Below are 57,671 nucleotides of genomic sequence, written 5' to 3'. Positions count from 1 at the left end.
TTGTCGAAGCGCGTCATCACATACAGCCGATTGCGGCTTTCATCGAGCGCAAGCCCGCTCGGACCGCCACCGCTCACGGTGATGTAATTCGGGCTCGAGCTGACGGGATTGAACGTGTTCGCTTCCAGCGCCGCCGTGTCGAACACACCGACTTTGCTCGAGCCGAACGCCGCGACGTAGAGCTTGCGGCCATCGCGGCTGACGGCCATTTCCAAGGGCGTGGACAAGCTGTGATTCTTCACGGTCGGATCGAAGCCCGGATCGTGCGCCAGCAGATCGTAGTCGATGTGCTTGTTCAGATGCCGGGAGGCGACGGTCGTGCCGGAGATCACGGTGATGCGAGTCTCGGCGAGCCGGCCTTGCACCGTCGAGCCGCCGACCACGCCCGGGCCTTCGAAGCGCACGTTGTTGATGGCTTCGGTATTGGAGATATATAACTTGCCCGTGCGCGGGTTGGTCGCCATGTTGAAGAGCGTCGTGCCGACGTGCGAGAACGAGGCCTTCTGCGTGAGCGCGTTGGCGTCGATCGAGAACACATCCTGGTCGGGCAATTGGAAACGAACCGCCGCATCCCAGTTGCGGCCCAGCTCGTCCTCCCAATGGCCGCTGGCGCGGTTGAACTTCACGATCAAGCCGGTCTCCGGGGCGCGCTTGCCTTCGAAGTTCGTCATCGGGCCCGGATTGCCGCCGGGCAGGGTGTTGCCGGCGAACGTGCACGGCGTGTTCGGATCGAAGCCGTCGCAGACCATCAGCTCGAACACCGTCGTCGTTTGATTGCCGGACTTGAAGGCCGCGGTATAGACGGTCTTGCGATCGGGACTCACGGCGAGCGCGCGTGGCGTATCGCTGAAGAACGTCATGATCTTGAGCGGGGTGCCGCCGAAGCTCGTGCCGAGATTCGCCGGATCGAACACCCACACGTCGGCGCGGCCGACACCAGGCGTCGTGAGCTGCGGATCGCCGGCGCCGGAGACCGACGCGATGGACGGATCGGTGCGGTGCTGGCCGCGATGCGCGGTCGTGATGAACGCACGGCCGGTGCTGCCGGCGAAGACGATGTCACGCGGCTCATCGCCCACGAGCAACGTTCGTGTGACCCGGGGCGTGCCCGACAAACTGACGACGCTGACGCTGTCGGAAAGATGATTCACCACCCACACTTCATTGCTGTTGCGGATGGCGACGGCGACGGGCTCGAGGCCGACCGACACCTCGGCATGCTTGAAAATGCCGGCGGGCGTGACGTTATAGATGACCAGCGTGTTGTTCGGTGTGTTGACGGCGAACAGCCTGCTACCGTCGGATGACAAGGCGAGCGGCCGGACCTGACCGCTTTCGAAAGCGACGAACGATGGCGCCGCCTGCACCGCGGGCGCGAGCATCGAGGCTAGAAACAAAGCGCCGCTCGCCGCCAGCCAGCGCCCGAGCCGGGCAGTCCCCCCTGAACGTTTGAGCATGGTTCTCTCCGTGGCCAGTTCAATCCGTTGTGTGAACGGACCGGACTGTACGCGCTCGCGGGGCGGGCTCGCGCCCCTCCACGGAGGGGGCACAATTCCTTACAGTTGCGTTCTTGAAGCGAACAATGCTGTAGGCGCGAGACTGCTTCAGTCCGCGTCTGCGATTTTTCAGCCGAAATCCACGGCCCGTGTCAGGTCTCCGTCAGGCAGAACCGGCTAGGCTCCCCGCCGTCCGTCTTTATCGTCCCTCTCTCCAAGCGCATGGCTAAAAGCAGGTTCTGGTTCCAGGCCCACTGGCTGGTCGGCATCACCGTCGGTGTCTTGCTCGCGATCATGGGCTTCACCGGCGCGATGATGTCGTTTCAGGATCCCATCCTCGCGGCGTTGAACGCGGACACGCGCACGGTCGCCGTGAAGGCCGAGCGCCTGACCATGCCGGCGCTACTCGATCGCACGCAAGCCGAAGCGCAGCGCATGGGCGCGCGCGTGCGCACGGTGACGGTGCCGGGCGAGGCGGACGGGGCCGTGCGGGTGCTGTTTCTGTCGGGCCCGGGCGAGATCGTGCGCTACTTGAATCCCTACACGGGCGACTGGCTCGCCGGCGGCGCGCGGGGTGAAAAATTCTTCGAGCTCATCGAAGAAGTGCATCGCGGCCTGATCACCGATCGACTGGCCGGTGAGTATGTCGGCCGCCGCGTCGTCGACATCGCGGCGATCTGTTTGATCGCGATGGTCGCGACGGGCCTGTACTTGCGTTGGCCCAGGCGCACGACCAACTGGCGAGCCTGGTTCGTGATCGATCGTAAGCTGCGCGGGCGCGGCTTTCTCTACTCATTGCACGCCGTCATCGGCACGTATGTGCTGCCGCTGTTGTTACTCTCCGCGCTGACCGGTTTGTATTTCGCCTACGGGTGGTACGGCGACATTCTCGAGCGGCTCGCCGGTGTGCCGCCCGTCGCCGAAGAAAACATGAAGGGCAAGCTTCTGGTGGCGCCGGACATCGCCAAGGTGTGGGCGTCATTCGAGCAGGCCACCGCCTCGGAATCTCACGGCCAGATCGCCGTGCGCTTTCCGAAAGAGGACGAAGAGCCGCTGCGGATTCAATATCTGATGGCCGATGCGCCCCACGTCACGGCGTTCAATACGGTCAAGATCGACCCGACGAATTCGCAGGTGCTCTCGCACGAGCGCTATGCGCAGAAGCAGACCGGCGCCCGGCTGCTCGCGAGCATGCTCTCCATTCACAAAGGCGCGTACTTCGGCGTCGTGGGTTCGCTGCTGCTGATGCTCTCGAGCCTTGCGCTGCCGCTCTTCATGATCACCGGCTGGATGATGTATCTGGACCGTCGACGCGTCGAGGAGCGCGCCCGCAAGCGTCAGGCGGAAAGCGCCGCCACCGCCTGATCTATAATGCGAGCCATGGCTCGCAAACCTCTGACCAAGCCTCGCAAGCACGCCTCCCAGGACAGATCCCGCGCGACGGTCGACGCGCTCATCGAAGCGACCGCGCGCATCCTGGTCCGGGAAGGCTTCGATAAGGCCAGCACCAATCGGATCGCCGAGGCGGCGGGGGTGAGCGTCGGCTCGCTCTACCAATATTTTCCGAGCAAGGAATCGCTCGTGGTCGCGGTCATCGCTCGTCACCAGGAGGAGCTGATGCAGATCGCGCGCGACGCGCTGGCGGAAGTGGCCTCGCTACCGATTCCGAAGGCGGTGCGCAGGCTCGTCGCAGTCGCGATCGAGGCGCATCGCGTCGATCCCAAGCTCCATCGGGTGCTCGCGGAGCAGCTGCCGCGCACCGGGCGTCTTGAGAACATCGACGTCTTCAATCGCGAGTTCTACACGCTCTTCAAACGCTATCTCGACTCGCATCGCGACGAGCTTCGCAACCTCGATCTCGATATGGCGGCTTATGTGTGCGTGACCTCGATCGAGGCGCTGACTCACAACGCGGTCCTGCATCGATCGGAGATGCTCTCGGAGGAGGTCGCGGGCAGGCTCGTCGATGAGGCCACGCACCTGATCGTCAAATATCTGCAGTAGCTTCAGCCCGGCTCGTTGCTCCAGGTGAGCTCGAAGCGCAGGCCCACGACCCAGGCGTCATCGAGCGCAGGATCCGTGCCGGGATTGATGATGTATTGCAGGTCCGGCTGCAGCGCGAGCCATGACAAAGCTTGCACTCGATAGGTCAGCTCGATCGCGGTCTCGTGCCGCTCGTAGGCGAGGCCCAGATCCGCTTGAGCGCGGCGGAACGCATCGCCATTGGTGACGCTGGCCACCGCGAGGCCGAGTTGCTCCTCGTAGTCGGCACTCGCGAGCATCGGCGCCGACCAGACGAGACCTGCGCCGAGGTAGCGGGAGATCTGATGCACATCGGAGTCCGCGAAGCCCACGCGAAGAAAGCCCGAAAGCGAGCCTTCGCCGCGCTCCATCAAGGTTCCCTCGGTGAGCGCATAGACGCCCAACGATTCGGTTCGTCGCAGCACTTCTTCATTGGCGAAGTCGGTCGATCGTCCGGTGTGACGCCACACGCCGAGGAGGGTGCGATTGGCGTCGATGGGGCGCAGTGTGACTTCGCCCACCAAGAGCGTGCCTTCACCGCTTTGCAGATCGAGGGTCGTGCGTCGAGGATGCGTGGGATCGCCGACCGTGCCTTCGAACGCGCCGAGGCGCACTTGCACGCGCTCGCTGTAATCCCAGCGCATCACTCCGCCCAGGCCCGTGATGGGAAAGATCGAGGGACCGTTCTCGCCGACCTGACTGAAATCCGGGCCGATGCCATGCGAGCTGTTGATGAACAGCGCGCCGGTTTCGTTCACATCGAGCTCGCTGTTGAGATCGATCAGGCCGAGCTTGATCGCGCCTGCCTCGAACGCGCGTTCCACCCACGCCTCATATAACCGCGTCGCTCCGTCCGTATCGATGTTACTGACGGTTTGAATATCGCCGACGATGCGATCCGACAGCGTCGGGCGATTGTTGTGCAGTCCCGAGACGGCGAAGGTTGTGCCCGTCCAGCCCCAGGCGCGCTCGGCATCGAGGGTCGCGATGAGGTCGATGTTATCGAGATAGGTGCCGTCCTGACGCACGCCACCGCTCACGTTGCGCCAGACTTCGCCCGTGTACGCCGCATCGAGCAGCAGCGCCGGCTCGCCATCCGGCGACTCGGCGGCCTCGACGCACATCGGCAATCCCAGTGCCGCGATCATTGCCGGCACCGCCGCAGTTCTCATGAAACGCTCTCTGTGGTCCATTCAATGGTGAAGACGGCGCCGCCGTCGGGCGCGTTGTCGGCCGCGATCGTGGCGCCGTGTCGGGCGAGGATGCTTTGCGCGATGGCAAGTCCCAGGCCTGCGCCCGCGCGGCCGGGCGCGGCGCCGCGCCAGAATCGTCGAAACAAGAGCTCCGCGTTCTCTGGCGAGAAGCCCGGACCGCGGTCGCGAACCACCAGCCGCGTGCCGGGGCCGACGATGACGTCGATGCTGCGATCCCGTGGCGAGTGGGCGATGGCGTTGTCGATCAGGTTCGCGAGCACGCGCGCGAGCGCTTCGGCATGACCTTTCACCGTGCCGCCGCCGTGATCGATGAGGGCGATGTCACATCCGCGCGCGACCGCGACGGGCAGCATGCGTTCGACCCCATCGCGCGCGAGCGTCGCGAGATCCACGGTTTGCGTGATCTGCGAATCGAGCGTGTCGGCCTGCGCCAGATCGAGCATCTGATTCACGAGCCGCGTCATCGCCGACACATCCTCGCGCAGCGCATCCTTCGCAGGACCCGCCTCGAGCGCCTCGACGCGTAGCTTCAGAATCGACAGCGGCGTGCGCATCTCATGAGCGGCGTCCGCTGTGAAAGATTCCAGCGTGTGCATCGCCTGCTCGAGCCGATCCAAAGCGCGATTCATCGCGAGGACCAGCGCCCGAACTTCTCTGGGCGTCGCAGGCACGGACAGGCGCGTCTCCATCCGCGATGGGTCGAGCGCATCGACTTCGGCGGCGGATGCCTCGAGCGGCGCCAGCATCCGTCGGACGATATAAACATTCAGCACCAGCAGCAGAATCGTGACGGGCGCGACGGGCACGATCACGTGCGCGTACGCTTCGCGGACGAACACCAATCCGAAGAGCGGCAGCGACTCGCCGCTCACCGTCATCGTGACCCACGCGTTGTTGGGAAGGTGACGCGCGCCCGAGACGATCACCGGGCCACTCTCGCGCTCGAGGCGCGTCCATTCGTGATCGATGGGCGCGGGCAGGGGCTGGAAGAGATTCGGACTCTTCGGCGCGCGCTCGAAGATCAGCTTGCGGCTGCTGTCGTGAACCGTGAACGTCCAGTCATCGGCGCCGCGAGGCGCAGCGAGCTGCGCGAGGCTTCGATGGGGATCATCGCTCGTCAGTGCGTCGAAGACGCGGTCGGCTTCCGTCGTGACCAGCTCCGCGGCGAGCTTGGGTCGGTTGCTCGCGTAGATCGCGAGCACGCCGATGATCTCGATCAACGAGACGAGCACCGCCGCCGCGACCAGGCGAACAGAGATCTGCCGGAGGAGACTCGGACCGGGCTGCATCTGTCAGGGCTGCGGAAAGATGGCGTAGCCGATGCCATGCGCGGTGCGCACCACGACGTTGGCGTCGGCGGCGGTCAGGCGCTTGCGCAGCCGCGACACCGCGCTTTCGAGCGCATTCGGTGTGACTTCCTCGCCGAAGGAGTACAGCGACTCCTCGAGCTGATTGCGACGGACGACTTGCTCGGCGCGTCGGAGCAATTGTTCGAGCAGGGCGACTTCGCGCGGCGGAACCTCGATGCGTTGCTCGTTGACCGTGACCGTGCGCGTCGTCGTGTCGAGGGCCACGTTGCCCAGGTGCAGAACGACGCCGAGGCTCGCGCCGGGCCGACGCAACAGCGCGCGGCAGCGAGCCGCCAGCTCCGCGATCTCGAACGGCTTCACGAGGTAGTCGTCGGCGCCGCCGTCGAGCCCGATCAATCGGTCGTTGAGTCCGCCGCGCGCGGTGAGGATCAGGATCGGTGTCGAATCGTTGCCCTGACGCAGCTCGCGAACCAGGGTCATGCCATCGCCGTCCGGTAGGCCGAGATCCAGCAGAATGAGGTCGTAGCTCGCGGCCGCGCGCGCGGCGAGCGCCTCTTTCAGCGAGCCGCAGCGGTCGATGGCGAATCCCTGTCGGGTCAGGCCATCGTGCACGAGTTCCGCGAGCTGCGGATTGTCCTCAACGAGCAGCAGGCGCATGGCACGAGCAACGGCATCGGCCGACGGGGAGGGAATCGCGATTCATTCTCAACTTCGCTGGCGACACAGGCTGGCGGAAACGAGCAGCATAGGGCCGCGGGGCTGACCAAGACCTGACATCGACGGATGGACTGGTGTGGGTGCGGCACCAGGCGGGGCCAACTACGCATCTACGAGCATCGGCATGTTGCCAACATACTTGACTCACCAACGTAGTGAGAATCCGCATGCCTGTGCGCTTCAGCCTGTTCGCTCTCGTGTTCGTCGGCGTGTTGTCTGGCTGCGCCCGCAGCCCGCAGGCAAGCACGCCGCCGAGCTCATCGGGCCCGAAAACCCACGTCGTCTGCCCGACCCAGGCGCTCGCTCCGGACTGCGCATTCTCCGGTGGCAGCGGCATCCAGGCGGCGATCGATGCCGCCACCGATGGCGACACCATTCGGATCCGGCCGGGCACTTACACGCCCGCCGGCGTGCGCGATGTGCCCTACAAGATCCACACGATCCGGGGGTTCGTCGTCGTCGATGGCAAACGGCTGAGCCTGATCGGCGAGCCGGGCGCCGTGCTCGACGGCAGCGCGGGTCCCCGAACCACGGGGCTCGTGATCCATCGCGCGAACGTCGACGTGCAGGGGCTCACGTTCACCGGCTTCAAGTTCGATGTCGAGGAAGATGAGATCTACGAAGGCCACGGCATCTTCGCCATCGACAGTCGCGTGCGCGTTCGCGATGTGACGATCGAGAAGTATCAAAAGATGGGTCTCACCGGCCGCGGCAACACCGATATCGATGCGCAGAACCTCCGCGTTCTCGATGGCCACGTCGCGATCTGGCTGGATGAGCATGCGCATCTGCGCCTCACCAACGCGCTCATCCGAGGCAACGATTCGGCCGGCATCGCGGCGTACAACAACGCCTCGGCCCATGTCGCGAACTCGGTGTTCGATCGCAATCTCGACGACGGGCTCTACGGCGAGCAGGACGCGACCATCTACGCGACCAATTCAATCTTTCTGAACAACAAACCGTACGTGGCGCGGGCGACCGAGAACAGCAGGATCTGGGTGGGCTACAGCGCGCTGTTTGGCAACGAGGGCGGGTTGTTCGCGAAGGATGCGGCGGTCGTGCGGAAGGGCGCGAACGTGATCGAGCAGGATCCGAAGCTGGATGCGGAGTATCGCGCCCAGGCGGGATCGCCGCTCGAGGGCAAGGGCGATCCGGAGTTCGGTGTCCCCACGGGCAGCCCCTCGCGGATCGGCTTGCCCTGAGGATTCTTCGCGCCGGCTTCGGCCGGGGGAGGGTCCCGGTGGTAGGCTGATACGGTCTTAGGGGCCGTCCACGGTGTGCCCGGCCTCGAGTGCATGACCCTTCAGCCCAGCAGCAATCGCTTGAGCGACTGGTTCCGCCAGTGGCGGCGCCCTTTGCTCAAATTTCTCGCCTCGCGCAGCGCCGTTCCGGCATCCGATCTGGATGACGTGGCCCAGGAGGTGTTCCTGCGCCTGATGCGCTACTCCCGGGAGGATCTGGTCGAGCATCCGCAGGCCTATCTGTTCAAGATCGCCTCCAACGTCGCCGCCGAGCGGGCCTTGCGGATCCGGCACTCCCGGCCGCACGAGTCGCGCTGGCTGGAGGATTTGCGCGCGGAGGATCGACCGCCGGACACTGTGGCGCGGGCCGCCGCCCAGGCGGAAATCGAGCGGGCGCTCAACACGCTTGCAGCGAGGGAACGTGAAGTGTTGAAGCAGCAGTTCTTCGAAGGACTGGGTCACGCCGAGATCGCCGAGCGACTCGGCACCAGCCGGCGCAACGTCAAGCGCATCGTCATCAGGAGCTATCGAAAGTTGCGCGAGGAGCTGGATCCGGCGCTGTTGGAGGTCATCCATGGCGCCGACTGATCGCCGTAGCCGGGCCAGCGAGGAGGCCGGGGAGTGGCTGCTACGTCTGCAGGCCGGTGAGCTGCCTCGCGAACAGCGCGAAGCGCTCGTCGATTGGTTGCGCGAGTCGCCGGTGCACGTGGCGGAGCTGCTGCGCATGGCGAGCGTGCACGGTGCGCTCGAACAGTTCGAACACTGGACAGGCATCGCGACGAGCGGGGCCGAGCACGATGATGTCGTCGTGCCCCTGATCGCTGCTCGGCAGGGGCCGGCCGTGCCGGCGAAGAAACGTTCCGGCGCGCGATGGTTGGCAGCGGCGGGCATCGCATGCATTGCTGTGATTGTCGGCTTCCTCGCGATGAGCTGGCGCGGTCAGGTGATTCAAACCGATCGGGGCGAGCGCAGGGAAGTCGCGCTCGCCGATGGCAGCGTCGTGCAGATCGATCCCGAGACACGGCTGCGCGTGAAGATGGATGAGCATTCCCGCCAGATCCATCTCGACACCGGACGCGCATTGTTCCGGGTGGCGAAGAATCCGACCCGACCCTTCATCGTGCATGCGGATGCGACCACGGTGCGAGCGATCGGGACTGCGTTCGGCGTCGAGCGACGATCGCAGGGCGTCGTCGTCACGGTCGCCGAAGGCAAAGTGGCCGTCGATGGTCCGCGTGAGGACGGCGCCGTGCAGACGGTCGAATCTTCATCGGGCCAGTGGGTGCTGTCCGGTGCGAATGGGATCGTGCTGGTTGCGAACGAGCAGGTGACCTTGCAGGTGGCGGCGTCGACACCGCAGGTTCGCAAGGTGGATAGCGGCCGCGCGCTCGCCTGGGCCGAAGGCCGGCTCATCTTCGAAGACACGCCGGTCGCCGACGTGGTGGCGCAGTTCAATCGCTATAACAGCATCCAGATCCAGGTGCAGGATGCGCGTCTGGCGGCGCGCCCGGTCAGCGGCGTGTTCAACGCCGCCAATCCGGAAGCGTTCATCGATTTCATTCAAGCCGGCGCGGCGGTGCAGATCCGTCGCGAGCCCGGAGGTCACATCGTCATTTCGTCGCCGCCCTGACGGGAATGCTCATGATCGGAGTGTCCCGTTTGCTCACAAGCACGGTCTTACGCCCGCCCACACAAATTACTTTACACGGGGCGGGGAGAGTCGTGATGAGAGCAGCCTGCTTGTCAGTTGCACTGGCGTTGTGCGCCACCATCGTTCCGGCGGGCGCGCAGGCGATCGCGCAGCGCTATGACCTGAACATTCCGCGTCAGTCGTTGGATACCGCGTTGAAGGAGTTCGCGCATCAGACCGGCCTGCAGGTCGCGCGTTTCAGCGACACCATCGATGGCACCATGATGGTCGGCCCCGTGGCCGGCGATCTGTCGGTCGAGCAGGCGCTGCGCGAGCTGTTGAAAGCGGGCGGCTTGAGCTATCGCGTCGTGAATGACAACACCATCGCGGTCGTGACCGATCGGCGCGATTCCCAGTCGGCGGTGCGCGCGCAGCCGGGTTGGCAATTGGCGCAAGCGAATGAGCCGGCACAAGCCCTGGGTGCGTCGGCGGGACAAAGCAGTGAGCGTGACATCGCGTTGGAAGAAGTCATCGTCACGGCGCAGAAGCGTGCGCAACGCCTGATCGACGTGCCGCTCACCGTCGCCACGTTGAGCAACGAGACGCTGGAGCGCGCGGGCATCGACACGCTGCTCGACATGTCGCACGCCGTGCCGGGGTTGGTGGTCTCCGACGCCGGCGGCGGATTCATTCGCTATTACGTTCGCGGTGTCGGCAACGTCTACGGTTCTTCCTCGACGGCGCTCGTCGGTGTGTATCTGGATGAGGCGGATGTGACGGGCAGCGCCAGCAGTCAGCTGGATCTGCGAGCCAACGATATCGAGCGCGTCGAAGTGCTGAAAGGGCCGCAAGGCACGTTGTATGGCGCCGGCTCCTCGGGCGGCACGATCCGCTTCATCACGCGCGATCCGCAGCTCGATCGCTTCACGGCCGAAGGCGATCTCGATGTCTATTTCACCGACGGCGGCGATTCCAGCCAGTCCGTGTCCGCGGTCGTGAACGTGCCGGTCGTCGAGGATGTGTTCGGCCTGCGCATGGTGGGCAACGTGGGCGATCTCGGCGGCTGGGTGGATCAGCCCGACGCCGGCGGCTCGAACGTCAACGATCAGCAGCTGCGGGAGGTTCGGGTCAAGGGCCTGTGGAAGCCGCTGGAGGATCTGACCGTCAAGGGCCTGGTGTACCTGCATCGTAACGAGGGCGATGGCATCGCGAGCAGCACCGATGCGGAGTATCAACTGGTCGCCGCGGCCGACCCGGCGCGGCGCCTGCCGTTCGCGACGGACTTCGATATCTACAACCTGACGGCGACTTATGAGTTTCCGTCGGTCACCGTGCTGAGCAGCTCCACGTACGTCGACAATTCGGCGCTGGTCTCGCTGAGTCAGAAGTACGCGATCGCGCCGCCGCCCGCGCCATTGTTCGAGGCGCTCTCCAACAACACCACGGACACGCGCGTCTTCACCCAGGAGATCCGCCTGAACGGGGAGGCGGGTCGCGTCGACTGGACCGCTGGGGTGTTCTACAAGGATGTGAACTACCGGAATCGGAATTTCCTCGAGCTGGCGATGGGCGGGGAGGATCTGGGCTCGATCCCAATATTCACCGAGGAACAGTCGAAGTCCGGGTCGTTGTTCGGCGATGTGAGCTATGCGCTGACCGAGCGCGCCGAAATCGGCGCCGGCATCCGCTACTTCACCGACGATTTGACAGCCTTCGACGGCGTCGAGCATCGCGATGGCAGTTTTCATTCGGTGGATCCAAGACTGTATTTCTCGTATGGCTTCACGCCGGATGTGCGCGTCTACGTCAGTGCCGCGGAGGGCTTTCGTAGCGGCGGCTTCAATACCGAGAATGGCGAGCAGACGACCTTCGATCCCGAGAAGGTGCGCTCGTACGAGCTGGGCGTGAAGGCCGCGCTGCTGGAGCGTCGCCTGTCGCTCGAGGCGGCGGTGTTCCTGAGCGACTATGAAGACATCCAGATGTTTCGTCTCGATGCCAACAATCTCGGCTCGGTCGACAACGGCGGCGATGCGCGCGTGAAGGGCATCGACGCCTCGCTCGATTGGCAGATGACCGAACGGCTGCTGCTGCAGTTGAGCGGCAACTACACCGATACCGAGATCGTCGCGCTCGCGCCCGGCGTGGCTGCGGTGATCGAAGGCGATCCGGTGGACTACACGACCGAGTATGCCGGCAGCGTGGCGGGCACCTATAGCTTTTCCTGGGCGACCGGACTGCCCGGGTTCGTGCGGCTCGACTACAACCGGCTCGGGCCGTCGCACATCACCGATCGTTCGGTGCCGATTCTCTACGAGTCCGACGTCAACGATCTGGTGAACGCGCGACTGGGCTTGCAGTGGAATCGCTGGACCATCGAGCTGTATGGCTCCAATCTGACCAGCGAAGACCGGCTGCAGGATCCCAATGGCGGGTTCGGCTTCGGCGCTCGCCCGCGTCCACGCGTGCTCGGTGTACGCCTCGGCGGCAGCTTCGAATGAAGGTTGCGTCGCTGATCCTAGGGATCGCGACGTTGGGTCTTGCGGCATGGGCCTCAGCTCATGCCGAGGGCTCACCCGCGGTCGACCCGATCGCTTCCTCGCAGGTGCAGCTCCAATGGAACGTGCGCATTCCCATGCGCGACAACGTGCAGTTATCCGCCATCGCTTACCTGCCGAAGCCACGGACTGCTCCGGCGCCGTGCGTGTTCACGCTGACGCCGTACACGGCGCAGACCTATCATGATCGCGGCGTGTACTTCGCGGCTCATGGCTATCCGTTTCTCTCCATCGATGTCCGCGGACGCGGCAACTCCGATGGCGAGTTTCAACCGCTGATCCAGGAGGCGCACGATGGCCATGACGTCGTCGAGTGGCTGGCGAAGCAGCCCTATTGCAACGGCAAGGTCGCGATGTGGGGCGGCTCATACTCGGGCTATAACCAATGGGCCACGGCCAAGGAGCTGCCGCCGCATCTCGCGACCATCGTGCCAGCGGCGGCGCCCTATGCGGGGCTCGACTTCCCCTCACGCAACAACATTTCGACGCCCTACGACGTTCAGTGGCTGACTTACACCAGCGGTCGCGCCGCGCAGGATCGTATCTTTGGTGACGCGAGCTTCTGGATCGCTCTACAGCGGCGATGGTACGAAGCCGGCCTGTCGCTGCGCGACTTCGATACCTGGGCTGGCAACCCGTCGGCGATCTTTCAGAAGTGGCTGAGCCATCCGCATCCCGATGCGCATTGGGATCGATACAACCCGAGCGCTGCCGATTACGCAAAGTTGCAGCTGCCGGTGCTCACGATCACGGGCAGCTACGATGCGAATCAGCCCGGCGCGCTCATGCACTACCGCGAGCACATGAAGCACGCGTCGGCCGAAGCTCGCGCCGCGCATTATCTCGTGATCGGGCCCTGGGATCATTCGGGCACTCGAACGCCGAAGGCGGAATTCGGCGGCCTCACGCTTGGGGCCGCGAGCTTGCTCGATCTGCCGCAGCTGCATCTGGACTGGTACGCATGGACGATGAGGCAGGGGGCGAAGCCGTCGTTCCTGAAAAAGAACGTTGCCTACTATGTGATGGGCGCCGACCAATGGCGGTATGCCGATTCACTCGACGCCGTGACCGCCGAACGGCGTCCTTACTACCTTGCATCGAATGGCGCGGCGTCCGATGTTTTCTCTTCAGGCATGCTGACGGCGGCGTCGCGAGGACGTCCGGATCAGTATCGATATGATCCCCGTGACACTAGCACCGCGGCGCTGCAGTCGGTGCCAGCGCCGGAGCTTACCGATCAGCGGCTGATCCACGCGCGCAACGGCAAGCAGCTGATCTATCACACCGAACCGTTTGCGACGCCGACCGAAATCAGCGGCTTTTTCAAGCTGACCGCCTGGCTTGCCATCGATCAGCCCGATACTGACTTCGCGGTGAGCGTTTACGAGGTTGCATCCGATGGCGGCAGCGTGCTGTTGTCCACGGATCTGATGCGGGCACGCTATCGTGAGAGCTTCCGAGCGCCGAAGCTGATCGAGAGCCGCGCACCGCTGCGCTATGACTTCGATCGCTTCACCTTCGTTTCGAGGCAGATTCGTGCCGGCAGCCGGTTACGCCTGGTGATCGCGCCGCTTGATTCGATTTACTGGGAAAAGAATCACAACAGCGGTGGCGAGGTCGCGGCCGAGACGCGTGCCGATGCGCGAACCGTGACCGTGCAGCTGTATCACGATCGTGCGCATCCGAGCGCGTTATACATTCCAATAGGTCAACCGCAGGCCTCATCCGATGCGTTTGTGAGTTGGGCGCAGCCGAAAGCGATTGCTCTGCAAGGCTTTGCTGGGGCTGAGGCTGAACGGGTCGGCGATATCGTGGGCTCCGCCCGCATGGTCTCGTTGGGCGAGCCGGCGCATGGCGCGCATGAGCCGCTCGAATTTCGTAATCGATTGTTTCAGTTCCTGATCGAGGAGCGAGGGTTCACGGCGATCGCACTCGAATCGGGCTTCAACGAGGCCCGGCGCGTCAATGAGTTCGTGCTGGGTGGAACGGGGGATCCGGCACAGATTGCGCGGGACGGTTTGACCTGGGGCTTTGGCGCCTTCACCGAGAATGTCGAGCTCCTGCGCTGGATTCGACAATACAACGCCGAGCCCGGACGGCGGCGGAAAGTGAAGTTCTATGGCATCGATCTGACCGGCGGCGACGCTGACAGCGCCTTCGCGACCGCGCGCCTGGCGCTCGATGATGCGCTGTCGTATCTTGGGCGCGTGAATCGCGAGCAGTCGGCGCAAGCGCGCGCGGCGGTCGAATCTTTTTTGGAGCGATTCACGCTCGCCGGCTACAAATCGTTGTCGGCCGATGAGCAGGTACGATTGCGGACCTCGATCGAGAGCCTCGTGTCGCTGCTCGAATCGCAGCGGCGTCGTCTGGTGGCGGCTTCTTCCGAGGATCAATACGAGTGGGCGCTTCGTAGCGCCATCGTCGCGCGACAATTGGAAACGTTGTTTCGTCTATCGCCCGCGAAGGTGGCGGACGGCGTCGTCGCGGAGTTCCATCGGGCGGCCGGGGCGAGAGATGCTGCGATGGCGGACAATGCGCTCTGGGCTTTGCGGCAAGAGGGGGCCGCGGGTCGTGTGCTGCTGTTTGCTCACAACGCGCACATCATGAATGGTCGTTTGCGCGGCGGGCTGTGGAACGCCTATCCCGAGGCGCCGGCGATGATGGGACAGCATCTGCGCTCCGCCTTGGGCGACGACCTCGTGATCATCGGCGCGAGCTCGTCGAGTAATGGGCCGGGATTGGCGACGACCGAGGCGGAGGCGGGGACACTGGATGCTGCGCTGGCCAACCTCGGCTTGCCGCATTTCATGCTGGATCTGAGGGGTGCGCCGCATACCGAGATCCCCTGGCTTTCGCAGCCCCAATCATTGCGAGCGAACTACACGACCGAGATGGAGGTGTCGCCACGCGAGGCGTTCGATGCTGTGGTGTATTTCAAAAAACTGCACGGCGCGGGCGATGCCCTGCCTGATTGAGGCGGGGGCGCGCGTTGGGGTGCGCTAAGATCCATACTCTCTATACGCACGGCGGCCTGCATTCAGTGATGAGATATTCCTGCGTCAACGAAATACCTTCGGTGGAGACTTATCGAGCGCTTCGCACTGGCTCGGGCCTGAGCGCGAAGACCGTCGAAGCCGCAGAGCGCGGCCTGCCTCATTCGCTCTTCGCCGTCCAAGTGCTGGATGGCACGACACCCGTGGGCATGGGGCGCGTCATCGGCGATGGCGGCTGCTTTTATCAAGTCGTCGATATCGCCGTGCTGAAGGCGCATCAGGGGAAGGGCATTGGCAAGCGGATCATGACGGAGATCGTCCAGTACCTGGAAGCCAACGTTCCCGAGACTGGCTACGTCAGTCTCATCGCGGATGGAGAGGCCCGGAACCTCTATGCGCAATTCGGGTTCGTGCACACGGCGCCTGCGTCCGTGGGGATGGCGTTCAAGCGTCGGGCTCGCTAACGCGTTGGCGCTGTCGCGCACGGGGTGGGATGGCACGAAGTACATCCATGTACTTCGCCCTGCGGGCGACCTAAAGGTCGTGCAAAACGGCTGTCCTGCCGTTTTGTCGAACCCACGAGACTCTCGTGGGTGCTCTAGTCCCACCCTGACGGCAAAAAACAAAAAAGCCCCGCAAGGGGGCTCTTTTGTTTTTTTGGCGGAAGGGGTGGGATTCGAACCCACGAGACTCGTGAGAGCCTGCCGGTTTTCAAGACCGGTGCAATCGACCACTCTGCCACCCTTCCACGCGCATGACGCAGCCCCGGGCGGGTCGGCCCGGGGGCGCGCATCCTAGCATGGATCGGGGGTGGACGCCCGAGGCGGGCTTAGTCCCACCGGTCGTGATCGCCCTTGTTCGGCCGCGGTTCGAGCTGTTTGCCGAACACTTTCGTGCCGTTCAAGTCCTTGAGCGCGACGCTCAGCACCTTGCTGTGCTCGTCGATGTCGATCTGGCCGAAGAACTGGAAGCCGCCGTTGGGCGGGGTGTTCGCGGCCGGCGGGGCTTTCTGGAAGATCACCTGCGGGCCGAAGGTCTTGTCCATGGCGTTCGGGCCGAAGCTGCCTGAGTTCAGTGGGCCGGCGACGAATTCCCAGAACGGCGCGAAGTCCTGGAACACCGCTTTGTTCGGGTCGTAGTAGTGAGCCGCGCAGTAGTGAACGTCCGCGGTGAGCCAGACAATATTGCGAATGTCCTCGCGCTTGATGAAGCGCAACAGCTCGGCGATCTCGAGCTCGCGGCCCGAGGCGGGGCCGTCGTTGCCGTTGGCCGGCCCTTCCCACTTCGCGCGACCTTGTTCGTCGGTGCCGTCCGGAATGTGAACGCCCAACGGCATGTCCGCCGCGATGACCTTCCACGTCGTGCGCGAGTCCTTGAGCTTCTGCTTCAGCCATTCCAGCTGAGGCTTGCCGAGGAAAGCCGTGTCCGCGCTCGATTCCACTTGCAGGTTGTGCGAGTTCGGTCCGCGATAGCTGCGCATATCGATCACGAACACATCGAGATCGCGGCCATAGGGAATGTGGCGATAGATGCGCTCTTCCTCGGCCTGGTTGTACCAGCGCATCGGTGAGTGCTCGAGGAACGCGCGCGTTGCGCGAGCGGTGAGTGTTTGAATGCGCTTCTCGGTGTAACGCGCATCGAGCACCTTGCTGTCCGACCAGTTGTTCGTGACCTCGTGATCGTCCCATTGCCAGATCTGTGGCACCTCGGCGGAGAAGCGCTGGATGTTCGTGTCGTAGCGGTTGTAGAGATGGTTGCGGCGATACTCATGCAAGGTCTCCGCGACCTTGAGCTTCTCGGGCACCTCATCGAGGAAGGCATTGGTCCAGATCAGATTGCCGGCGGCGTCGTTGACGTGCTCGACCATCGGGCCGTCGGCATAGATGGTGTCGCCCGAATGAATGAAGAAGTCCGGCCGCACCTGGCGCATGGCCTCGTAGATCTTCATGCCGCCGAAGCCGAGGTCGATGCCCCAGCCTTGACCTGCGGTGTCGCCCGACCAAACAAAGCGAATATCACGACGCCTGGAGGGTGGCGTGCGAAACTGGCCCACCAGCGGCTCGCTCGTGGCGCGCCCGGAGTCCAGGTCCTGATAGCTCACTCGCACGAAGATTTCCGAGTCGTCCGGCAGTCGGGTCAGATCGATACGCGAGGTGAAGTCGCTCACCTCGAGCGCATGCGGGCCACGAATCTTCTTCGAGCGTTTGAAAGTCTCATCGAGCGACCATTCCACGATCATGCGCGCGGGCCGGTCGGCGCGACTCCAGACGATCGCGCGGCCGTCGATCACATCGCCGATCTGCAGACCCCAGTTCGCCATCGGGCGCACCGAGTCGGACGTGACGATGGCCGGCGCCTGCTTCGAATACAGAATGCCGCCGATACCGGTGAGCGCGACGCCGCCGAGCGCGGCTTGCTGCAAGAACGTGCGACGTGAGAGCGGAGAGTTGTCGGTCATGCCTGGCTTCCTGTGACAGGGGCGGGGGAGCGCACATGTCATGCAGCAAACATGTCGCTCGCGTTACACGCGGCTTGCAGCTGCACGACTGGAGATTTTTACACGGCCATCATGGATCCATGTCGGCTTCGTACGTCACCGCGAACTCGACGAACTTGGATGCGGTGGGCATGTCCTTCGCGACGTAACGAACTGTGTGCGAGTCGATGCGCTCGACGATGGGCAGATAGCTCAGCATGTCGGCCTGGCGATAGCTCTTGAAGCGCAGGTCGAAGCGCACCGGCGTTGCGACCTTGTAAGGCTTGAAACTCTTGAGCCGTCCGAGCGCGCGCGCCGTTGCCGCTCGAATCGCATCGTTCGCTTCGGCGGGCGTCAGCGTGCGGGCGGAGTGGAAGCCATGCGCCCATTTCACGACCGCGCCTTCGACGTTGCCGAGGGAGCCCTGCAACTCTTTCACGAGCTGATCGTCGCCGGTGACCATGATGACGGGCACGCCAAAGTGCCCGGCGATGGCGGCGCTGATCTCACCTTCGCCCACTTGTTTGTCATTGATGCGCACATCCGCGAGCCGAGCGCTCGAGAGTGTGTGGGCACGCACGCCCGCCTCATTGTGCGTGCTCGTGTGATAGCCGAGCAGCACGACGCCTGCGAAGGAGGCATCGATGCCTTCCATCATCATCAGCGGCCGCGGCCAGGAGCGCACGACCGACACCTTCTTTGGAAATTTCTCGATCAGTAGGTTCTGCCCGTTGCCATGGGAGTCGCTCACGACGATCTCGGTGACGCCGGCGGCAAAGGCCGCCTCGATGACCGTGTTCACTTCGGCTGTCATGAATTCGCGGAAGCGCGAGTATTCGAAGCCGCTCGGCAGGATCTGCTGGTCGGAGACGACGCCCGCGACGCCTTCCATGTCGGCCGAAATGTAAAGTTTGAAGGGCGTCTGCGCGGCCGCGAGGCCGGGCAGCAGGCCGAATGCAAGCATGGCCAGGACAGCGTATAGCGATGAGCGATCTTTCATTGTCGGACCTCGATGCGGTTCGTTCATTATTGATGGCCGCTGGAGCCCCTCATCATAAAAGGACAGGCCCGCGGGCACATCTCCAGGGGTGGCAGCGTTTAGCATGCTGGGATCCGTCACGGGGTAATTCGTGCAATCGATGACATTCCGGTTCGCGCTCGCCATCGGCTGCCTGCTGCTTGGGACCGGGGCGCGCGCCTCGGATGAGGCGCCTGTCTATGATTTGTTGATTCGTGGGGCCCGCGTGCTCGATGGCACGGGCACGCCCTGGTACTACGCGGACGTCGCGGTCACGGGCGATCGGATCGTCGCGGTCGGCAAGCTGCCGGCGAATGCCGCCTCGAAACGAACCTTCGAGGCGAACGGTCAGTACCTGGCGCCCGGCTTCATCGATCCCCACTCGCATGCGTGGCCCGCCATCGGCGAGGAGGCGCTTGCGAGCGCCGAGCCGCTGCTGACGCAAGGGATTACCACCGTGGTCCTGAATCCCGATGGCACTGGGCCGGTGGATCTTGCGACTCAGCAGCTCAGGATCGAACAGGCGAGACCGGGTGTGAACGTTGCGCTGCTCGTGCCCCACAACTCGATTCGCATTCAGGTGCTGGGCTATCAGAATCGCGCGCCGACTGCGGAAGAACTGGTCCGGATGCAATCGTTGGTGCGCGAGGGCATGGAGGCGGGTGCGCTGGGATTGTCGGCCGGCCCGTTCTATCCACCCGGCAACTTTTCCAAAACCGATGAGCACATCGCACTCGCGCGCGTGGCCGCGCAGTTCGACGGCATCTACACCAGTCACATTCGCGATGAGAGCCGATACAACATCGGCTTGATCGCCGCGGTCGATGAAGTCATTCAAGTCGCGCGTGAAGCCCGATTGCCCGGTATCGTGACTCACATCAAAGCGAGCACGCGGGCGTGTTGGGGCATGTCCGCCGAAGTCATTCGCATCATCAATGCCGCCAGAGCCGAGGGCGTCGAGGTGTTTGCCGATCAGTATCCCTATGATGCCTCCGGCACGTCATTGTCCGCGGCTGTGATCCCGGGCTGGGCCATGGAAGGCGGCGAGAGCAAATTGAGACAGCGCCTGAAGGATCGGGCGCTGCGAGCGAAGATTCGTGCGAGCGTCGCGGAGAATCTCGAGAACCGGGGCGGCGCGGAGTCGATTCTGATCAGCTCGAACCGCGCCGACAAAAGGCTCGAAGGTCTGCGGCTCGATGCCATCGCGAAACAGCGCAAGGCGGACGCCGTGGATGTGGCGATCGAGCTGATCGCCCGGGGCTCGCCGACCATCTTCTCCTTCAACATGAATGAAACCGACGTGCGCGCCTTCATGGCGCAGCCGTGGACGATGACATCGACGGATGGATCGCTGTTATCCGAGGACAACGGCATGCCTCATCCGCGCGCCTACGGAACGTTTCCAAAGAAGCTGCGGCGCTACGCCATCGACGATCCCGTGCTCACGCTCGAGCAGGCGGTGCATTCGATGACGGGCTTGACGGCGTCGATCATGCGATTGCGTGACCGCGGCGTGATTCGCGTGGGCGCGCGAGCGGATCTCGTCGTCTTCGATCCGAAGACGCTTCGGGACAATGCGACCTATGAGAATCCGAGACAGCTCTCAACGGGCGTGACGTTCGTCGTGGTGAACGGAGTGGTTGCCGTGAGCGAGGGTCGGGTCACCCAAGAACGCGGTGGGCGAGTGCTGAGCCGCGCGCGAGAGTGACCTGGCGCCTCGTCGACAACGTGAGTCTCCTTTAAACGAACTGCGGCGCGCGTGCGTCGAACTCAGCAACGTGCTATTTGTGGTCGATACCGTTGATGAGGAGCCTTGCGTTGAGCGACCGACGTTCGTTTTTGAGGTCCGCTGTATACACTGCATTCGCAGCCAACTTACCCTGCGTCGCACTTTCGCAGACCCGGGATAAAAAAGCTGAGGCCGAGCTGCAGGCCCTCATGGATTACATCTATGAGGAAGAAGTGATGGCCAATCCGGAGTCACGCACCACGTACGGTACGGACAAAGGCGAGCATGCGAGTGCGAAGCGAAGATTGCTCGATCGCTCACCCGCGGGCATCGACCAGGATCACAAGGTCGTTCGCACCGCCTTCGCTCGATTGCAGGCAATCGATCGCAACGCATTGTCCGCGCAGTCCAAAGCCGACTACGACTCCTTCGAGTATCTGTGTCGCGTGATCGTGAGCGGATACGACAATTTCAACTACGGCACCTTCAGCTGGCCGGAGCCGTACAGCGTGCATCAGCTCGGCGGCACGTACCGAAGCATTCCGGACTTCCTGCACAACCAGCACACGATCGAGACGCGCGAGGACGCGGAGGCGTATGTTTCCCGTGTCATCGCGTTCGCGAAGGAGCTCGACAATGAGACGGGGCGGCTGAAGTCCGAGTATGCAATGGGCGTGATTCCGCCCAATTTTGTCGTCGATCGCACGGTCGCGTTGATGGACGGCATGCTGGCGCAGAAGCCGGCAGAAACGAAACTCGTGACCTCCATCGATACGCGTGCGCGTGCCAAGAACATCTCCGGTGACTGGGCCGCGCAGGTGACGCGCATCGTCGAGCAGCAGGTTCACCCCGCCTTGAAGCGACAGCGCGAGTGCATGGCTGGCATTCGGCCGAAGGCGACCAGCGACGCCGGCGTTTGGAAGCTGCCCAAGGGAGATGCGTACTACAAATATGCGTTGGAGTACGCGACCACCACGTCGCTCAATGCCGAAGAGATCCATCGCCTCGGGCTCGAGCAGATGGCGGAGTTGAATGCGCGCGCGGACAAGATCCTGAAGAGTCAGGGCATGACACAGGGCTCGGTGGGCGAGCGGTTGCGGGCGCTCGCGGCCGACCCACGTTTCATCTATCCCAACACCGATGCGGGCAAGCAGGAACTGCTCGATTATCTGAATGCCGGCATGGTCAGGATCCAGGGCCAGCTGCCGCAGTACTTCGGTCGCATTCCCAAAGCGAAAGTGGAGATTCGACGCGTCCCGCCGGATATCGAGGCGGGTGCGACCGCCGGTTACTATCAGGCGCCCGCGCTCGACGGCTCGCGGCCCGGTGCCTACTACATCAACCTTCGCAACACAGCGGAAACGCCGAAGTGGGGCCTCATGACGCTCACGGCGCATGAAGCATCGCCCGGGCATCATCATCAGATCGCGCTCGCGCAGGAATCCACGGCAGTTCATCCGGTGCGGCGCTTGGGTTGGTTCATCGCATACAGCGAGGGCTGGGGTCTGTACGCCGAACAGCTGGCGGACGAGATGGGTGTCTACGAGGGCGATCCGTTCGGCCAGATTGGTTACATCAAGTCCTATATGTTCCGCGCGGCGCGACTCGTCGTCGATAGTGGCCTGCATCACAAGCGCTGGACGCGGGAGCAGGGCGTCGACTACATGGTGAAATCGCTCGGCGAGCTGCCATCGACGATCACCACCGAAGTGGAGCGCTATTGTTGTTGGCCCGGCCAGGCGACGAGTTACAAGATCGGCCAGACTCAGTGGCTGCAGCTGCGCGAACGGGCGCGGCAGAAACTTGGCGCACGCTTCGACATTCGTCAGTTTCACGACATCGCGCTCGCTCAGGGCACCGTGCCGCTCGCCGTGCTGGAGCGTCTGGTCGATGAGTGGGTCGCGAGCAAACAAACGTCAGGTTGACCCGTTTGTGCGGCTGGCTCCGATGGCCGGAGCCAGCCCTTTTGCTATCCCTTGATGCACATCACCTGTTTCAGCGTGTGCACGACCTCGACCAGATCCGACTGGTTGGTCATCACCGCATCGATGTCCTTGTAGGCCGCCGGAATCTCATCGATCACGCCGCCGTCCTTGCGGCACTCCACGCCTTCGGTCTGCTTGGCCAGATCGAAACGGTTGAAACGACGCTTCGCCTGCGTGCGACTCATGCGACGGCCCGCGCCGTGCGAGCAGGAGCAGAACGACTCGGGATTGCCCTTCCCGCGCACGATGTACGACTTCGCCCCCATGCTGCCCGGGATGATGCCGAGCTGTCCTTCCTGTGCGCTGATCGCACCCTTGCGAGTGATGAACAGCTTCTCGCCGAAGTGATGTTTTACCGCCACGTAGTTGTGGTGACAGTTGATCGCCTCACCGTCGAGCTTGAAGGGCGGCAGATGCGGCGCCAGTGCCTCGAGCACCAGCTTCATCGTCATGCTGCGATTCAAGAGCGCGTAGTCCTGTGCCCAGTCGACCGCCTCGACGTAGTCGTCGAAGAGATCGGAGCCCTCGCTGAAGTAGGCGAGGTCGCGATCCGGCAGATTGACCTGATGACGACGCATGTCCTTGCGCGCGGCCTCGATGAAGTAACGGCCGAACACATTGCCCACGCCACGCGAACCGGAATGCAACATCACCCAAACGCGCTGCTCCTCGTCCAGGCACAGCTCGATGAAGTGATTGCCACCGCCGAGCGTGCCCAGCTGGCACACCCAGGTCTGCGCGAACCTGCGTTGCATCTTCATCACGCCAGGATGCTTGCCGACGATCTTGTCGAGCCGATCGTCGAGCACGCGGCCTTGTCGTGCATGCGAGCTGCCACGCACCTTGTCCGAGTCGTGCTGGTTGAAGCCCACCGGCACGCGCGCCTCGACGGCGCTGCGCAGCTTCGCGAGGCTCTCCGGCAGATCCTTTGCGTGCAGCGTCAAGCGAACGGCATTCATGCCGCAGCCGATGTCCACGCCGACCGCTGCAGGAATGATGGCCTGCTTGGTCGGGATCACGCTGCCCACGGTCGCGCCGATACCGTGATGAACGTCAGGCATGGCGGCCACATGGCCGTGAACGATGGGCAGCTGCGCCACGTTGAGCAACTGCTGAATGGCGTCGTGCTCGATGTCCTGGGTGAAGACCTTCACCGGCACCCGAGCTTTGTTCAATGTAATTTGTACTGGCATGACGTTTCTTCCTGAAATGAAAAAGCCCCTGGTCGGTTTCCCGGCCAGGGGCTTTTAAGCGGAGCCTAAGCTACGCACCTGACTTGGGGAGCAGGCGTGCTCCGCAAGTCATCTTGCGGATCAACGCGCGTTGTTCATATTCGTTTCAAGATGTTGGGGTGCGAGCATGTCCGACTCCGGTAGACCCGGGTTGAACCGGGGGCGCGCATATTACTCGGCAGCGGCGTGGTGTCAATAACTGCAGAAGTTTGCCGACATCGCCTTAAGCGAATGAAGACATCGCGTACGTCCTGTCACCCGAGGGCCGCAATGATGACCACTACATAACCGCGATCCGACTGACATGAGATGCCGCCTCGACGCATCCTGAACGCACTGCCGAAGCGATGATTGGAGGAGCGAGATGCTGCAAATGTCAGTCAACCGTGAATACGGACTGGATGCCATCCATGCGATCGCGTTGTCTTCGACGGAGCGTTTGCACCACTGGTTGGGCGGACGCTGGTCGCTGCTGTTCTCACATCCGGAGGACTTCGCGTCGCACGGCTTCGAGGCAGATCGCTGGGTGTCGTGTCTGTCCGAGGAGCTCGAACAATTGGATCTCGCCGTGGTCGCCTCGGGGGGAAGCTATCGTCGCAGCTGGGTCTCGCACGTAGGCGGACGTTTCATTCCGTTTCACGAAGTGGATGAGCTATTGCCGGGCGACTGGCACGTGAACCCTTACGAGCACTTCGTGACGATCCTGGACGCCGACATGCGTGCGCGTCGCACGATCGTGTATGCAGCAGGAACGGCGGTGCCTTCGCCGATCGATCTGGCGCAGACCGCCGCGGGTCTACGCGCTCGGGGGCAGTCGCGTCAGTTGGCTGCGTTCTGTAGAGCGTCGAGCTCGCCACGCGCGCGAGCGTCGCGACCGTAGACGAACTCGAAGAGCGGCGATGCCATCAGCGTCGTGACGATGGCCATGAGCACGAGGATGGAGAACAGCGCGGGACCAATGACGCCGGCCTGCAAGCCGATGTTGATGATGATCAGCTCCATGAGCCCTCGAGCATTCATCAGCGCGCCAATGCCGAGCGCCGTGCTGTTGTCCTGACCGGACAGGCGCGCGGCCGCCCAGCAGGCGCCGAACTTCGCAAGGATGGAGGCGGCGAGAATCACGACGCCCATGAGCAGCAGCTCGACGCTATTGACCATGGCGAGTTGGGTGTTGAGGCCGGAGTAGGTGAAGAACATCGGCAGCAACATCACGACCGTGAACGGTTCGAGCAGGCGTCGCAAATTATCGGCCAGAGCGCCGCGAGGCATGACGGTGCCGAGCAGGAACCCGCCGAACACCGCATGCAGGCCGATGAAGTCGGCGGTATAGGCCGACAGCATGAACAGCATCAGCACGATCGAGAGCAGGGTGGGGCTCAGCGACTGAGTGATCGCCTGTTCGCGCTCGGCCATGCGCCCAAGCGGAGCGAGCAGCTTCGGCGCGATCAGGAGCAGGCAGGCGGCGAACACGATGCCGCCTGCGATGGCGGTGATCGCAACCCCCGAGCCCGCGCCGAAGCTTGCGAGCACGATCGCAAGCACGCACCAGGCGGCGGCGTCATCGATCGCACCGGCGGAGAGAGACAACGTGCCGAGCGAGGTGTGGCTCAGTCCCCGCTCGTGAATGATCCGAGCGAGCATGGGAAACGCGGTGATCGCGATCGCCGCGCCCATGAATAACGTGGCATCGAAGCGCGTCGCGTTCTCGGCGAAGAGGCCCGGCACGGTCATCAGCCACGGCGTGCCGATGATTGCGATCAGAAACGGCGCCGCCATCCCGGAGATGGAAACCGCCGCGGCCTTGCCCAGGCTGTGCCGGAAATGATCCGTCCGGAAGCCGAGGCCGACCAGAAACATATAGAGCCCGACGCCAAGCTGCGCGCCGACGTACAACACGCCCTTCGTCTCGGCAGGAAAGACCGCTTTCTGCAGCTCGGGCAGGAACAGCCCGAAGAGCGACGGACCGAGAATGACGCCCGCGATCATCTCGCCGACGACCTGCGGTTGTTTCAGATAGCGGCGGCCGATCCAGCCGACCACGCGACAGGTCGCCAGGATGAAAAACATCTGCAGGAAGAAGGCAACCGACAGCTTCGCAACCGACATGCACGCCCCGTCATCGTTATTGGTGGAGCGCAGGCCAGTCGGCGGCACGCCCTCGGAGGCGGGTTTTATAGAAGAGCGGCGCCGGGGCGCTCAATCGAAGGCTGATTGATTCTCGCTATGGCGGCGCGGGTCAGCTGATCCGACCGCCCAGGAACTGCTCGTGAGTCGGCAAGTGCTCGACCATGCCAGCGATGGCTGCCTTGGCCGTGCGCAGGGTCGCTTCGATGTGCGCGTACTCGATGTTATCGACGCGCGCCGAGTAGGCGCGGGGCCGAATGCCCATGCCTTCGAACACCGACTGCCAGCTCGAGGCGCGAAACAGCTCATCGACGCCTTCGCGCATGGCGCCCTGACTCTTGAAGAGCTCGATGCGCTCTTGCAGCGAGTCGGGCAAGGGCAGGTGCTGGCAAGCCTGCCAGAAGGGCGAATCGTCGCGCGTCGTTGCGCTGTAGTGGAGCACGATGAAGTCGCGCACCTCTTCGTAATCGGCCGTCATGCGACGGTTGTACTCGCGCGAGAGCGCCGGATCGCACTCGAGATTCGGGAAGTAACGCAGGAAGAAATCGATGCCCCGCGCCATCAGATGGATGGCGGTGGCTTCCAGCGGCTCGATGAACCCGCCGGCAAGACCGATCGACAGGCAGTTCGCCTTCCAGAACTCACGACGATGTCCGGTCGTGAAAGGAACGATCCTGGGCTCGTCCAGGCAGGCCGTGTCCACGGTGCGCAAGAGCGTGGATCGTGCGTCCGCATCGGTGCAGAACCGACTGGAATAGACATAGCCCTGACCGACCCGGGATTGCAGCGGAATGCGCCACATCCATCCCGACTTCTGCGCGGTGGCGCGAGTGTAGGGGACGAGCGGTCCGCTGTTTTCCGTTCTGACCGTGACGGCGCGATCGCACGGCAGATACTGCGCCCAGTCGATCGACTCGACGCCGAGCGCCCTGCCAATCAGCAACGCGCGGGAGCCCGAGCAGTCGATGAAGAAATCACCGTGGACCTTCGTGCCATCGGCGAGCACGATGTGATCGATGAAGCCGTCCTCGCGCCGGTGGACATCGGTGACGAGACCTTCGGTGCGTTTGACACCACGCTCTTCGCTGAAGCGGCGCAGGTACTGGGCGACCCGGTTCGCATCCACGTGCAGCGCGTAGTTCGCGCCGCCGATCGGGGTATTACGTGCGCGGGCCGGAGGAAAGAAACGGCCATTCTCCGCCATGACGTTGCATGGTGAGAAATCCTGCAGAGCGGAGGTGTCGCCTTGAGCACGCGCCTTGAGCCAGCACTGATAGAAGTCCTGCGTGCCGATCGATCTGCCGATGGCGCCGAACGGATGGAAGTAGGTGTCCGTGCGCCGCTGCCAGCCGACGAACTGGATGCCGAGCTTGTAGGTGGCGTCGGTCGCTCGAATGAATTCCTGTTCATCGATGCCGAGGCGATGGATCAGCCCGACGAACGGCGGCACGGTGGATTCGCCCACGCCGATCGTGCCGATGTCCTCGGACTCGACCAGCTCGATCTCACACAGCTCGCGCTTCAAGTGATGACGAAGCATGGCCGCGGCCAGCCAGCCCGAGGTGCCGCCTCCCACCACCACGATTTTGGACAACGGTCGCATCCGGCGTTACCAGTCCCGATTCTCGATCATGACGCCGGGCGTCGCCGGCTCGCGGGCCGTATTGTAATTCCAATACGCGGCGCTGCTGGCCTGAATTGCCCTTCGGAGCACGTCGATGGCCTTGTGCCTCGGATAGCTCACCCGCCAGGCGAGCACCAGCGTGCGCTTCGGGGCGGGTTCTGTAAAAGGCCGCGTCACCAATATATCGGGCGAGTAGAGCGGGGCATGCGCGGCCGCCTGGGGCAGGAGGGTCACGCCCAGGCCCGAGGCCACCATGTGGCGCAGTGTTTCAAACGTGCTGCCCCTCATCGAGCCGCGCAGATTCGGCTCGGCGTCGGCGGGGCGAAGTTGTGGAAATGCCGCGAGCACCTGCTCGCGAAAGCTGTGGCCCTCATCCAGGAGCAGCACTTCGGATGGATCCAGATCGTTCACATGGATGCTGGCCTGGCTTGCCAGGCGATGCCTCGCCGGGAGCATGACCGTGAAGGGCTCATCGAAGAGCGGCTGGGTCACGATGTCCGGCTCGCTGAAGGGCGCCGTGATCAGCAAGACGTCGAGATCGCCGTTGCGCAGTTTCGCCGCCAATGTTTGCTGAGCGGCCTCTTCGACGAACAGCGGCATGCCGCTCGCCATTTCTCGCAACAACGGAATGAACTGGGGCAGCAGATAAGGCCCGACGGTCGGCAGCGTTCCTAAGGCCAGCGGCCCTTGCAGCTGATTGGCGTCGCCCGCGGCCACGTCCTTGATCTCGGCGGTGCGCTCCAGGACGGCGCTCGCCATCGCGATGATGCGTGCGCCGAGCGGGGTGACCAGCACGCCTTGCTTGGCGCGCTCGAACAAACTGACGCCGAGCTCGTCCTCGAGCTTCTTCACCGCGATGCTCAGGGTCGGCTGACTGACATTGCAGCGCTCGGCCGCGCGGCCAAAGTGCTGTTCCTGTCCCAGGGCGACGATGTAACGAAGTTCGGTGAGCGTCATGGCCGAGATCGTGGGTGGGGCCGCCGGATCATAGCAATCCTGCCCGGAACGATCTCGTGCTACTACGGGCTTTTGCCGACGGCGGCGTGGGTTTCTTCGCGGCCGCCGGGCGTCCTGCGTCTGCCGCATCAATTCGTCGGCGCACCGCCGGTTCCATGCCGGCGTTTAAGCTTGGCGACAGCGCCCGGGCTTGGCCGCGAGCTGCCGCATCGTCCGCGAGCAGGTCGATCGGTTGGCCGAGGGCGCGTTAACGACCGAACGAGAGTTGCGGCCGCGAAGCACGGTCTCGACCGGATATTTCTTCGAGCCAGTGTCGCAGTCGCTCCGGCACGATCAGTCGGTGCTGGGCTCGGGTGACCGCCACGTAAAGCGCGGCGCTCGCGGCGGCGTAGTCTTCTTTGCGCGCGTCCCAGACGCCATCGACCAGTTCGGGCACCAGCATCACACCGGGAAATTCGCGGTTGCGAACATCTTCGATCAAGCCGAGCGCGAACCTGCCTTGCGCGACGAAACGATCGGCCGTCCTCGCCCAGTCCTTCAAGTCATAGCCACGCTGGAGCATGCGATCGATGCGTTGAAAGCCCGGACTCTTTTGATTGTTCTCGGCGAGCGCCTGCCACGAACCGTAGCGAAAGATCTCACCATGCCGCGGGCGGACGCCATTCCGACGCAGTTCGATGCAGTCGCTGACAAACATGTGCAGCTGTTTCTCGTTACTCAACAGTTCTACATCGAGATTCTCGGCGGCCAGCCGCTGCGCCCACTCGAACAGGCCCCAGGTGTCGCTCACCAGGATCGCCGCGGGGTGCTCCGGGATGCGCGGGCGATCGTAATAAGCGATCTCGGTCCGCTGCAGCGGGTTGCCGACAAAGCGATCTTTCGTCGCGCCCGGGTGCGCGACGATGATCGGGTTGACGACGGCTTCGAGCAATCGCCCCGAGCGCACCGATGAGGTGACGGCTCGCTGTCTCACGACATGGGTGCGTCGCTGCGGGAAACCTTGCAGATTCTGATATTCATCGCCCAAGCTGATCACGGCCTGCGGGCTGCTATCGAGAATCTGCAGCATCGGCTTCTTCAGGTCGTGACATTCGTCGATGAGCACATGCGTGTAGCGCGCTGGAATTCGCCAGCCGCGCAGCGCCGCCCATTTGATTCGGTGCTCGCGGCGAATGGGCGGGGCAAAGTCGCGTGATGTCGGCAGCACGATCGCTTTCCACAACTCGGTTGCGTAGTGAAGCACGAGTTGCCGTTCAGTCGGCTCGAGCGAGGGAAGATTGCGAATCGGAATGTGAACATCGTCGATCTCGGCATCGCTGCTCGCGCAGAAGCGCGCGACCGTGCGTCGGACGATCGCGACAAGATCGCGCTCCAGCAGGGTTCCGCTCGCACGGATGCCCAGATGCCGGATCACCAGCTCATCGGGAATCGGCGCGGCCGCGGAGTAGGGCTGGCTCATGCGAAGGTTGGTGGGATCGGTCAGATCCGCCGGCACCATCTCGCGCGCCAACACATCGAAGCGCCGAGGATAGACGTGGGGCAGGTTGGCGACGCCTGCGAGCAAGGCCTGCAGTTGGGTCTGTCGCTCCGCCAGTACCAGCACTCGCGCGCCGCTCAACGTGCCGAGCAGCGATTTGATCAGATAGGACTTGCCCGTCCCGGCATAGCCCTGCACATGGATGTGATCGTCGGTCTGCGCCGAGATCTCACGATAGATGCGGGTCTGCTCGCGCGTCAGGAAGCTCATCGCACCCGACGGCAACAGGATCTGCTGGCGTGCCTCGTGATCGCGTGCGTGATAGCGATCGCGACTGCCGCTGTCCCAAGCGCCATCGTCCATCAGGTAATGCTGCTGACCGATCTGCTCATCGCTCAGAAGGCAGATGCCCAGATCGGCGAGCAGGCCGTGACCGGCGCGGATCTTCGCTCGATCGAGGGACTCGATCGCTTCGTCGACCAAGGCGGTCGCGCCATCGCGCTCGACTTTCGCCTGGCTGGCGCTGATCGCCTCCATGAGGATGCGCTCGGCGAACACCGAGCCGTGTCGCACGATCTTGGGCAAGGCTTGCAGGAGCATGAGCGCCGCGAGCTCAGGCACTTTCAAGCCGGTGAGGGTGGTCGCGAGGCTGTGCGCTTCGTTCAGTACCCGACTCAGCGCTTGTTCGCTGATGGGCAGGTACAACGCGGGATCGGTTCTAGCCATGGGACCGCGTGATGCGCTCCGCGCTTGTGCCGTTTCGGCTGAGATAAGTGGCTCCGGGCCAGGCGCTAAACGAGGCGTGAAACTATTGAATCCCGCATCTTACCAGCGGGCGCAAGAGCGTCGCCAGCCGGCGCGCCGACGAATCGATAGGAACGAACGTCGCGTCCGTTGTGGCGGTAAACGGTGGATGTCTCCGCCAGCAGCCGAATGCTCAGATCGCGGTAACGATGCGCGCGGAGGAGCTCCTATCCGGCCAGCCTGGTGCCAAGGAACGCCAGCCCCATGAGACCGGCAAGACCAACGGTCCACGGGACCAGTGTGGCCGGCGGCGGTCGCTTCGAGTAGCGCTCGCGGATCCAGGCAATCGAGGGTGTCTCAGCCCAGGCGTGCACCCCGTAGGCGAGCAGGATGCTGCCGCCGGCGGCCATCAGAACCGCAGCGACCGGCGCAAGGCCAGCGTGCTCGGCTCGGAGCATGAACGTATAGCTCAGCGGCTCGTGCAGCAGATAGAGCGGGTATGAGACGGCGCCCAAGAACAGCAACGGCTTGGACGCGAGGGCGGAGAACGCCCCCTTGGCGCCGACGAACATAATGCCGAGCACGGCAACCGCCCAGATCGTGCGCAGCGCGCCCTCGTCGATGGCGATATCGACGATCGAGAGCGCGGCGATCGCAGGCCACCACGCGTGGTCTTCGTGCTTGCCGACGGCGACGAAGACGCTGATCCCGAGCGCGAACCATGGAATGAATCCGAGCAGCCCGAGCTGCGTGATTACCCACGGCGTCGCCACGAACTTGGAGGCGATGCTGATGAGCAGCCAGCCGCCCAGCACGATGAAAGGCCGGCGCAGGTATCCGAGCGTCCAGAGCAGAAACATCAGGACGTAGAAGATGATCTCCACCTTGAGCGACCAGTAGGCGCCGGATACAGACCCGACGCCGAACAGCTCATGGAACATCAGAACGTTCCAAACGACCTGTCCGGCGCTGATGTCATGGCCTCGCAGTGGCCAGATGGCCAGCAACAGTGCGGTCAGCAGCATGGCGGCCCAATAGGTCGGGTAAAGCCGGCTGAAGCGACCGACGACGAAATCGAGCGGCGAATGCAGATTCCGCAGCGTCATCAGGATCACGAAGCCGGAGATGGCAAAGAACATTTGCACCCCGAGGTTGCCCCAGGGAAGAGTGACGGGAAGCTCGGTTGTATGGCCGTAGAGCTGGCCGTACCGGGTCGTCAAATGAAAGGTCATCACGAGCAGTGCGGCCATGCCGCGCAGTCCATCGATATGCGTTATTCGCACTTGTTTGTTCCCTGTTCCCGCTATCCTGGATTCCCCTTAGCAAATGATAGCTAGCTCATCGGCCCAGAATTGAGATGAATTTCCATAAATTACAAAAATTCATGGTTTGTCCGCTGTCGATAATCCTGACAGCGGCGGCCTGTCGTCTCGACAGACAGTACGCCGAACGCGTTCTCGTTCACTGATCAGAGCAATGTTTCGACCAGCACCGTCATCACGTCGGCGGGCGTTGGCCGAAAGCGATCGAGCCCTCGAGAGGGCTGCAAACATCCGCGCGGCGAGGGCGTCATCCAGCGGTCGCACGAACGTACTAACTTGGTGCTCGAGTTGGCGGATGGATTTATTAGAATCGCCGAACTCGCGCCGGACCCGCTTCGCGTGGCTTCACCTGCCGTAATTATCGACGTAGAGGACGAGTGCGATCAGGGCCAGCACGATCCCCGTTCCGACCCATGCGGCGAAACGGCCGCTATCGTCGTCCGGATCGGGTTTCATGGGTTTGTTCCGTGGCTTCACCAATTCAATCTCCTCGCGTTAGCTGACTATTCCATGATCGAGTAGACCGTGGATTCAAAACTATGCTTCGAGTCGCAGCGAATGCTCTTCTATTTCTCGGTGCAATCCCAGAATCATCCCTCGTGCCTGCGCTCCGTCGCCTCAATGGCCTGATGCGCCTTGAGGCACATCAACCCCGCGATGGCGAGCACATCGCGTTCGTCCACGGGCCCGACGAGATTGAAGTGGCCGACAGGACACCAATTCCGGACATGCAACGCGTAACTCGGAGCGCTCAAGTAGAACTCGCAGCTCGCTGATTCGTCGCACCCTCGATCGCAACGCTCTTTGATCTCGCTAAGACGCAGCTTTTGTTCGACCAAAGATCGACTCCGTGTAGTTTCGCCGGCTCCTGTTTAGCCCATTCTGGGGAACGCCGTCCCGGGAGCAATCGCGCATTACAGCGGAAAAAGTGAACGCGGCACAGGTTCCGTCAAGCACTCTTCGCAAACGGAACTACGTTGCTCCCACGCAGGCCGTCGATGTCATCTGGATTGACGTGGGCAAGCTGGACCCGGATGGAGTGTGGGTCACGAAGATCAAGGAGGTGCATCATTGACCCGACCCACGAAGAGGGCCTCATGCGTCAGTAGCGCCTGTGGGGCGTATCCGCAGAAAGAGGGCGTCCGAGGCGAAGTCGTGCTTGCGGAACGCTGCGGGATGATTAGGTGGCTCCCCGGGCCGGACTCGAACCAGCGACCAACGGATTAACAGTCCGTCGCTCTACCACTGAGCTACCGGGGAACAGGTGGGTCAAATCGAAGGCGCGGGATTTTGCGTAATGCGCCGCGGCCGTGTCAAGGAATCGGGGTGATTTCGGTCGCAACTTTTTGAGTTGACATCTTTTCCAGAAACCTGACGGGTGCGTTGCGGCGCGTCGGCGTCGGCTGACAACGGCCTACGGAAGCGCCGCACGGACCGGTCGACGAGGGCGCTCGCCGAGGTCGAAGTCGCCGGGGCGGCGGTCCTCGGTCAGCCATTTCAGGTAGTAGGCCTGCTTGCGCTCGACGAAGCGCAAGGCGGCCTGAAGCTCGGCGATATGCGCCGTCGTGCGGGCATGGTGCGCCTCGAGCAGTTCCAGTCGCTGGCGGATGGTCTTCTTACCCTGGACAGCGAGGCTTGCGTAGCGACGCATCTCGCGCACGGTCATGCCGGCGTACCGCAGCCGATCGAGAAACAGCAGCCAGCCGATGTGCTGCGTGACGTAGACGCGTCGGCCGCCGGGATCGCGTGTCACGCCCGGCATCAGGCCTTGCTTTTCGTACCAGCGAATCGTGTGCACGCTGCGGCCGGTCTCGCGAGCGAGCCGGCCGATGTGAAAGCGCGTGCTTTTCGGGCTCATGCGCTCTTGGCCCAGGCAGGTGGCTCGAGCGCCGAGGTCACGAGCTCCGTGTCGAGATACTCGGTCAGCTCCGCCATCTTGCCGTCACGCATTCGTATGACCAGGCAGTAGGTGTTGCAGTAACGCTTGCCCAGCTTGGTCGTCACGTTGCCCCAACTCTCCACCACGACGAAGTCGCCATCGGCAAGAATGCGCTTGGGCGTGTTCGTGTAGTGACTGCCGAACTGGCTGAACAGCGGCGTGAACAACCGCTGCCGTACATCGGCTTTGCCCCGGTACTTGCCCGACCAGGCGGTCGTGCCGATCATGTTCCAGGTGAAGTCTTCCGCCATCGCGTCGGCGAAGGGCTGGCGCTCGCCGCGCGAGAGCGCCTCCATGATGCCGGTGACGATGGCCCGATTGCTTTCTGTAACGCTCGTCATGGGTCGCCTCCTTAAGGTTGCGACCTAGTTCTAACGGCTAGAGCGCGCTCTAGATCAAGCGGCTTGCGCGGCGCGCAGCGTCTTTTCCATGCGCTTCAGCGACTCTTCCAGATTCTTCATGCTGGTCGCGAACGACAGGCGCATGTGATTCGGCGCACCGAAGCCGCTGCCCGGAACGACCGCGACGCCGCCGTGAACGAGCAGATGCTCGGCGAACGCGTTGTCGTCCTTCACGCCGACGATCTTCATCGCCTTTTCCACGTGAGCGAACGCGTAGAACGTGCCCGCGCCTTCGAGGCAGGTGACGCCCGGCAGCTTGTTCAAGCCCGCGACGACGAAGTCGTGACGCTCCTTGAACGACTTGTTCATCTCGCGCACGCAGTTCTGATCGCTGTTCAACGCCGTGATCGCGGCCTTCTGCGCGATCGAAGAGGGATTCGACGTGCTCTGACTTTGAATCGTCGACATCGCGGTGACGAGCTCAATCGGCCCACCACAGTAGCCAATGCGCCAGCCCGTCATCGCATACGCCTTCGACACGCCATTGGTCGTCACGACGCGGTCGTACAACTCCGGACACACCTGCGCGAGGCTCACGAACGGCTCCTTGCCCCAGTAGATGTGCTCGTACATGTCATCGGTGCAGATGATGACCTGCGGATGTTTGATGAGCACATCGCCAAGCGCACGCAACTCGGCTGCGCTGTAGGCCGCACCGGTCGGATTGCTCGGGCTGTTGAGAATGAAGAGTCGCGTCTTCGGCGTGATCGCAGCTTCCAGCTGCTTCGCCGTGAGCTTGTAACCCTGCTCGGGCCCGGCGTAGGGCATCACGGGAACGCCATCGGCGAGCAGCACCATGTCCGGATACGACACCCAGTAGGGCGCCGGCACGACGACCTCATCGCCCGGATCGACGACCGCGAGGATCAGGTTGAAGATGGTCTGTTTCGCGCCGGTGGACACGAGGATCTGATTGCGCTTGTAGTCGAGCCCGTTCTCGCGCTTGAACTTCGTGATGATCGCGTCCTTGAGTTCGGCCACGCCCTCGACCGGCGTGTAGCGAGTGAAGCCCTTGCGAATGGCGTCGACGCCGGAATCCGCGATATGCACCGGCGTGTCGAAATCCGGCTCGCCGACGCCGAGACTGATGATGTCCTTGCCTTCGGCCTTCAGCTGCGCGACCCGGCCGGTGAGGGCCACGGTCGGGGAGGGCTTCACGCGTTGGACGCGCTTTGAAACTGGTAGACTCACGGCGACACCGAGTGACTTCGAAAACGGAAAATCCCTGACAAGCGCCGGGATGTTTTCGTGCGATTGTAGAGTGATTCAGCCTCCGGCTCTATACGCATGGCCGGGCGCTGACGTTACGGCCTGGAAATTCGCCGTTCGGCCCCCAACCCTCCGGATCGCTATGCCCCTCGCACCTCGCTCGTTGCAAACCATGACCGATAAGCCTGCCCAGACACCGTTCCAGCTGAAGGGCGATTTCAAGCCCTCGGGCGATCAGCCCACGGCCATCGCCAAGCTGATCGAAGGGATCGAGGCGGGGCTTGCGCACCAGACGCTGCTCGGCGTGACGGGCTCGGGCAAGACTTTCACCGTCGCGAACGTGATCCAGCAGATCCAGCGCCCGACGCTGGTGCTTGCTCACAACAAGACACTGGCGGCGCAGCTCTACGGCGAGTTCAAGGAGTTCTTCCCCGATAACGCGGTGGAATATTTCGTCTCGTATTACGACTACTACCAGCCCGAAGCGTATGTGCCGTCCTCGGACACGTATATCGAGAAGGACTCCTCGATCAACGAGCACATCGAGCAGATGCGTCTATCCGCGACCAAGGCGATCCTGGAGCGGCGTGATGCGATCATCGTCGCGACGGTGTCGGCGATCTACGGCCTGGGTGCGCCCGAGACGTACTTGTCGATGGTGCTGCATCTCTCGCGCGGCGAGCACATCGATCAACGCGCGATCCTGCGTCGCCTGACCGACATGCAATACAAGCGCAACGAGCTCGATCTCACGCAAGGCACGTATCGTGTGCGCGGCGATGTGATCGACATCTTCCCGGCCGAATCCGAGCGCGAGGCGCTGCGCGTCGAGCTGTTCGATGACGAGATCGATTCGCTGCTGTTGTTCGATCCGCTGACGGGTGAGATCAAGCGCAAGATCCCGCGTTACACGGTGTTCCCGGGCACGCACTACGTGACGCCGCGCGATCGGCTGGTGCTCGCGGTGGATCAGATTCGCGATGAGCTGCACGATCGGCTCATCGAGCTCAAGAACGCGGGCAAGCTGCTCGAGGCGCAGCGCCTCGAGCAGCGCACGCGATTCGATATCGAAATGATTCGAGAACTCGGCTACTGCAACGGCATCGAAAACTATTCGCGCTTCTTATCCGGCCGCGAGCCGGGCGAGCCGCCGCCGTGTCTGTTCGATTATCTGCCGCAGGATGCGCTGCTCGTCATCGACGAGAGTCACCAGACCATTCCGCAGTTGGGCGCGATGTTCAAGGGCGACCGCTCGCGCAAGGAAACGCTGGTGGAATACGGCTTCCGCCTGCCCTCGGCGCTGGACAACCGGCCGCTGCGCTTCGAGGAGTGGGAGCGGCTCGCACCTCAGGCGATCTTCGTCTCGGCGACGCCGGGGCGCTACGAGCTCGAGCATTCCGCCGGCGATGTCGTCGAGCAGTTGGTGCGTCCGACCGGTCTCGTCGATCCAGAAGTCGAAGTGCGCCCGGTGCGCACGCAGGTCGATGATGTGCTCTCGGAGATCAAGCTGCGGGTCGAGAAGGACGAGCGCACGCTGATCACGACGCTTACCAAGCGCATGGCCGAGGACTTGACCGAGTACCTCGATGAGCACGGGGTGAAGGTGCGCTATCTGCACTCGGATATCGACACCGTCGAGCGCATGGAGATCATTCGCGATCTGCGCCTGGGCAAGTTCGACGTGCTGGTCGGCATCAACCTGCTGCGCGAAGGTCTCGACATGCCCGAGGTGTCGCTCGTCGCCATCCTCGATGCGGACAAGGAGGGCTTCCTGCGTTCGGAGAACTCACTGATCCAGACCATCGGCCGCGCGGCGCGCCATCTGAACGGCAAGGCCATCCTGTACGCCGACAGAATCACCGGCTCGATGAAGAAGGCGCTGGATGAGACCACCCGTCGCCGCAACAAGCAGCTCGAGTTCAACGCGGCCCACGGCATCACGCCCCGGGGCATCAAGAAGGCGGTGGCGGACATTCTGGAAGGCGCGTACTCGGAGGCCAACCGCGGCCCGGCCCGCAAGGTCGCCGAGGCGACGCCGGATTACTCGAGCCTCACGCCCGACCAGGTCATGCGCCGGATCAAGAAGCTGGAAGCCGAGATGCTCAAGCACGCGCGCAACCTCGAGTTCGAGGAGGCGGCGAAGCTGCGCGATCAGATCACGAACCTGCGCAAGTCGAGCCTGGGGCTCGCGACGTCGAAGGTCGGGTAGAGAAGGGCAAGTTATTGATTTAGTTGGTGCGCGCGACAGGGATCGAACCTGTGACCCCTACCATGTCAAGGTAGTGCTCTACCGCTGAGCTACGCGCGCATCCGTGGCGAATCGAAGGGGGCGGAAGGATAGCGGCGTGCAGTGATGGGTGCAAGCAACAATGCGTCGATTTGTTGTTCACGACCACTGGGACCGGTGCCTGGGCTCTTGGTGGCCACACCTGACAGCTCCGCTTTCGATTGGCCTTCGGTGGGCTACGCCTCGACTCCATCCCGTCATGCTTCTAAAGCACATCGGGGGACGGCGGAGTGGTCGATCACTTTCTGGAATTCATCCAATCCTACTGGCCGTACGCAGCGGCAGCGGCGAGCGTCATCGTGGCGGTGGCCGCATATTTGAAGATGATCCAGGAAATGGAGAACCTTCGGCTGGAGCGCCAGAAGTTGATGCTGGAGATTGAGCTCATGAAGCGCGAGCTCGATCGAGAGCCGCCCAAGGATGCGAAGATTCAGCTGCTGACTATCAAGGAGGTGGAGCAGATCCTCCGAGAGAAGCCCGTCGAACCCCACAGGATTGCACCGGATCCAACATGGCGATCCAAACAGCAGCCGGCCACACCGGTGATTTGGGACCTGGCTTGTTCTTCTTGGAAATGCCGGCGCCGAGCACTAAGCAGGATCGTGCCATTCGCGTTAGCGGCAATGAGTACAGTGTTGAGTCTGCATTTGATTCATAACCTCGGTGTCCTTGCGCCGATATCCTTTTCTCAGCTCGTATTCGGTCTCGTGTTGATGAATTGGGTGATGTGGTCCGAGCCTGTCAGGCTATGTATCAAACTCGAGGCCGCTCGTGAGCGGCAGGAGCGACTGAGACCAGCATAGAGACGTTGGCGTCGCATCCGGCCGATCTCTGTCCTGGTCTCGCAAATTGTGCTTTTGACATGGCAGGGGCGCGCATTCAGGAGCGCGGCGCATGTTTGTTCCGGCTCGTCACTTGACGGGCTTCGCAATTATCAATCAAGGTACCCCTGCGGATTCTCACAACTGAGAAGTAGGTAACACGTCCCGCGGCTCGCCGGGCACATGCTCGGGCAGAACGTTCGAACAATTAGCCGTCTCATTTGCGCCAGGCGCAACAGGACTGCACCATGAAGAAAGCTCTGGGGGTCACTCGGCCGTTACTGGCCGCGGTGCTTGCATTCGGAATCACGCTGGCCGGGCTGTGCGCGGCCCAAGAGCCTGCGGCCGCGGACTTCGTTGAGCCAACGACGGATCGACAGTGCGATGAGTTCAATCGCTCTTGGGTCGTCACCAGTCGCCACACCTACTTGAGCATCAAGGTGCAGGTCCGGTGGTCGGCGGTCGGGGCCAAAGAGATGCAGGAAGAGTTCATTCTTTCGCCAGGCTCCTCCAGAGCCATTGGCTGCGCGTCGAAGCTCGAAGTCGTCTCGGCCGAGATCATGCAGTTCTAGTCAGCTCGCAGCCATTGGCTTCGCGGGTGCCCCGCCGAGATCAAGACTCACGAGCTACCGGCGTGATTCAGATGTCGAGGTGTGGGTGTGGAACATAAACAAGTAATCGTTCTGCGCAAGGACCTGAACATGCGCAAGGGCAAGATGGTCGCGCAGGGCGCGCATGCGTCGATGCGCGCCATCCTGCAGCTGGGCCATGCGGCGCAGGGAAACTTCGTCATTCCGCTCGATACTCGGATCGAGCCGTGGCTGCTCGGGCGCTTCAAGAAGATCTGCGTCTCGGTGAACTCCGAGGCGGAGCTCCTGGCCGTGCACGATGCCGCAAGAGCCGCTGGGCTCATTACCGCTCTGATCCAGGATGCCGGGCTCACTGAGTTTGGGAATGTTCCCACGTACACCGCTGTCGCCGTCGGTCCCGATCGCGAGGACCGTGTGGATGCAATCACCGGCGGATTGCCGCTGCTGTAGGCGCTACATTCTCGGTCGCTGTCCTTCGAGGAGCGGTCGTTGGCGACCGAGCTCTGCGGACAAATGATCCATCAACAAACGCACGCGCGTCGTACGAGCGAGGTTGGGATGGGTGAGCACCCACAGCGCGGTCGTCATCGCGGGAATGGGCGGGCGAACACGCTTGAGTCGTGCGTCGGAATCACCGAGGTAACAAGGCAGCGCGGCGAAGCCGGCGCCCGCCGCGCACAGTTCACGCAGCGACACGAGCGAGTCTGCTCGAATCTCTGGTCGAACAGACGGCATCTCGGCCCGCATCCACCGGGCAACGCTCGTGCTCGCGAGCGTTTCATCCGGCCCGACCCAACGATCGCCAGGTGTCTTGACGCTTGATCGTGGTTCCTCTGCCGTCGATGCCGTGTACACCGCGAATGCGACCGCGCCGATGCGCCGGCCGACCAGAAACTCCGGCGCCTCGGCCACGGGGCGGATGGCGACATCGGCATCGCGCTTGGAGAGATTCGCGATTTCATTCGACGTGGCCACATCGAGCGTGATGCCGGGGTGCTTGCGCTGGAACGTCGCGAGTGGCCCCTGTAACACCGAGGCGAGGAGTGTGTCCGTCGTCGTCACTCGCACCAAGCCTTCAGCCCGCAGGTCCTGGCCCGCAAGCTTGCGCTCGATCTGCATGAGGGCGCTCTCAAAGCCGCGTGCGGCCGCTAGCAACTCATTGCCCGCCTCGGTCAACGTATAGCCCGTGGGCAGACGCTCGAACAGCCGAACACCGTGTTTGCGCTCGAAGGCGTTGATCCGCCGCAGAACGGTCGTGCGGTTGACTCGCAGGGCGCTCGCGGCCTGGCTCAATGAGCCCGAGTCGGCGAGCGAGAGCACATACCGGAAGTCATCCCAATCGATGGGCCTGTGCGGCGAGAGTCGTTTTCCCATTGGGGAAGACTACCTCAGAAATGCAAGGCCAGTTCCGTCGCGGCCCGGATCGCCTCCGCTCGCAAGCCTTGTAACGTCGCGGGGTCCGAGAGTGTCGGCGCGACCGTGATCTCCTCCACGCGCTCGATGCCGATGAATTGCAGCCAGCGGCGCATGAAGGGCTTCTGAAAGTCCTCGGCGCCAGCGCCGACTTCGGCGTGGAGATTAGCGCTGGCGTAAATGGCAAGCGCCTTCTTGCCCGATAGCAACGTTCCATAGCCGGACGCAGGCGACCAAGTCCAGTTCTCGCCCGGCAGAGTCACCACATCGATGTAGTGCTTGAGCACGTACGGCACGCCGAAATTCCACATCGGCACGCCGAAGACATACTTATCCGCCGCGTTGAAGTGGCGCGACACGTTTCGCACGGCTTGCCATCGCTCGAGCTGCTGCGGGGTGAACTCATTCTTTCTCAAGACCGCGAACTTGGCTTCGATGGTCTGCTCATCGAAGGGCGGCAGGCTCATCTGCCAGAGATCGAGCATCTCAATCTCATCGCTCGGGTGCGCCGCTCGATAGGCCTGCTCGAACGCACGATACACCGCGATGGTGTGCGATCGGCTCTTGAGCGGCGCGGACTCGATATACAGAAGCTTGCTCATGGGTGGCACCGTTCAAGCCTTGGCGTCGATCAGGTGCAGCCCGATCATTCCGGCGAAGATCGCGGCAAGACACGCGAGGCGCACGGGATGCGCGCTTTCCCCATACAGGGCAATGCCGATCAGCGAGACGCCGATGGCGCCGAATCCGGTCCATACCGCGTAGGCCGTGGTCACTGGCAGTCGCGTGACGGCAAAGGTGAGGAGGACGACGCTTGCGAGCGCCGCGCCCAATCCAACGATGCTTGGGCCCAGGCGAGTCCAGCCTTGCGCGGATTTGAGCGACATCGCCATGACAATCTCGGCGATGCCCGCGGCGAAGAGAAGAAGCCATGCCATCTTCGAGTGCCTTCCATCGGAAAGTAAGTGCACCCATGATGGATTGGCCGATGGCGCTTACAACTTGAAGTTGTGCACTCGGCGTGTGCAGACTTGCACAGCCTGATTTCAGACGCGTTGCCGGCAAAACTGTGCAACTGCCTCGATTTGCGTCCTCCGAACGAACTCACGACAGCTGGTGATGCTCATGATTACACGCCGCACCCTTGTACATACCGCGCTTGGCGCCCTCGCAGTGGGAGCGGCGCCTTCGCTATCGGGTGCGTCAGCCAAGCGCAGGTTCAAGCTGAAGCTTGCTCCCCACCTGGGTCAGTTCACGGCGCATGCCGGCGCGGGCGTCGTGGACCAGCTGAAGTTCATGGCGGACGAGGGCTTCACGGCGCTCGAAGACAACTCGATGATGCAGCGTCCGATCGCCGAGCAGGAAACGATCGCTCGCACGCTGGAGCAATTGGGCATGTCGCTAGGCGTGTTTGTCGTCGCCGTCGGTGGCAACCAAAACAAGTTGTTTACGACGGGCGAGAAGGACAATCCGAAGACGTTTGTCAAAGCGTGCCAGGACGCGGTGGCCGTCGCAAAGCGCGTCAATGCCAAGTGGATGACCGTGGTGCCGGGCGTGTTCACGCCCCGATTGCCGATCGGCATCCAAACCGCCAATGCGATCGACGTGCTGCGCGCGGGCGCCGAGGTGTTCGAGCGCGAGAAGCTCGTGATGGTGCTCGAGCCGCTCGCCGATTCGCCCGATCTGTTCCTTCGCACGGCGGATCAGGCCTATGAGCTCTGTCGCGCCGTCAACAGTCCCGCCTGCAAGATCCTCTTCGACATGTATCACCTGCAGCAGAACCAGGGCTCGATCATCGCGAGCATCGATCAGACCTGGAGCGAGATCGGCTACTTCCAGATGGGCGATGTGCCGGGCCGGCTCTGGCCGGGCACGGGTGAGATGAACTACGGCAACATCTTCAAGCACGCCGCGAACAAGATGCGAGAGAGCGGCCGAGAGTTCATCTTTGGCATGGAGCATGGTCCGTGGAAGGCAGATAAGGCAGGTGAGCGAGCCTGCATCGAGTCGTACGTCGCGATCGACGCGGCTTTGTAGAGGTCGCGTCGGCAGGCTAGCGCTGGGCCTGCTCGGCTAAGTCGATCAGGCGGCGACAATCTGCCGCCAATCGTCGCTCATCGAGGTTGGTCACGCCGAGCAGCAGTCCGCGCGACGCCGGCGTTTGTATCGACCATGGCGAGAGCGGTGTGGGCGCAAGGCCGAAGGGCAGGGCGCGTAATGCCACATCGATATCGGAGAGCGATCGAGGCAGCAAGGTCACGATCGCAAGGCCCGCGCTCGCTTGCACGGTCACCGCGTTCGAGGACAGTTCCCGCAGGCATCGGAGCAACGATTCTCTTTGAGTGCGATACAAGCGCTTCATACGGCGCAGATGGCGAAGGTAGTGACCTTCGCGCATGAATGCAGCAACCGCGCGCTGGACGGTGGCAGGTGGCGCCGGTGCAAGTGAAGCCGCGACATCGGCAAATCTGTTGACCAAGGGCGATGGCACCACCAGGAAGCCCAGGCGCAACGCCGGACTGATCGTCTTGCTGAAAGTGCCAATGTGCAGCACTCGTTCCTGAGTATCCAGGGAGGCGAGCGCGGGCGCGGCGCGCCCATGCAACTGCAGTTCGCTGAGATAATCGTCCTCAATAATCCAGGCACCGCAGCGCCCGGCCCATTCCAACAGTGCCAGGCGGCGGGGGAGCGACATCGTCATGCCGAGCGGCGCGTGTTGACCGGGCGTCACGATCGCGAGCGCCGCCTCGGGTGCGCTTCGAACACCGGCAGTCACGTCCAGGCCTTCCGCATCGACGGGCACGCCAGTCACGCTCACTCCCGCGAGCCGAAGCGCGGTGCGAGTGAGCGGAAAGCCTGGATCTTCCATCCAGGCTTGCTTGCCTTCGAGCTGAAGCGTACGCAGTGCCAGCCCGAGTGCGCCGGAGAATCCAGTCGTGATCAGGATCTGAGAGGGCTTGCAGTGAAGTCCGCGTGCAATGGCGAGATAGCCCGCGATCTCCTTGCGCAGTTCCGGCTCGCCGCGCGGATCGGGATAGGAAACTGGTGCGGCGGCGGCTGCCCGACTCGCGCGGGTCAGTACGCGCGACCAAAGCTTGAAAGGAAAGGCGGCCTGCGAGGGGACGCCCATCTGGAACGTCAGCGGCACGGTGCCGAAGTCGTGGAACAGCTCCGCCACCGGCGTCGCCTCGGCCGGTCGGCCGGGCGTCGACGATGTACGGGGCCGTTCGGCGACACGTGTGCCTGCCGCGCCCCTGCCGATCGCGAACTGCTCATCCATCAGCCGCTCGTACGCACCGCGCACGGTACCGCGAGAGACGCCGAGCTGTGAGGCGAGGTCCTGCCAGGAGGGCAACTTCGCCCCCGAGGTGAGGTGTCCGCTCTCGATGGCGTCTCGAATCGCCTCGTAAATCTGTGTGGCCAGCGGCATCGCTCTGCCGCGATCGAGCTCGATGCGCAGGTCCGGCATGCGCGGATGGTACAGCCGGAAACGCCAATCTTGGTACTGTTCCCTGGCCCATGCACGGAGCATCTTGGAGTCACTTCATTGGAGGTGTGAGATGACTCAACGCTTGGACTACAACGCGGTGGCGCCGGCCGGCATGAAGGCATTGGGCGGCGTCTATGGTTACATCATGCAAAGCGGCTTGCCTAAGGAGCTGGTGACCCTCGTCTTCCTTCGGGTCTCGCAGATCAACGGCTGCGCGTACTGCATCGACCTGCACTCGCGTGACCTGCTCAAAGATGGCCTCGCGATTGAGAAGCTGGTCCTGGTTCCGGCCTGGCGGGAGGGGGGAGCGCTGTTCGACGAGACCGAGCGGGCCGCACTGGCCTGGGCCGAGACCGTCACCCGGGTTGCCCAGACCGGCGTGCCCGATGCGGACTATGAAGCGGCCGCCGCCGTCTTCGATCCGAAGACGCTTGCGGATCTGACGATCGCAATCGGTCTGATGAATCTCTATAACCGGATGGCGATCGGCTTTCGTGCGCCGCCCGCGGCCGCCAAGCAGACTTCGACTTCCCCGAGATGAGATGGGAGAACAGACGTGAAGTCCGACAATATTGCCGGCGTACGTATTCCCGATGGCACCATGGCGCGCGAGGTGACGCAGCTCATTCGCGATTGCGAAAGCGAGCTGCTGTTCCAGCATTCAGTGCGGGTTTACTTCTGGGCCGCGCTGCTGGGTGAGCGCAAGGGCCTCACGTTCGATGTCGAGCTGCTCTATATCGCGGCTATGTTTCATGACATTGGTCTCACCTCGACGTATGGAAGCAGTCAACTGCGATTCGAAGTCGATGGTGCAAACGCCGCTCGCGACTATCTGCGCGTCCAAGGCATCGCTGCAGCCGACATCGAAAGAATCTGGCTCGCGATCGCGTTACACACGACTCCAGGGATTCCAGAGCACCTGCATCCGGAGATCGCGCTGTTGCAGGCCGGGGCGGGCATGGATGTCGTGGGGCGCGGCTACGACATGTTGACGAGGGAGCAGCGCGAGGCGGTCACGTCCGCCTATCCGCGCGGCGAGGACTTCAAGCAGGGAATGATCGAGGCGTTCTATCAGGGCATGAAGCATCGGCCCCAGAGCACCTACGGAACATTCAACGATGACGTGCTTGCCTATAAGGATCCGAGCTTTCAGCGCGGAGACTTCTGCGGTCTCATCTTGCGGGCGCCCTGGTCCTCTTAAATGAGATGCAGCAGCGTCAGCGTGTCTAGCGAAGCGGCTGATCGTCCAGAAATATTTGCGACGCATAGCGAAGCCAGCCGACGTGCATTCGCTCCTGAGAGTCGGCGGGCTCCCGGTGCAGTGTTCGCGAGGGCGTTTCGCCGAAGAGGATCTTGTAGTTGCGGGCGAGCAGGCTCGGATCGAGCACACCAAACCGGGCGGCGATGTGAGTGACGGTGTCGTCACCCGGCTGCGAGCGGAGCAGCGCCGCGCGGATCTCGTGAAGCTGGCGAATCTTCAACAGGCGCATCGGCCCGACACCGAAATATTCCTGAAAGATATTTCGCAGCGCCCGCTCGCTGACCTGCGTGGCGCGGCACAAGTCGTCGATGAAGAGTGGCTGGCTTGGATTGGCGGCGATGAGTGCGAGCGACCGTGCAATGACGGCCGAGCGCGATAATTGGGGACGGCCGGCATTGCGGGCCGGATGTACGGGCAGACTGTGTTCCAAGGCATGCATGAGCGCCGTGGCAAGCGCGTCCTCGATGGCTTGCTGGCCGGCGACCTCCGCGGCGAGCGCAGAGTCGATCAGTTGCTTCACCTCATCCAGGAAACGTTTGGGCGTGCGTCGATGAACGGTGCGATCGGCGCTCTCGCCGGAGAACGACACGACGGCCTGCGCAGCCAATGTGTGATTGGAAGGAAACGTGACCGTGCCCCATCGGCAGGCATCGCTGCCCGTCCAGACGAGCGGGCAATCCCCGTGCAAGAACAAGAAGGCATCGGAGGCGAGCGATTGCCCGTTGATTCTCACTCGTCCGGGATCCGTCAGCGGCACCTGAAACGTGAGGGTTCCTGCGGCGCCCGTTCCTGCGAACGTAAAGGGACCGCCGGTGTGCAGTTGCTGCATCGAGGAGGTGGCGAGATCGATGCCCTCGATCCACCAATGCGTCGCGGCAGGCGCGGTCCGAACGAAACAGCCGGCCGTGCCGCGCATTGCCTCTGCGAACTGATCGATATCCTGGTAGACGATCCTGGTCACGGATGATGGAGCAGATGGCAGCTTTATTAAGTAAGCGCCGCAGTTTGTTACCGTGGAGTGACAAATGCCATTAGCGGTTCCCCACAGTGTGCCCGTCGGGCGACACTAACGGAAGTTGAAGCCCCGCCCGAGCGGATCGTCCGGATCGAGATACAACTCGTTGCGACCGGTGATGTGCGCCGTGCCGCTCACCTCTGGAACCACCGCGGCGTGGGGACCGAACTGCGTCGCTTCCGCGATGCGAACGGCCATTGTGCTGCCCAGAATGCTTTCAATCGTGATGGATGTATCAACCGCCAGCTCACCTCGGGCGTAATGCAGTGCTGCCCGTGCGCTGACCCCGGAGCCGGTGGGCGACCGGTCGACCTCGCCATCCGCGAAGATACAAACATTCCGACTGTGATGACCGGGTTCCTGGGCCGGCCCCGTGAAGATCGTGCCATAGAGGAATCCGAGATCCGACTCGAACGGGTGCTCGACGGGCACGCTGGCCATCACTGCATGCTTGATGCGTCGACCCCAATCGATGAGGCGATTGAACTCGGAAGGCGCGAGCGTGAGCTCGAGCGGCGCCGCGTCGACGATGGCATAGAAGGCGCCGCCGTAGGCGATATCGAATCGCACCCGGCCTAAACCGGGCACCTCGACGTGCTGGTCTCGTCGATAGACGAAGGAAGGCACGTTGCGGAACGACACATACTTCACGCGCTCACCGTCCATGTGAGCGATGGCGTGGATGCGCCCCGCGGGCACATTGAGCGTCAGTTCGCGTCGCTCGCCGGAACGCTCGATCAACCCGGTCTCGAAGGCGAGGGTGGTGATGGCGATGATGGCGTGCCCGCACATGGTGCTGTAGCCCTCGTTGTGCAGGAAGAACACATCGAGGTCGGCGTCGCGCGAGGGTGTGATCACGGCGCCGTACATATCCGAGTGCCCGCGCGGCTCCCACATCGTCGCGGTACGAAGATGATCGAAGTGGTCGCGAAAGTGGCGACGCTTGTCCAAGACGGTGTCGCCTGGCAGCTCCGGAAGGCCCGAAGTAAAGATGCGCAGTGGCTCCCCGCCGGTGTGCATCTCGAGAGTCGTGATGCGTTGGACGTGCGCGGGCGGCTGCCAGCGCCACCGATCGAAGATGAGACTCATATCTTCCTTTCCTCTGCTGAGCCCACTGTCCTTGCCGGTGGAGGCAACGAGTGGGCAGCGTGTGAGACCGGTTCGTGGTCCGGCGGGACCCCAGAGGGTGTCGCGCCCCAATAGCCGCTCTATATCAGTGCGGCGCTACATGCGCTGGGTGGCGTGAGCGATTAAAGTTCCAAGAGCCGATGAGATAAATACACCCATGACTGACAGCATCCCTCTGATCGACGCGGCGACCGTCGAAAAACTCTCGCCCATGCCGGCGCTCATCGAGTCGTTGCGTGTGGCATTTGCCACCGGCGGATATCAATCGCCGCCGAGATACGCGACCGACATGAGCAAGACCTCATCGCTTCTGCTCATGCCGGCATGGAAAGAGCACTCGCGGCTCGGTGTCAAGATCGTCAACGTCGATCGCCTGGCTCGACCGTCGGTGAAGTCGAGCTACGTTTTATTGGATCAGGCAACCGCCCGTCCGCTCGCAGTGCTGGACGGAGCGACCCTCACGAGACGGCGGACCGCGGCGGCATCGGTTCTTGCCGCGACGTTTCTCGCACGCCCGGATTCGCGACGACTGCTGCTATTGGGAACGGGAGCCATGATTCCCGCGCTGATCGAGGCCTATGTCAGTGCCTTTGCGATTGAAACGATCATGATCTGGGGCCGCGATCCACAGAGCGTGGCCGCGGTGGTTGCGCAAGCTCACGCCAGAGGTCTCGATGCGAGCGCGGTGACTGATATCCAAGCCGCGCTTGCGGAAGCGGACATCGTGTCATCTGCGACGCTGGCCACGTCGCCGTTGATCCACGGCGAGCACCTGCGGGCTGGCACGCACGTCGACTTGATTGGCGCGTTTCGGCCCGACATGTGCGAAGCGGACGGCGTGTGCTTTTCGCGCTCGCTCGTGTTCGTCGATACCCATGCCGGCGCGAGGGAGGAGGCGGGCGATCTGCTGCAGGCCATCGCGGGCGGCCACCTCACCGCTCACGACATTGCGGGCGATCTGAGCGCCCTCTGCCAAAAGAAGCACGCCGGACGCGGCCAGCAACGGGACGCCATCACGCTGTTCAAGTCCGTCGGCGCGGCACTGGAGGATCTGGCGGCGGCGCAACTGGTGTTCGAGAAGTGGCAGCAATAAAGAAGGAAGCCGGTCGCATCGACGGGATTGGCCACGACCTGGGCAGGGGCTGCTGGAGCGAGGGGATAGCCCGGCGGCGAGGGGGCGTCGCAGGCATCATCGGCAAGTCATTGAATTACCTTGGTAATTCTCTCGATGATGGCAGGATCCGCTGGTCTCGAAGTTCATCCGGGCACCGCTTATCGTTCAAGCTGGCGCCCGCCGTCCGTGCGGTTGCCTGCCATAACGCGGCCGGGCATACTGCGCGTCCTTTTTTCCTGCCGCTAACGGCTTGAATTCCCTCGTCTCATGCCTGTAATCACCCTGCCGGACGGCAGCCAGCGTACCTACGCAGAACCGGTTTCGGTCGAGAAGGTTGCCGCAGACATCGGCGCCGGTCTCGCCAAAGCGGCGCTGGCGGGCAAGGTCGATGGCCGTCTCGTCGACACCTCCCACGTCATCGATAAAGACGCGCAGCTCGCCATCGTCACGAGCCGCGACGCCGAGGGCGTGGATGTCATTCGGCATTCGACCGCGCACCTGCTCGCCCAGGCGGTGAAGCAGCTGTTTCCCGAAGCGCAAGTCACGATCGGCCCGGTGATCGAGGACGGCTTTTATTATGACTTCGCCTACAAGCGGCCCTTCACGACCGAAGATCTGACGGCGATCGAAACGCGCATGCACGAGCTCTCCGAGGCAGATCAGAAAGTCAGCCGTCGCGTGATGAGCCGCAACGACGCGGTGAAGTTCTTCCAGGATCAGGGTGAGATCTATAAGGCCGAGATCATCGCGAGCATTCCGGAGAAGGAAGACATCAGCCTGTACGGGCAGGGCGACTGGGTCGACCTGTGCCGCGGCCCGCACGTGCCAAGCACCGGGAAGCTCAAGGCGTTCAAGTTGATGAAGGTCGCCGGCGCCTATTGGCGCGGCGATTCGCGTAACGAGATGCTTCAACGCATCTACGGAACTGCTTGGGGCGACGAGAAATCGCTCAAGGCGTACCTCACTCGCCTGGAAGAGGCTGAGAAGCGCGATCACCGCAAGATCGGCAAGGAACAGGACCTGTTCCACTTCCAGGAAGAAGCCCCCGGCGCCGTGTTCTGGCATCCGAAGGGCTGGACGCTGTTCCAGACCCTGATCGGCTACATGCGTCAGTACCAGGGTCGCGCCGGCTGGCAGGAAGTGAGCGGTCCGGAAGTCATGGACGTGAAGCTCTGGGATGCTTCGGGGCACCTCGCGACCTTCGCCGAGAACATGTACTTCACCGAAGTGGAGAAGCGGAAGTTCTGCCTGAAGCCCATGAACTGCCCGGGCCACGTGCAGATCTTCAACCAGGGCCTGCGCAGCTATCGCGATCTGCCGCTGCGGTTCTGCGAGTTCGGCAAGGTGCATAGATATGAGCCCTCGGGCGCGCTGCATGGCCTGATGCGCGTTCGCGCGTTCACCCAGGACGACGGCCACAGCTTTGTCGCGATGGACCAGCTGTTCGATGAGGCGGTCAACCTGACCAAGCTGATCCTCGGCATCTACGCCGACTTCGGCTTCACCGACGTGCGCATCAAGTTCTCCGATCGCCCGCCCAAGCGGGTCGGCGCGGATGAGGTGTGGGACCAGTCCGAAGCCGCGCTGAAACAGGCCGTTACCGCCGCGGGCCTCGAGTACACCTTGAATCCGGGCGAGGGCGCCTTCTATGGGCCGAAGCTTGAATTCGTGCTTCGCGACGCCATTGGTCGGGATTGGCAGTGCGGCACCCTGCAGGTCGACTTGAACATGCCCGGCCGGCTGGGCGCGCACTACATCGGCGAGGATGGCCAGAAGCACACGCCGGTGATGCTGCACCGGGCGATGTTCGGCTCGCTCGAGCGCTTTACCGGTATTTTGATCGAGCATTTCGCGGGCAAGCTGCCGACCTGGCTCGCGCCAGTGCAGGCCGTGGTGATGAACATCACGGACGGGCAGGCCGAGTACGTGCGCAGCATCACTGAAGTCCTGAAAAATCAGGGGCTTCGCGTGACTTCAGACTTGCGCAATGAAAAGGTCGGCTTTAAGATTCGCGAACACACCCTGCAGCGGGTGCCTTACCTATTGGTGGCGGGCGATCGCGAAGCAGGTTCGAATTCTCTGGCCGTACGCACGCGGAATGGCAAAGATCTCGGGGCAATGCCCGTCGAGACCTTGGCCGCGAAGCTTGCCGAGGAAGTCGCGAGCCGCGGCCGGACTAGTTTGGAGGTATAACGCATCGCTGCTCCTATAGGAAAACGCGTTCGTCGCAACGAAGAGATCACCTCGCCACAGTTGCGAGTGATCGATGCTGCCGGCGAACAGGCGGGGGTCATGAGCCGCTTCGACGCACTGAAGATGGCCCAAGACGCCGAGCTCGACCTGGTGGAGGTATCCCCGACGGCGGAGCCGCCGGTCTGCCGCATCATGGACTTTGGCAAATACTTGTTCGAACAGAACAAGAAAGCCCACGCAGCGAAGCGCAAGCAGAAGCAGATACAGATCAAGGAAGTGAAGTTTCGCCCCGGCACCGAGGAAGGCGATTACCAGGTCAAGCTGCGTAATCTCATCCGCTTCCTGGAAGAGGGCGACAAGGCCAAGGTAACCATGCGGTTCCGTGGCCGGGAAATGGCTCATCAGGAAGTCGGCCGTGAATTGCTTGGGCGAGTTCAGAACGATCTGGCGCCGTACGCCACGGTCGAGCAGAACCCGCTCATGGAAGGACGGCAGATGGTGATGATGTTCGGACCTAAGAAGAAGTAGGTCGTCGAACAAAACAAGTGACCCTTCGGGGTCACGACAAGCGAACAGCAACGACTCAGTAAAAGGTCAGCGCTGTCCCGCCTGACAGGGCGCTCGCAAGAGACGTACCTCAAAGGCTAACAAGTAGTCGAGTAATGCAATGCCTAAGTTGAAGACCAACCGGGCAGCGGCGAAGCGTTTTCGCCAGACTGCCAAAGGGTTCAAGCGAGCCCAATCGCATCGTCGTCACATCCTCACCAAGAAGCCGAGCAAGCGTAAGCGTCAGCTGCGCGCGCCTTCGATGGTGGCGAAGCAGGATCTGGTCCGCATGGAGCAGTTGCTCCCGAACGCTAAGTGAGGTGATGAGAGATGGCACGCGTTAAAAGAGGCGTCATTGCGGGCGCCCGTCACAAGAAGATCCTCAAGAAGGCGAAGGGTTACTACAACGCCCGTCGCAAGGTTTTCCGCGCCGCGAAGCAGGCCGTCATCAAGGCCGGCCAGTATGCGTATCGCGATCGCAAGACCAACAAGCGCAACTTCCGTGCGCTGTGGATCACCCGTATCAACGCCGAAGCTCGCGTTCATGGCTTGTCGTACAGCAAGCTGATCGCAGGCTTGAACCTCGCGGGTCTGTCGATCGACCGCAAGGTGCTCGCCGACATCGCGATGAATGATCCGGCGGCGTTTGCAGTGATCGCGCAAAAGGCTCGGGACAGTCTGCTGAAGCAAGCGGCTTGATCCTCGGGCGTAACGCTCGATAAATGTTGATTGAATCGGGCGTCCACAGTGACGCCCGATTCGTCTCACGACCCGGAAAATCTACGCCATGACCGACACCGTTCTTGATCTGCCCGCGCTCGTGGAGGCGTCTCGTGCCGAGATCGCCGCAAGCGACAGCCTCGATGATCTCGAGCAGATCCGCGTGCGCTTGCTCGGCAAGAAGGGCTCGGTCACGGAGCTCTTGAAGTCATTGGGCGCGATGGATCCCGAAGCGCGTCGCACGGCGGGCGCGAAGATCAACGAAGCCAAACAAACATTGACGAGCGCGCTCGACGCACGTCGAGGGCAGCTCGATGCGGCGAAGCTCGCGGCGCAACTCGCAAGCGATGCGGTCGATGTGACGTTGCCGGGTCGTGGTCAGACGATCGGCGGCTTGCATCCGGTGACTCGCGTGCGTCGTCGCATCGAGCAGATCTTCCGTAACGCGGGCTTCACGATCGCCGATGGCCCGGAGATCGAAGACGACTGGCACAACTTCGGCGCGCTCAACATTCCGGAGAATCATCCGGCGCGCGCCATGCACGATACGTTCTATTTCCCGGACGGGCGCTTGCTTCGCACGCACACTTCCCCGGTGCAGGTGCGCTCGATGGAGCAGCAGAAGCCGCCGATCCGCGTGATCGCGCCGGGGCGCGTGTATCGCAACGACTCCGATATGACGCACACCCCGATGTTCCATCAGGTCGAAGGCCTGGTGGTGGATGAGGGCATCACGTTCGCGAACCTGAAGGCGGTGCTGCATAACTTCATGCGTGAGCTCTTCGAGAAGGACGTGAAGATGCGCCTGCGTCCCTCGTACTTTCCGTTCACGGAGCCTTCGGCGGAAGTCGACATCTCCTGCGTCTCCTGCGGCGGCTCGGGCTGCCGGGTGTGCAAGCAAACCGGTTGGGTGGAAGTATCCGGCTGCGGCGTCGTGCATCCCAACGTGCTGAAGGCGGTGAACATCGACCCTGAGCGTTACACCGGCTACGCGTTCGGCATGGGCATCGATCGGCTCACGATGCTCCGCTACAACGTGAACGACATTCGCCTGTACTTCGAGAACGACCTGCGGTTCTTGAAGCAGTTCGCCTGATGACGGCCCCCGTTAACGCATTGGAACGCTCGCGATGAAGATCAGCTTGAACTGGTTGCGTGATTGGGTGGACACGGGCGATGACGTCCCGGCGCTCGCGCACGCATTGACGATGGCGGGCCTCGAGATCGAGGGCATCGCTGCGGCGGGACCCTCGCTGCCTGGCGTCGTTGTCGGTGAAGTGAAGTCGGTGACTAAACATCCGGACGCGGAGAAGTTGAACGTCTGCGTCGTCTCCACGGGCGCGGAAGACTTTCAGATCGTGTGCGGCGCGCCGAACGTTCGCGTCGGCATGAAGGCGCCGCTTGCGACGATCGGCGCGAAGCTGCCGAATGGCACGGAGATCAAGCGCGCGAAGCTGCGCGGCGTCGAGTCCTTCGGCATGTTGTGCTCGGCGCGCGAGCTTGGCATCAACGAGGAGGCCTCGGGCCTCTACGATCTGCCGGCGGATCTGAAGCCCGGACAGGATCTGGTCGGCGCGCTCGGACTTGATGACACGATCTTTGAAGTGAACCTCACGCCGAATCGTGGCGACGCCATGAGCGTGCAGGGCGTCGCGCGTGAAGTCGCGGCCGCGCGCGGCAAGCTGCTGCATCCGCCTGCGATCGAGCCGGTGGTCGCGACGATCACTGATACGTTCCCGGTTCGCATCGAGACGGCCAAGAGCGCGGATGCGCCCGTGGGCTGTTACAAATTCGTCGGCCGCGTGATTCGTGGCATTCGCCCGAACGTGCCTTCACCGTTCTGGATGCAGGAGCGTCTGCGTCGCGCGGGCCTGCGCCCGATTAGCGCGGTCGTCGATATCACGAACTACGTGATGCTCGAGCTCGGCGCGCCGATGCATGCGTATGACCGCGCGAAGCTCGCCAGCGGCATCAACGTTCGCTTCGCGAAGCCCAACGAGAAGCTGAAGCTCCTCGATGGACGCGAGATCGAGCTTACGCCCGATGTGCTCGTGATCGCCGATGAGCGCTCGATCCTGGGCCTCGCGGGCGTGATGGGCGGTGAAGACTCCGGTATCGCCGATGGCACGGTCGATGTGTTCTTCGAGTGCGCGTTCTTCGATCCGAATGACGTGGCCGGTCGCGGCCGTCGCTATGGGTTGATCACGGACGCCTCGCAGCGCTTCGAGCGCGGCGTCGATCCCGAATTGCAGGAGCGCGCCATCGAGCGCGCGACGCAGTTGCTGCTTTCGAGCGCGGGTGGCAAGGCAGGGCCCCTCGTCGTGACGCGCGCGTCGCGCGCGTTTCCCGCGCCCGCGCCGATCCGCCTGCGACACGCCCGGGTCGAGCATGTGCTTGGCGCGAAGATCGATGCGTCGATCGTGCAGTCGCTGCTCGAGCGCCTCGGCATGGTGGTGAGCGGCAGTGCAGGGCAGTGGCAGGTCACTCCGCCCACCTGGCGCTTCGACGTTCGCATCGAGGAAGATCTCATCGAGGAAGTCGCGCGTCTGCACGGCTTCGAGAACATTCCGGAAGCTGCGGAGATCGGCGCGCACGAGCCTTCGCCCTGGACCGAAACGCACATTCGCAATGAGCGAGCGAGCGACCTGCTTGTCGATCGCGGCTATCAGGAAGCCATCAACTACGCGTTCACCGATCAGGCGTATCAGGTGGCGCTGTGCCCGGAGCCGGCCGTGGCCTTGAGCAATGCGATCTCCGCGGAGCTTGCGGTCATGCGGGTGTCGCTGTGGCCCGGGTTGCTCGCAGCGCTCGGCAGCAATCAGCGTCGGCAGCAGCCGCGCGTGCGTCTGTTCGAAGTGGGCCGTCGCTACTCGAAGGATGCCGAGACCGAAGTGATCGCGGGTGTCGCAACCGGCGCGGTGTTGCCCGAGCAGTGGGGCGCGGAAGCACGCAAGGTCGACTTCTTCGACATCAAGGCTGATGTCGAAGCACTGATCGGACTCACCGGCGCCGCGGAGGAATTCCGCTTCGTCGCCGAATCCCATCCGGCGCTGCACCCGGGGCAGTCCGCCCGAATCTACCGCGGCGAGCGGCCCGTGGGTTGGCTGGGCGCGGTGCACCCGGAGCATTCCAAGCGCCTGGATTTGACATATCCGGTGTTCGTCTTCGAATTGGAGACCGCCGCAGGCCTTGCTGCGGTCATTCCCGAGTTCGAGGAGATCTCCCGATACCCCGCCATCCGGCGCGATATTGCGGCGATCGTCGACGAAGGCCTCCCTGTGGAGGCCGTTCGGGCCGTGGTGCAGCAGAGCGCGGGTAACCTGCTCAAGCGCCTCACCGTGCTCTCGGTCTATCAGGGACAGCAGTTGCAGAAAGGCAAGAAAAGCATAGCCTTAGGCCTGCAATTGCAGGATACTTCCCGCACGCTGACGGACAACGAAGCCGACGCCCTCGTGGCGCAGGTCGTCGAACAACTGGGCCGACAGCTGAACGCCACCCTCCGGGATCAATGAGCGGGACACAGCAGCATGGCACTGACCAAAGCGGAGATCGCAGAAGCATTGTTCGACCAGCTCGGTCTCAACAAGCGCGAGGCACGCGAGCTGGTGGACCTGTTTTTCGAGGAGCTGCGCGCATCGCTCTCCACCGGCGAGCAGGTGAAGCTGTCCGGATTCGGCAACTTCGATTTGCGCGATAAGAACCAGCGCCCCGGGCGCAACCCCAAGACTGGCGAAGAAATTCCCATCAGCGCCCGTCGCGTGGTGACCTTCCGCCCCGGCCAAAAACTGAAAGCTCGAGTCGAGGCCTATGCTGGAAGCAGGCAATAACAGCGAACTGCCGGCAATCCCCGGCAAACGCTACTTCACCATTGGCGAAGTGAGTGAGCTGTGCGGCGTGAAGCCGCACGTGCTGCGCTACTGGGAGCAGGAGTTTCCGCAGCTCAAGCCCGTGAAACGGCGCGGCAACCGTCGCTATTACCAGCGGCAGGATGTGCTCGTCATCAGGCAGATTCGCTCTCTTCTCTATGAGCAGGGCTTCACCATCGGCGGCGCCCGCAATCGGCTGCAGGGCGATGAGGCGCGGGACGATCTCACGCAAGCGCAGCAGATCGTGCGCCAGATCCGCGTGGAGCTCGAGGAAGTCTTGAGGATCCTGCGGCGCTGATTGTTTGAATTGAACCTGCTTGCGCCACGTCTTTTTGTGGCGCGTCGATGGCCAGCTCTGGCCCGCTGACGACACTCTGTCCGTCTCCCATTCTCCTGCGCTGTCGCCTTTGCGCCAGCGCGCCAGGCGCTCCCCTTGAGTCGCCAACTGCATATTAGTCGCAGTCTTTTAGCCGCGTCCGTGGGCTTCCCGCCACACGACCGTGCACGTGTTCAAACCGGCCTCCTTTCATTTGACTAATGTTCAGTGCGCGAGGTATATAACTGAACAAAGTTCATTCGGCGGCGATGCGATAGGGGGACAGCTGCAATGAAACTCAATGTCGTAAGCGTGCGTGCGCCCGTCACCGTGGCCGCCGCCCCTGCCGCCGCGCCGAAGCGGTCCTTCACGTCCACTTGGGAGAGCGCGGTACGCCGCTGGCTCTGGGGCCGTTCCTCGACCAACTTGGGGGACGTATCACAGGAAGTCTTCATCCGCTTCTCGGGTTACTCCGATGAGACCTTGATGAAATGTCCGCAAACGTTCGTGCTGAAGGTCGCGGCGAACGTGGTGGATGAGTGGTGCGGGGTGCCGGGGAATGAGTGGCTGGAGGATGAAGAAGAATCTGCTGAGAAGCAGGGCGGTGCAGCTCGGAAAGAAAAAGGAAAGTCGGTCAACAAGGCGGTCGCGAAGCAGTTGCAGGCGGCCGTCGACAAGTTGCCGTTGAGGCAGCGGCAAGTGTTGTTGATGCATGTGAATGAGGGGCTGACGTACGAGCAGATCGCGCAGCGCGTGAGGATGTCGCCGGTGATTGTGAGGAGGGAGTTGGTGAGGGCGTATGCGAGGGTGAGGTGTGAGATTGGGGAGAGGGGGAGTGGGATTCTTTCTTGAGTTCTAGCGTTGCGTTGTTACTCGAGTTGTCGGATCGATGCCGCCGTCGTAGCTGCGAGTGACGTATAGAAGACAGCACGTTGCGCATGAAACCCCGATGTAAGACTCGAATTGTCTTTACAGCAGTTGCGCTTCTTCCGGCGGCGTTTCAGGTGTTGCGCCCGGAGCTTTCCTTTGATCCGATCGCGTTGATACTTACACTTGCCATCGCCGGTGCATGGTTGGTGGTAATGCTCAGGAGCATTCGTGCTCGGTGGCGAAGCGTTGGGTTGCAGGAGAGGCACCTGCTTAGACTGCACGCCTTCATGGACAGGCCGCATCATCATCGTCGCACAATCTTCAGATGAGATGAGCCGATCTTTGCAGGATCCTGACGCGGTCCACTCCCGGAACCCAGAAACACTAGCCGAAGAATCGCCGATTTTTGTGCGAAGCGGGTGGTGGCTTCACAAAGGCATCGAGGCGTACAAGATGGCATGAGCTTCAAGAGCAGTTCGGCGGCGCAGCTCTTCGCCTGGTACGGATGTTCGGTCAGCTGCTAGCTTGAGAAAGGTCGATTTTTGAGATGATCGCGTCCCTGGAAGTGGTGTACGAGTCGTGAGTTCTGGTTGGTTTGGACTCGTGCTCAGCTGACGACGGCC

General features: G+C 62.8%; 49 protein-coding genes and 3 tRNA genes (1 of these 52 running past the window's edge). 28 read left to right on the top strand and 24 right to left on the bottom strand.

The features are described 5' to 3' along the window. On the bottom strand, positions 1-1,457 hold the 5' portion of the coding sequence (locus GYH35_RS00255) for a YncE family protein (protein WP_161827345.1). The gene continues 1,348 nt to the left of window position 1, outside the view; the window shows 1,457 of its 2,805 coding nt (coding positions 1-1,457); the start codon lies at positions 1,455-1,457; the stop codon falls past the left edge of the window. Positions 1,458-1,718: 261 nt separating this feature from the next. Here GYH35_RS00255 and GYH35_RS00250 point away from each other — a divergent pair, with 261 nt between their 5' ends. Both GYH35_RS00250 and GYH35_RS00245 read left to right on the top strand, forming a co-directional pair. Then, positions 1,719-2,861, top strand: a complete 1,143-nt coding sequence (locus tag GYH35_RS00250; protein WP_161827344.1) for a PepSY-associated TM helix domain-containing protein — start codon at positions 1,719-1,721, stop codon at positions 2,859-2,861. Between the two features lie 15 nt (positions 2,862-2,876). Beyond that, positions 2,877-3,500 (top strand): TetR/AcrR family transcriptional regulator, encoded by a 624-nt coding sequence (locus tag GYH35_RS00245; RefSeq protein ID WP_161827343.1) that lies wholly within the window; start codon positions 2,877-2,879, stop codon positions 3,498-3,500. A gap of 2 nt (positions 3,501-3,502) precedes the next feature. Here GYH35_RS00245 and GYH35_RS00240 read toward each other — a convergent pair whose 3' ends face one another. From GYH35_RS00240 to GYH35_RS00230, 3 genes are read right to left on the bottom strand one after another with little or no spacing between them, the layout of a single operon-like run. Further along, the gene (locus tag GYH35_RS00240; protein ID WP_161827342.1) at positions 3,503-4,690 is read right to left on the bottom strand and encodes a carbohydrate porin; all 1,188 of its coding nucleotides are present in this window, start codon (positions 4,688-4,690) and stop codon (positions 3,503-3,505) included. Then, the gene (locus GYH35_RS00235; protein WP_161827341.1) at positions 4,687-6,021 is read right to left on the bottom strand and encodes a sensor histidine kinase; all 1,335 of its coding nucleotides are present in this window, start codon (positions 6,019-6,021) and stop codon (positions 4,687-4,689) included. The genes GYH35_RS00240 and GYH35_RS00235 overlap by 4 nt, the downstream gene beginning before the upstream one ends. A gap of 3 nt (positions 6,022-6,024) precedes the next feature. Continuing rightward, positions 6,025-6,699, bottom strand: coding sequence for a response regulator transcription factor (locus GYH35_RS00230; RefSeq protein WP_161814217.1), 675 nt, complete (start codon positions 6,697-6,699; stop codon positions 6,025-6,027). A 227-nt stretch (positions 6,700-6,926) separates the two neighbouring features. On the opposite strand from GYH35_RS00230, the gene GYH35_RS00225 reads away from it, so the two are divergent. The 6 genes from GYH35_RS00225 (at position 6,927) to GYH35_RS00200 (ending at position 15,645) form a co-directional block, all read left to right on the top strand. After that, the gene (locus tag GYH35_RS00225) at positions 6,927-7,964 is read left to right on the top strand and encodes a right-handed parallel beta-helix repeat-containing protein (protein WP_161827340.1); all 1,038 of its coding nucleotides are present in this window, start codon (positions 6,927-6,929) and stop codon (positions 7,962-7,964) included. Positions 7,965-8,057: 93 nt separating this feature from the next. After that, a complete protein-coding gene (locus GYH35_RS00220) occupies positions 8,058-8,591 on the top strand; it encodes a sigma-70 family RNA polymerase sigma factor (RefSeq protein ID WP_161814219.1) in 534 nt (177 codons plus the stop codon). Next, positions 8,578-9,633 carry a FecR family protein gene (locus GYH35_RS00215; protein WP_161827339.1) on the top strand — a complete coding sequence of 352 codons (1,056 nt, stop codon included), beginning with the start codon at positions 8,578-8,580 and terminating at the stop codon, positions 9,631-9,633. Before GYH35_RS00220 ends, GYH35_RS00215 begins: the two co-directional genes overlap by 14 nt. A 95-nt stretch (positions 9,634-9,728) precedes the next feature. After that, on the top strand, positions 9,729-12,131 hold the full coding sequence (locus GYH35_RS00210; protein WP_161827338.1) for a TonB-dependent receptor domain-containing protein: 2,403 nt from the start codon (positions 9,729-9,731) through the stop codon (positions 12,129-12,131). Then, on the top strand, positions 12,128-15,163 hold the full coding sequence (locus GYH35_RS00205; protein ID WP_161827337.1) for a CocE/NonD family hydrolase: 3,036 nt from the start codon (positions 12,128-12,130) through the stop codon (positions 15,161-15,163). Before GYH35_RS00210 ends, GYH35_RS00205 begins: the two co-directional genes overlap by 4 nt. Before the next feature lie 68 nt (positions 15,164-15,231). Further along, entirely contained in the window at positions 15,232-15,645 is a 414-nt protein-coding gene (locus GYH35_RS00200; RefSeq protein WP_161827336.1) for a GNAT family N-acetyltransferase, read from the top strand. Between the two features lie 194 nt (positions 15,646-15,839). On the opposite strand, the gene GYH35_RS00195 is transcribed toward GYH35_RS00200, so the two are convergent. The 3 genes from GYH35_RS00195 to GYH35_RS00185 form a co-directional block, all read right to left on the bottom strand. Beyond that, positions 15,840-15,929 (bottom strand) — tRNA-Ser (locus tag GYH35_RS00195). Positions 15,930-16,010: 81 nt separating this feature from the next. Then, positions 16,011-17,639 carry an alkaline phosphatase D family protein gene (locus tag GYH35_RS00190; RefSeq protein WP_161827335.1) on the bottom strand — a complete coding sequence of 543 codons (1,629 nt, stop codon included), beginning with the start codon at positions 17,637-17,639 and terminating at the stop codon, positions 16,011-16,013. 109 nt (positions 17,640-17,748) lie between these two features. Then, positions 17,749-18,657 carry a M55 family metallopeptidase gene (locus tag GYH35_RS00185; protein WP_161827334.1) on the bottom strand — a complete coding sequence of 303 codons (909 nt, stop codon included), beginning with the start codon at positions 18,655-18,657 and terminating at the stop codon, positions 17,749-17,751. Between the two features lie 139 nt (positions 18,658-18,796). Here GYH35_RS00185 and GYH35_RS00180 point away from each other — a divergent pair, with 139 nt between their 5' ends. Then, entirely contained in the window at positions 18,797-20,383 is a 1,587-nt protein-coding gene (locus GYH35_RS00180; RefSeq protein WP_235936712.1) for an N-acyl-D-amino-acid deacylase family protein, read from the top strand. A gap of 230 nt (positions 20,384-20,613) precedes the next feature. Continuing rightward, positions 20,614-22,329, top strand: a complete 1,716-nt coding sequence (locus tag GYH35_RS00175; protein ID WP_202623996.1) for a DUF885 domain-containing protein — start codon at positions 20,614-20,616, stop codon at positions 22,327-22,329. A gap of 44 nt (positions 22,330-22,373) precedes the next feature. Here GYH35_RS00175 and GYH35_RS00170 read toward each other — a convergent pair whose 3' ends face one another. After that, a complete protein-coding gene (locus GYH35_RS00170) occupies positions 22,374-23,582 on the bottom strand; it encodes an RtcB family protein (RefSeq protein WP_161827331.1) in 1,209 nt (402 codons plus the stop codon). Positions 23,583-23,994: 412 nt separating this feature from the next. Here GYH35_RS00170 and GYH35_RS00165 point away from each other — a divergent pair, with 412 nt between their 5' ends. Continuing rightward, complete coding sequence (locus GYH35_RS00165; protein WP_161827330.1) at positions 23,995-24,501, top strand: hypothetical protein; 507 nt, start codon at positions 23,995-23,997, stop codon at positions 24,499-24,501. Here the strand turns inward: GYH35_RS00165 and GYH35_RS00160 are convergent. The 9 genes from GYH35_RS00160 to GYH35_RS00120 all read right to left on the bottom strand — a co-directional run bounded on the left by GYH35_RS00160 (position 24,441) and on the right by GYH35_RS00120 (position 35,400). After that, complete coding sequence (locus GYH35_RS00160; protein ID WP_161827329.1) at positions 24,441-25,727, bottom strand: cation:proton antiporter; 1,287 nt, start codon at positions 25,725-25,727, stop codon at positions 24,441-24,443. The two genes, GYH35_RS00165 and GYH35_RS00160, sit on opposite strands and share 61 nt — an antisense overlap. Positions 25,728-25,857: 130 nt before the next feature. Continuing rightward, entirely contained in the window at positions 25,858-27,348 is a 1,491-nt protein-coding gene (locus tag GYH35_RS00155) for a tryptophan halogenase family protein (protein ID WP_161814231.1), read from the bottom strand. A 6-nt stretch (positions 27,349-27,354) separates the two neighbouring features. Next, entirely contained in the window at positions 27,355-28,326 is a 972-nt protein-coding gene (locus GYH35_RS00150; RefSeq protein WP_161827328.1) for a hydrogen peroxide-inducible genes activator, read from the bottom strand. Between the two features lie 247 nt (positions 28,327-28,573). Continuing rightward, positions 28,574-30,529 carry a hypothetical protein gene (locus tag GYH35_RS00145; protein WP_161827327.1) on the bottom strand — a complete coding sequence of 652 codons (1,956 nt, stop codon included), beginning with the start codon at positions 30,527-30,529 and terminating at the stop codon, positions 28,574-28,576. A gap of 245 nt (positions 30,530-30,774) precedes the next feature. Further along, positions 30,775-31,830, bottom strand: coding sequence for an acyltransferase family protein (locus GYH35_RS00140; RefSeq protein ID WP_161827326.1), 1,056 nt, complete (start codon positions 31,828-31,830; stop codon positions 30,775-30,777). Positions 31,831-33,054: 1,224 nt separating this feature from the next. Then, positions 33,055-33,129, bottom strand: a tRNA-Asn gene (locus GYH35_RS00135). Positions 33,130-33,283: 154 nt separating this feature from the next. Next, a complete protein-coding gene (locus GYH35_RS00130; protein ID WP_161814236.1) occupies positions 33,284-33,727 on the bottom strand; it encodes a MerR family transcriptional regulator in 444 nt (147 codons plus the stop codon). Continuing rightward, a complete protein-coding gene (locus GYH35_RS00125; RefSeq protein WP_161827325.1) occupies positions 33,724-34,149 on the bottom strand; it encodes a nuclear transport factor 2 family protein in 426 nt (141 codons plus the stop codon). The genes GYH35_RS00130 and GYH35_RS00125 overlap by 4 nt, the downstream gene beginning before the upstream one ends. Positions 34,150-34,203: 54 nt before the next feature. Next, entirely contained in the window at positions 34,204-35,400 is a 1,197-nt protein-coding gene (locus GYH35_RS00120) for a pyridoxal phosphate-dependent aminotransferase (protein ID WP_161827324.1), read from the bottom strand. 190 nt (positions 35,401-35,590) lie between these two features. Here GYH35_RS00120 and uvrB point away from each other — a divergent pair, with 190 nt between their 5' ends. Next, positions 35,591-37,627, top strand: a complete 2,037-nt coding sequence (uvrB, locus tag GYH35_RS00115) for an excinuclease ABC subunit UvrB (protein ID WP_161827323.1) — start codon at positions 35,591-35,593, stop codon at positions 37,625-37,627. Between the two features lie 24 nt (positions 37,628-37,651). Here uvrB and GYH35_RS00110 read toward each other — a convergent pair. Continuing rightward, positions 37,652-37,726: transfer RNA gene (locus GYH35_RS00110), tRNA-Val, on the bottom strand. A gap of 209 nt (positions 37,727-37,935) precedes the next feature. On the opposite strand from GYH35_RS00110, the gene GYH35_RS00105 reads away from it, so the two are divergent. The 3 genes from GYH35_RS00105 to pth2 all read left to right on the top strand — a co-directional run bounded on the left by GYH35_RS00105 (position 37,936) and on the right by pth2 (position 39,566). Next, the gene (locus tag GYH35_RS00105) at positions 37,936-38,508 is read left to right on the top strand and encodes a hypothetical protein (protein WP_161814240.1); all 573 of its coding nucleotides are present in this window, start codon (positions 37,936-37,938) and stop codon (positions 38,506-38,508) included. Between the two features lie 266 nt (positions 38,509-38,774). Further along, positions 38,775-39,098: a hypothetical protein gene (locus GYH35_RS00100; protein ID WP_161814241.1), complete on the top strand. Its 324-nt coding sequence runs from the start codon at positions 38,775-38,777 to the stop codon at positions 39,096-39,098. Between the two features lie 87 nt (positions 39,099-39,185). Beyond that, positions 39,186-39,566, top strand: coding sequence for an aminoacyl-tRNA hydrolase (gene pth2, locus GYH35_RS00095; RefSeq protein ID WP_202623994.1), 381 nt, complete (start codon positions 39,186-39,188; stop codon positions 39,564-39,566). A gap of 3 nt (positions 39,567-39,569) precedes the next feature. Here the strand turns inward: pth2 and GYH35_RS00090 are convergent, their stop codons facing one another. Genes GYH35_RS00090 through GYH35_RS00080 form a run of 3 tightly spaced genes read right to left on the bottom strand, consistent with a single transcriptional unit; the run spans position 39,570 to position 41,467 of the window. Next, positions 39,570-40,490 (bottom strand): LysR family transcriptional regulator, encoded by a 921-nt coding sequence (locus GYH35_RS00090; protein WP_161814242.1) that lies wholly within the window; start codon positions 40,488-40,490, stop codon positions 39,570-39,572. Between the two features lie 14 nt (positions 40,491-40,504). Then, positions 40,505-41,131 (bottom strand): FMN-dependent NADH-azoreductase, encoded by a 627-nt coding sequence (locus GYH35_RS00085; RefSeq protein WP_161814243.1) that lies wholly within the window; start codon positions 41,129-41,131, stop codon positions 40,505-40,507. 12 nt (positions 41,132-41,143) lie between these two features. After that, positions 41,144-41,467 (bottom strand): DMT family transporter, encoded by a 324-nt coding sequence (locus GYH35_RS00080; protein ID WP_161814244.1) that lies wholly within the window; start codon positions 41,465-41,467, stop codon positions 41,144-41,146. A gap of 187 nt (positions 41,468-41,654) precedes the next feature. On the opposite strand from GYH35_RS00080, the gene GYH35_RS00075 reads away from it, so the two are divergent. Continuing rightward, positions 41,655-42,566 (top strand): hydroxypyruvate isomerase family protein, encoded by a 912-nt coding sequence (locus GYH35_RS00075; protein WP_161814245.1) that lies wholly within the window; start codon positions 41,655-41,657, stop codon positions 42,564-42,566. Positions 42,567-42,582: 16 nt separating this feature from the next. On the opposite strand, the gene pdxR is transcribed toward GYH35_RS00075, so the two are convergent. Continuing rightward, entirely contained in the window at positions 42,583-43,998 is a 1,416-nt protein-coding gene (gene pdxR / locus GYH35_RS00070) for a MocR-like pyridoxine biosynthesis transcription factor PdxR (RefSeq protein ID WP_161814306.1), read from the bottom strand. Positions 43,999-44,089: 91 nt separating this feature from the next. Between pdxR and GYH35_RS00065 the strand changes: the two genes are divergently transcribed. After that, the gene (locus tag GYH35_RS00065) at positions 44,090-44,560 is read left to right on the top strand and encodes a carboxymuconolactone decarboxylase family protein (RefSeq protein WP_161814246.1); all 471 of its coding nucleotides are present in this window, start codon (positions 44,090-44,092) and stop codon (positions 44,558-44,560) included. A 15-nt stretch (positions 44,561-44,575) separates the two neighbouring features. After that, positions 44,576-45,220, top strand: coding sequence for an HD domain-containing protein (locus GYH35_RS00060; protein ID WP_202623992.1), 645 nt, complete (start codon positions 44,576-44,578; stop codon positions 45,218-45,220). Between the two features lie 25 nt (positions 45,221-45,245). On the opposite strand, the gene GYH35_RS00055 is transcribed toward GYH35_RS00060, so the two are convergent. Beyond that, entirely contained in the window at positions 45,246-46,241 is a 996-nt protein-coding gene (locus tag GYH35_RS00055) for an AraC family transcriptional regulator (RefSeq protein ID WP_161814247.1), read from the bottom strand. Between the two features lie 105 nt (positions 46,242-46,346). Next, a complete protein-coding gene (locus GYH35_RS00050) occupies positions 46,347-47,384 on the bottom strand; it encodes a proline racemase family protein (RefSeq protein WP_161827322.1) in 1,038 nt (345 codons plus the stop codon). 196 nt (positions 47,385-47,580) lie between these two features. Here GYH35_RS00050 and lhpI point away from each other — a divergent pair, with 196 nt between their 5' ends. The 10 genes from lhpI to GYH35_RS00005 all read left to right on the top strand — a co-directional run bounded on the left by lhpI (position 47,581) and on the right by GYH35_RS00005 (position 57,030). Next, complete coding sequence (lhpI, locus tag GYH35_RS00045; protein WP_161827321.1) at positions 47,581-48,516, top strand: bifunctional Delta(1)-pyrroline-2-carboxylate/Delta(1)-piperideine-2-carboxylate reductase; 936 nt, start codon at positions 47,581-47,583, stop codon at positions 48,514-48,516. A 288-nt stretch (positions 48,517-48,804) separates the two neighbouring features. Continuing rightward, positions 48,805-50,730 (top strand): threonine--tRNA ligase, encoded by a 1,926-nt coding sequence (gene thrS, locus GYH35_RS00040; RefSeq protein WP_161814250.1) that lies wholly within the window; start codon positions 48,805-48,807, stop codon positions 50,728-50,730. Positions 50,731-50,733: 3 nt separating this feature from the next. After that, the gene (infC, locus tag GYH35_RS34485) at positions 50,734-51,258 is read left to right on the top strand and encodes a translation initiation factor IF-3 (RefSeq protein WP_161814308.1); all 525 of its coding nucleotides are present in this window, start codon (positions 50,734-50,736) and stop codon (positions 51,256-51,258) included. A 139-nt stretch (positions 51,259-51,397) separates the two neighbouring features. Continuing rightward, the gene (rpmI, locus tag GYH35_RS00035) at positions 51,398-51,595 is read left to right on the top strand and encodes a 50S ribosomal protein L35 (protein WP_116810930.1); all 198 of its coding nucleotides are present in this window, start codon (positions 51,398-51,400) and stop codon (positions 51,593-51,595) included. 11 nt (positions 51,596-51,606) lie between these two features. Then, a complete protein-coding gene (gene rplT / locus GYH35_RS00030; RefSeq protein WP_116810929.1) occupies positions 51,607-51,975 on the top strand; it encodes a 50S ribosomal protein L20 in 369 nt (122 codons plus the stop codon). An 88-nt stretch (positions 51,976-52,063) separates the two neighbouring features. Beyond that, entirely contained in the window at positions 52,064-53,092 is a 1,029-nt protein-coding gene (gene pheS / locus GYH35_RS00025; RefSeq protein WP_161827320.1) for a phenylalanine--tRNA ligase subunit alpha, read from the top strand. Positions 53,093-53,126: 34 nt separating this feature from the next. Continuing rightward, positions 53,127-55,508, top strand: a complete 2,382-nt coding sequence (pheT, locus tag GYH35_RS00020; protein WP_161827319.1) for a phenylalanine--tRNA ligase subunit beta — start codon at positions 53,127-53,129, stop codon at positions 55,506-55,508. A gap of 15 nt (positions 55,509-55,523) precedes the next feature. After that, the gene (gene ihfA / locus GYH35_RS00015; RefSeq protein ID WP_066919939.1) at positions 55,524-55,823 is read left to right on the top strand and encodes an integration host factor subunit alpha; all 300 of its coding nucleotides are present in this window, start codon (positions 55,524-55,526) and stop codon (positions 55,821-55,823) included. Beyond that, on the top strand, positions 55,804-56,160 hold the full coding sequence (locus tag GYH35_RS00010) for a MerR family transcriptional regulator (protein ID WP_129649508.1): 357 nt from the start codon (positions 55,804-55,806) through the stop codon (positions 56,158-56,160). Before ihfA ends, GYH35_RS00010 begins: the two co-directional genes overlap by 20 nt. A gap of 309 nt (positions 56,161-56,469) precedes the next feature. Continuing rightward, positions 56,470-57,030 (top strand): RNA polymerase sigma factor, encoded by a 561-nt coding sequence (locus GYH35_RS00005; protein WP_161827318.1) that lies wholly within the window; start codon positions 56,470-56,472, stop codon positions 57,028-57,030. Positions 57,031-57,671 lie beyond the last annotated feature (641 nt).

Source organism: Steroidobacter agaridevorans (assembly GCF_009932555.1).
Taxonomy (GTDB): Bacteria; Pseudomonadota; Gammaproteobacteria; order Steroidobacterales; family Steroidobacteraceae; genus Steroidobacter; species Steroidobacter agaridevorans.
The sequence above is the reverse complement of the archived record's forward strand: the minus strand, read 5'-3'. Positions and strand labels throughout refer to the sequence as shown.

Excerpts from the sequence above, each read along its gene's own strand:
- GYH35_RS00250 (WP_161827344.1), top strand. The coding sequence starts at position 1,719 with ATGGCTAAAAGCAGGTTCTGGTTCCAGGCCCACTGGCTGGTCGGCATC.
- GYH35_RS00245 (WP_161827343.1), top strand. The coding sequence starts at position 2,877 with ATGGCTCGCAAACCTCTGACCAAGCCTCGCAAGCACGCCTCCCAGGAC.
- GYH35_RS00240 (WP_161827342.1), bottom strand. The coding sequence starts at position 4,690 with ATGAGAACTGCGGCGGTGCCGGCAATGATCGCGGCACTGGGATTGCCG.
- GYH35_RS00235 (WP_161827341.1), bottom strand. The coding sequence starts at position 6,021 with ATGCAGCCCGGTCCGAGTCTCCTCCGGCAGATCTCTGTTCGCCTGGTC.
- GYH35_RS00230 (WP_161814217.1), bottom strand. The coding sequence starts at position 6,699 with ATGCGCCTGCTGCTCGTTGAGGACAATCCGCAGCTCGCGGAACTCGTG.
- GYH35_RS00225 (WP_161827340.1), top strand. The coding sequence starts at position 6,927 with ATGCCTGTGCGCTTCAGCCTGTTCGCTCTCGTGTTCGTCGGCGTGTTG.
- GYH35_RS00220 (WP_161814219.1), top strand. The coding sequence starts at position 8,058 with ATGACCCTTCAGCCCAGCAGCAATCGCTTGAGCGACTGGTTCCGCCAG.
- GYH35_RS00215 (WP_161827339.1), top strand. The coding sequence starts at position 8,578 with ATGGCGCCGACTGATCGCCGTAGCCGGGCCAGCGAGGAGGCCGGGGAG.
- GYH35_RS00210 (WP_161827338.1), top strand. The coding sequence starts at position 9,729 with ATGAGAGCAGCCTGCTTGTCAGTTGCACTGGCGTTGTGCGCCACCATC.
- GYH35_RS00205 (WP_161827337.1), top strand. The coding sequence starts at position 12,128 with ATGAAGGTTGCGTCGCTGATCCTAGGGATCGCGACGTTGGGTCTTGCG.
- GYH35_RS00200 (WP_161827336.1), top strand. The coding sequence starts at position 15,232 with ATGAGATATTCCTGCGTCAACGAAATACCTTCGGTGGAGACTTATCGA.
- GYH35_RS00190 (WP_161827335.1), bottom strand. The coding sequence starts at position 17,639 with ATGACCGACAACTCTCCGCTCTCACGTCGCACGTTCTTGCAGCAAGCC.
- GYH35_RS00185 (WP_161827334.1), bottom strand. The coding sequence starts at position 18,657 with ATGAAAGATCGCTCATCGCTATACGCTGTCCTGGCCATGCTTGCATTC.
- GYH35_RS00180 (WP_235936712.1), top strand. The coding sequence starts at position 18,797 with ATGACATTCCGGTTCGCGCTCGCCATCGGCTGCCTGCTGCTTGGGACC.
- GYH35_RS00175 (WP_202623996.1), top strand. The coding sequence starts at position 20,614 with ATGGATTACATCTATGAGGAAGAAGTGATGGCCAATCCGGAGTCACGC.
- GYH35_RS00170 (WP_161827331.1), bottom strand. The coding sequence starts at position 23,582 with ATGCCAGTACAAATTACATTGAACAAAGCTCGGGTGCCGGTGAAGGTC.
- GYH35_RS00165 (WP_161827330.1), top strand. The coding sequence starts at position 23,995 with ATGTCAGTCAACCGTGAATACGGACTGGATGCCATCCATGCGATCGCG.
- GYH35_RS00160 (WP_161827329.1), bottom strand. The coding sequence starts at position 25,727 with ATGTCGGTTGCGAAGCTGTCGGTTGCCTTCTTCCTGCAGATGTTTTTC.
- GYH35_RS00155 (WP_161814231.1), bottom strand. The coding sequence starts at position 27,348 with ATGCGACCGTTGTCCAAAATCGTGGTGGTGGGAGGCGGCACCTCGGGC.
- GYH35_RS00150 (WP_161827328.1), bottom strand. The coding sequence starts at position 28,326 with ATGACGCTCACCGAACTTCGTTACATCGTCGCCCTGGGACAGGAACAG.
- GYH35_RS00145 (WP_161827327.1), bottom strand. The coding sequence starts at position 30,529 with ATGGCTAGAACCGATCCCGCGTTGTACCTGCCCATCAGCGAACAAGCG.
- GYH35_RS00130 (WP_161814236.1), bottom strand. The coding sequence starts at position 33,727 with ATGAGCCCGAAAAGCACGCGCTTTCACATCGGCCGGCTCGCTCGCGAG.
- GYH35_RS00125 (WP_161827325.1), bottom strand. The coding sequence starts at position 34,149 with ATGACGAGCGTTACAGAAAGCAATCGGGCCATCGTCACCGGCATCATG.
- uvrB (WP_161827323.1), top strand. The coding sequence starts at position 35,591 with ATGACCGATAAGCCTGCCCAGACACCGTTCCAGCTGAAGGGCGATTTC.
- GYH35_RS00100 (WP_161814241.1), top strand. The coding sequence starts at position 38,775 with ATGAAGAAAGCTCTGGGGGTCACTCGGCCGTTACTGGCCGCGGTGCTT.
- GYH35_RS00090 (WP_161814242.1), bottom strand. The coding sequence starts at position 40,490 with ATGGGAAAACGACTCTCGCCGCACAGGCCCATCGATTGGGATGACTTC.
- GYH35_RS00085 (WP_161814243.1), bottom strand. The coding sequence starts at position 41,131 with ATGAGCAAGCTTCTGTATATCGAGTCCGCGCCGCTCAAGAGCCGATCG.
- GYH35_RS00080 (WP_161814244.1), bottom strand. The coding sequence starts at position 41,467 with ATGGCATGGCTTCTTCTCTTCGCCGCGGGCATCGCCGAGATTGTCATG.
- GYH35_RS00075 (WP_161814245.1), top strand. The coding sequence starts at position 41,655 with ATGATTACACGCCGCACCCTTGTACATACCGCGCTTGGCGCCCTCGCA.
- pdxR (WP_161814306.1), bottom strand. The coding sequence starts at position 43,998 with ATGCCGGACCTGCGCATCGAGCTCGATCGCGGCAGAGCGATGCCGCTG.
- GYH35_RS00065 (WP_161814246.1), top strand. The coding sequence starts at position 44,090 with ATGACTCAACGCTTGGACTACAACGCGGTGGCGCCGGCCGGCATGAAG.
- GYH35_RS00050 (WP_161827322.1), bottom strand. The coding sequence starts at position 47,384 with ATGAGTCTCATCTTCGATCGGTGGCGCTGGCAGCCGCCCGCGCACGTC.
- lhpI (WP_161827321.1), top strand. The coding sequence starts at position 47,581 with ATGACTGACAGCATCCCTCTGATCGACGCGGCGACCGTCGAAAAACTC.
- thrS (WP_161814250.1), top strand. The coding sequence starts at position 48,805 with ATGCCTGTAATCACCCTGCCGGACGGCAGCCAGCGTACCTACGCAGAA.
- rpmI (WP_116810930.1), top strand. The coding sequence starts at position 51,398 with ATGCCTAAGTTGAAGACCAACCGGGCAGCGGCGAAGCGTTTTCGCCAG.
- rplT (WP_116810929.1), top strand. The coding sequence starts at position 51,607 with ATGGCACGCGTTAAAAGAGGCGTCATTGCGGGCGCCCGTCACAAGAAG.
- pheS (WP_161827320.1), top strand. The coding sequence starts at position 52,064 with ATGACCGACACCGTTCTTGATCTGCCCGCGCTCGTGGAGGCGTCTCGT.
- pheT (WP_161827319.1), top strand. The coding sequence starts at position 53,127 with ATGAAGATCAGCTTGAACTGGTTGCGTGATTGGGTGGACACGGGCGAT.
- ihfA (WP_066919939.1), top strand. The coding sequence starts at position 55,524 with ATGGCACTGACCAAAGCGGAGATCGCAGAAGCATTGTTCGACCAGCTC.
- GYH35_RS00010 (WP_129649508.1), top strand. The coding sequence starts at position 55,804 with ATGCTGGAAGCAGGCAATAACAGCGAACTGCCGGCAATCCCCGGCAAA.
- GYH35_RS00005 (WP_161827318.1), top strand. The coding sequence starts at position 56,470 with ATGAAACTCAATGTCGTAAGCGTGCGTGCGCCCGTCACCGTGGCCGCC.